The following is a 57,671-nucleotide window of genomic DNA, read 5'->3' on the forward strand; positions in this document are numbered from 1 at the left end:
ATCGACCACACGAATGGCGTCCTGCGCGGCAAACGCCTGCCGCGCGTACTGCGGAATCACCGTGAAGCCCAGCCCGCGCGCGACGTATTCCAGAATCAGGCTGATCTGGTTCGTGCATCCGTGGCTCGGCAAGCTGCGCACCCCCGGGTTGCCCGGAAAGCGGCGGCTGAGCAAACGCGTCGACATCGCTTCACCATCGGGGTGATCGATATAGCCGATGCGCTTGAGGTCTTCCCACTTGTGCACGTCGTCACCGGCGGGCACCACGAGTTCCAGCGGCTCCTGCGTGAAGGGCGTGGCGGCAAGCCGCGGATCGTCAGGGCGCAGCGTGACGAGGCCCAGCTCGAAGTGATTTTGCAGCACGCCTTCGAGCACTTCGCGGTCGGGCGCGAAGCGATGCCGTACCGCCATCGACGGGTTGGCCTGCTGCATGTCGAGCAGGATCGGGCACAGATACAACCCGATGCTGCCCGGTGTGATGAGCGTGATTTCGCCGCAGTCGGCATTGGCGTCGTCAATCCGCGAGCGCAGGTGCCGGCTGGCGCACTCGACTTCCGCGCAATACGCCAGCATCGCGTGTCCCGCAGGGGTGAGTTCGATCGCGCGCGGACGCCGCACCAACAGCGGCCCGAATTCGTCTTCGAGATGCTTCACATGCTGGCTGACGGCGGCCTGTGTGAGGCCCAGCCGGTCGGCGGCGCGGGTGAAGTTGCCCAGCTCCGCAAGTGTCGCGAAGGACTTGAGCCATTGAGGATTGACCATAATGAACTGTTATCAAATTGATAATCGGCAGATGGTTTTCATTATAGCGACGACGGGCTACCATTGCTTGCGTCGGCTAACCCCGCCGAGGTGCTGGCCCCGGGATGCGATCCCTGAGTTGTCGATCCCCCGCTGGCCGTGCCGCTTTCCCCTCACACCGTAGAGCACACCATGTCCGCCTTGTTTTCCCCGTTTGAATTGAAAAGCGTCAAGCTGCGCAACCGCGTAGCGATTCCCCCGATGTGTCAGTACAGCGCCGTCGACGGCGTGACCAACGACTGGCACCTTGCCCATTACGCCGGGCTCGCCCGTGGCGGCGCCGGGCTCGTGATCGTCGAGGCCACGGCCGTGTCGCCGGAAGGCCGCATCAGCCCGGGATGCACGGGCTTGTGGAACGACGAGCAAGCGCAAGGCATGGCGCGCATTGCGTCGGCCATCAAGGCGCACGGTGCCGTGCCCGGCATCCAGATTGCGCACGCAGGCCGCAAGGCCAGCGCCAACCGCCCGTGGGAAGGCGACGATCACATTCTGGAAGACGATCCGCGTGGCTGGCCGACCATTTCGCCGTCCGCCGTGGCGTTCGGTGGCCATCTCGGCAAAGTGCCCAAAGCGATGACGCTGGACGACATCGCCCGTGTGAAAGCCGATTTCGTGGCAGCCGCACGTCGCGCACTGGCCGCTGGTTTCGAATGGCTGGAACTGCATTTCGCCCACGGTTATCTGGCGCAGAGTTTCTTCTCGCTGCACGCCAATCATCGTGAAGACGCCTACGGTGGCGATCTCGCCGGCCGTAGCCGCTTCCTGCTGGAAACGCTCGCCGCCGTGCGTGAAGTGTGGCCCGAGCACCTGCCGCTGACCGCTCGTTTCGGCGTTCTCGAATACGACGGTCGCGACGAAGAAACGCTGGCCGAGTCGATTACCCTGACGCGTCAGATGCGTGAGGGCGGCCTCGATCTGCTCAACGTGAGCGTCGGTTTCTCGACCCCGGCGGCAAAGATTCCTTGGGGTTCAGCATTCCTCGCGCCGATTGCCGAGCGCGTAAAGCAGGAAGCCGGCATTGCCGTGGCGTCGTCGTGGGGCATTGACGATCCGCACGCTGCCGAGCGCGTGGTGGCCAGTGGTCAGATGGATCTGGTGATGATCGGCCGTGCGCTGCTCGCCAACCCGCACTGGCCGTATTACGCCGCCCGCGAACTCGACGTGTCGCGTCCGTCATGGGTGCTGCCCGCACCGTACGCGCACTGGCTCGAACGCTATCAGGTGCAACGCGCGGCCTAAGCGTCTCACGCAGCAAGCATGAAAAAACCCCGCCCGTCGAATGACGCGCGGGTTTTTTCGTTGAGCGTGTCGCGATCAGTCGCGTGCGAACGGCAATTTCACCTCCGCCGGAATCGGGCAGACGTACGGGCGGCCTTGGCGGCGCTCGTGCAATTCGGCCTTGGCCTTGGCGAGCGTCTCCGGCGAGCGGAACAGATCGAGGGCCGATGCGGCCAGCGTTTTCGCCGCGAGCAACATGCCCTTGTGCGCCAGCGTGCTCTTGCCTTGCGCCACCAACTGCCACGAGTGGAACGGCGTGCCGAACGCATAGCAGGTCGTGAAGCACTGCGCCGTCGGGGTGATCCAGCTCACGTCGCCCACATCGGTCGAACCATGCAGCGTCGGTTCGTTGCCCGCCTGAAACAACGCCACATGATCGAACAACGGTTTCGGATTGCGCCATGCCTGACCGAGCGTGCGCGTGGCGCCTTCGATATCTTCCGGCGAGAGCGAACTGTCTTGCACACTGCGCGCGTAAGCGAGTTCGTCTTCGTCGTATTGCGGCGCACCGAACGTCTCCAGATTGCGATAGACGATGTCGTTGAGCACGCTGTTCTGCACGAGGTTGGAACACGCCTTGTCGAAGACGACGTCGACCGTGCAGCCCGTCATCAGGGCGGCACCGTTGGCGATGTTCTTCACGCGCTCGAACAGCTCCGACGCCTGATCGTTGCGCGGTGCGCGCACGAGATACAGCACCTCGGCGTTGGCCTGCACCACGTTCGGCGACGTGCCGCCCGTGTTGGTCACCGCGTAATGCACGCGCGCGTCGGGCAGCATGTGCTCGCGCATGTAGTTCACGCCGACGTTCATCAGCTCCACGGCGTCGAGTGCGCTGCGGCCCAGATGCGGTGACGCGGCGGCGTGCGACGCCTTGCCGTGAAAGCGGAAGTACGCCTGCACGTTTGCCAGCGAGCGCCCGTTGAACACGCCGTTATGCACGGCGGGGTGCCACGACAACGCCGCGTCGAGATCGTCGAACAACCCGGCGCGCGCCATGAACGTCTTACCCGAACCACCTTCCTCCGCGGGGCATCCGTAGAAGCGCACGGTGCCCGGCTGTCCGGTCGCGTCCAGATGCGCTTTGACGGCGGCAGCGGCCAAGTGAGCGGCCGTGCCCAGCAGATGGTGGCCGCAGCCGTGCCCGTTGCCGTTGCCGATTTCTGCCGACGGCTGGCATTGCAGCGCACCGGCTTCCTGACTCAGCCCGGAAAGCGCATCGTATTCACCGAGAATGCCGATGATCGGGCCGCCGTCGCCAGCTTCGGCGATGAAGGCTGTGGGAATCCCGGCGACGCCTCGCGTCACGTGAAAGCCGGCGGCTTCGAGCACTTCGATGTGCAATTCGCTCGATGCGAATTCTTCGTAGCGCAGTTCCGCGAGGTTCCAGATCTTGTCGGCGAGTTCGGTGAATTGCGGGGTGTGCTGCTCGATGTAGTCGAGCGGGGAAGCGATGTCAGACATGGAGTCCTCCTGATGATCTTGATGGGTTAAGCCAACGTGCGCTCAGAACTTCTGGCGCATGCCGAGGGCGAAGACGACGGGATTGATACCGGGGGTGCTGAGCGGATCGGCACCGAACGAGAGTGACGATTGCCCGTAATTGCGAAAGCCGCCCACGCGGGCATAGAGGCCGGTGAGCTTCGAGAACTGATAGTCGTAGCCGAGCAAAGCGCCGACCGCGTGATCAACCTTGCCCGCGACGTTGCGATAGATGACGCCTGCGCGCACCACATGGGGTCCACGTTGCCAGACCATGCCCAGCGAGTAGACCTGTGCGGTGAAGGTGCCCGGTCCGTTGGGACGCGTGAGCACATAGCTCGCCGAGCCCATCGTTTCGCCGAACTGATACGTAGCGCTGAGCATGTAGGCGTCGGTGCGCGGGCCATTGAGCGGTGCGCCGGGTGTCGTGCTGGTGCTCGTGTTGGCCCATACGGCGTTGTATGAGCCGGAGAGCATCAGCGGGCCGCGTCCGTAGTTCACCACCGTGCCGATATTGCTGGCGTTCGGGCTGGAACCTGCAACGTTGCGCGTGGCGTAGAGCACCGTCGCGTTGAGGCCCGCGATATCGGGTGTTTCGTAGCTGATGGCGTTGTCCACGCGCGCCTGAATCGACGCCGCACCGGGGCCGAGATCGGAGACGACGAGCGCACTCGTGGCATACGGCGAGAGTTGCCCGACCGACACGAACGGATCGATGCCTTCCGGACCGATGGCCGGATATTGCTTGCCGAACTTGATCGTGCCCCACTCGACGGACGACAGCGAGACGTTGGCTTCGCGGTTGTAGAACGCGCTGCTGCTTTGTTGCTTGCCGCTCATCAGATCGAAGCCGCTTTCGAGCCGGAACGCGGCGCGCATGCCGCCGCCAAGGTCTTCCGAGCCGGTGATGCCCCAGCGCGACGTGGATGCGCCGCCCGAGAGCAGTTGCAGGTTCTCTTGCCCGCTGTTGCGCGAATACATGAGAAAGCTGTCGACGGCGCCGTAAATCTGCACGGCGGCACTGGCGGGTGTCGCAACAGCGATGCCGATGCCGGCGAGGGCGAGCGCGAGCGAATATCGTTGTTTCATGTCTCTCTGAATCTTGTAGTTGGTCTGTCTTGGCTGATGCGCGACGCCACCGCGGCGGCCGGTGCACGAAATCGCGAGCGTGCAAGGCCCCGGGCCGCGCGCCGGAGCGGCGGCCTGTCGGTACAACGTCGAGTGCGAGAAGTACGAGAAGTACGAGAAGCGAGAAGTCGGGCGAGCCCGTGAGGCGGCTAGGCCTTGTGTGCAGCGCTCGAAGTGGCCGGTGCCACGGCGTCGGCCGGGCGCTCGGGGAAACACCACAGCGCAATCTGGCTCACCACGCCGCAGGCGAGCAGATACCACGCGGGCGACATGGCGTCGCCGGTACGGTGCAGCAGCCACGTCACGTTGAACTGCGCGAAGCCACCGAAGATCGTCACACCGAAGCTGTAGATCATCGCGAGCGCCGTGGCGCGCACGCGGCGCGGAAACGCTTCCATGATCAGCAGGAAGTACGAGCCGGTACCGAGCGATGCAATGCCCATGACGACGGTCACGATGCCGATCATGAGCGGCACGGAGGGTGCGGTCGTCAGCCACTTGAAGGCCGGATACACGCACAACAGCGTGATGAGCGACGTGACGATCACCACCGGCTTGCGACGTGCCACGCGATCCGTGATCCAAAGGCCCGAGACGAGCGACGACACCATGATGATGGCGCCCGAGGCACAACCCGCGAGGAACGACGTGGCCACCGGCAGGTGCAGCGTGCGCACGCCGTAAGCGGGCATGAAGAACACGATGATGTAGAGCATGGTCGTGCCGCCGACGAGCAGCAACGTGCCAAGCAGCACGCGCCCGAGGTAGTGACGCACGATCTCGCCCACAGCGCTTTGCTCGCGCTCGGGCGCTTCGAAGGTCTCATCGAGATTGCGACGGATATACATGCCGACGGGGCCGACCATCAGGCCGAGGATGAACGGCACGCGCCAGCCCCAGCTCTCCAGCGATGCCGGGGTGAGCAGCGACGAGAGCAATGCCCCCGAGAGCGCGCCGAGCAGCGCAGCGGCGCCCTGACTGACCATCTGCCAGCACACCATGAAGCCGCGTCGCGACGCCGGTCCCGATTCCATCAGGAACGTCGTCGATGCGCCGATTTCGCCCCCGGCGGAAAGCCCTTGCAACAACCGCCCGAACACGATCAGCACGGGAGCGATCACACCAATGCTCGCGTAGCTCGGCGTGAGCGCGATCAGCGCCGTGCCGATCATCATCAATGCGATGGTGAGCGAGAGCGCAGCACGCCGGCCCGCACGGTCGGCGTAGTTACCGATGAGAATGCCGCCGAGCGGGCGCATGACGAACCCCACGCCGAACGTTGCCATGGCGAGCAATAGCGGACCGGTGCCCGAACCCACGGGGAAGAAGTTCTTGCCGATGATGCCGGCAAAGAAGCTGAACACCGTGAAGTCGAACATTTCCAGACCGTTGCCGACCGACGTGGCGACGATGGTGCGGCGGCGTGATGCGCGTGTTTTGGCATCGCTCGTCGCGGACGGCGACGAACTCACCGCGTGTCCCGATGGCGGGGGCGAACTGGCAAGCGCGCCATTGAGGGGCGGGGCGGCGTTAGGCGTCATACGGGTTGTCTCCATGCATTGGGGGTGTCGTTCTGTCCATGCGCACGCATGCGACGATTCGGGCCGATAGTAATCAAGCCGTAATAATCCCGATACGCATAAATTCTTATCCTGATAACATCCATTTATCAGTGATAACCCTTGGTATGTAGCGATGAAACTCCACCAATTGCGGGCCCTCGTGGCCGTTGCCAACACGGGCAGCATTCACGAAGCGGCGCGCACGCTGCACGTCACGCAACCGGCCGTCACGCGTGCGCTGCGCGATCTCGAAACCGAAGTGGGGTTGATGTTGATCGTGCGCAGTTCGACCGGGGTGTCGCTCACGCATGAGGGGCGCGCGCTGCTTCAGCGGGCCGAGTTGATCGTCAATGAGATGACGCGCACGGAGGCGGAGATGACCCGCCTGCGCGATACCCGGCAGGGACGGGTTTCCATCGGCGTGACGCCGCTCTCGGCGATCACCGTGCTACCCAAGGCGTACAACCGATTTCGTCAGACGATGCCCGACGTGACGCTCGAGTTTTCGGAGTTCAGTGCGTCGCAATTGGTGGAGCAGTTGAAGAGCGGTGCGCTGGATTTTGCGCTGGGCTCGGGCGTGGATGCGCGTGAATTTGCGACCGTTCGCGCGGTGCATCTGGCGACGTTTCCGATGTGGTTTTCGGTGGCACGGCGCGGGCAACTGGCGAATGCCACTTCGCTTGCCGACTTGCAGGATGCCGAATGGCTGCACACGGCACCGTCGAGCGAATTTCAGGCATTCCTCACGGAGTTGTTTGCCCGGCAGGGGCTGGCACCGCCACGTCGTATTACGCGCTGCGCGTCGCAGACGCTCTTCTACAGTCTGGCCGTCAACAGCAATGTCGTGACGTCATGGACGCACCTTGCGCTGCGCACCGAAGGCGCGGCCGAAGAGCTCAAGACACTCGATCTGCTGGAGCAACCGCCTGCCCGCAAACTCTTTCTGTTGTTCCGCGACAGCGCGATTCTCACCGCACCCGCCGAATATTTCGTGCGATGTATCGAAGATGCGGTGAAGGCGGAGCAGGGCACGCGAGGCGCGCGCGCAGGCAAAGCGTCGTAGCGCTGGACACATCAAGGCATCAGCGCCATCGCCCGAGTGCACTGTCGTGCCGGAGGATTACCAGTTGATGTCGACGCAGAGCACTTGCAGGCCCTGCTTCGCCGGGGTGGCGATGGAGGCGGTCACGCAAAGGTGCGCCTCGTTGATCGACAGATACGGCGGCGTGAAATGCACTTCGCCGGGTTCGCGCATCGCCTGAATGAAGTACGGACGCCGCGCCCAGTTCGCGCCTTGCGAGTGCAGCAGCGGGCGGAAGCGTTTCGCGCGCTGCGACGAATGGTTGATCGGCAGCACGTTGTCGCCGATCTGACGGCCTGCCGCGTCGAGCAGAAAGCAGCGTGCCGCGTCGGGCAGCGCCAGCAGATCGTGCGACGCCTCGATGATATCCATGCCCTGTGCAATACGCGCGGCGGCCGCTTCGATACCCGCCACATACGGCGCGAGACGCGCGTGCTCGGCACGCTCGCGTTCCACCAACTGCGTGCGTAGCGCGGCGGAAAGGGCGTCCATGCGCTCGGCGGCGACCTTCGACGGCACGGGGTCGACATCCGGGGCGGCGAAATACTGACCCTGAACGAAGTCGACGTTGCACTCCAGCGCGATCAACGCTTCGCGGTCGGTGGTAAGCCCGCCCATCATCACCAGTTGCCCCGATTCGTGCAGCAGCGACACCAGTCCGGGGAGCACGCGTGCGAGATGTGACTGCTCGGTGGCTTGCGCGAGAATGCCGCGATCGAGCACCACGATGTCGGGGCGCAGATCCCACACGCGGTCGATATTCGAATGCTTGGCGCCGAAGCCGCCCAGCGCGATCACGAAGCCCGCTTTGCGCAGGCTGCCGACGATGGCGCCGAAGCGCGGCGTGTCGCCGCCCGCCTGCTCGGGCACTTCGAGCACCACGCGTTGCGGCGAGAGCCCGATGGCTTTGAGCGTCGCGATGAGCGCGTCGCCGTAGACCGTGTCCATCAGCGCGGCCGGATGCAGGTTCAGGAAGAGCCACGCGTCGCGGCTGTCGAATTCATGGAAGTTGCCCAGATGCAGCGATTCGGCGAGGCGGCCGAGTTCGAGCATGTCGCCGTGGCGCGCCGCGAGCGTGAAGACTTCGTGCGACGGTACGTGGCGGCCCTGCGCGTCATGCGCACGCAGCGACGCGTGATAGCCGATGGCGCGGCGGTGCGACACCGAGAAGACCGGCTGGAAGACGCTGCAAATGGTGAAGTCGCCGTAAATGACGATACGGCGGCCGTCGTCCGCCGCGGTGAGGCGGGGCGGCAACAAACCGGGGGCGTCGAGGTCGATCATGCTCATGGTGTGGACAGGCACGGGGGCGGCAATGTTGTTTACAGAATAGGTGAGCAAGAACCGTGCTCAAAGGCGCAGGGGCGGCGCCGGCGCTATTGTCCGTGATTTTCGGCCGCCAATGGGCCGCATCACGCCTGTATCGCACCAGTGTGTGGCGGGTTCGCACCATGTTGGGGCGAAGATCGAACCCGTCGGCCCACCGCTTCAGCCCCATCAAAGTCCCGCCTTTCGCTCAGGGCTGAAGCACCTGCGCCCTCCGCGCCACGCGCGCGAGCAGCAGCGCGCAGACCACATTGAACAGATGGAGGCCGCCGGGGCCGACCAGCGTCATGACGAGCGACGCGATCATCGGTCCGAGAATGCCCCCGACGGAAAACAGGATCAGCAACGTAGCGCTGACCACCACGCGTTGCTCGGGGGCGGTGCGATCGTTCACATGCGAGACGATCAGGCCGTACTGCGTGAAGTTGGCGGCGGAGAACAGGAACATCAGCAGGAACACGAGCCAGTGCGCCTGAATGACGATAAGGGGCGCGCAGAACGCGGCAGAGGCGAGCGCCAGCCGGCGCGACAGCGTGCGCCGGTCCATGCGGTCGGAGAGCCGGCCGATGGGCCACTGCATGAGCAGAGCACCGAACAGTGCCACGCCCATTAGCGTGGACAGACTGCCGATCGACAGCCCGATGCGCGTCAGGTAGATCGGCACGATGGCGTAGAACGCGCTGTACAGAAAGCCCGCGAGAATACAGCCGGGAATGGCGATGGGCGTCGCGCGGGCCATCTCGGTGATGCCGTCGAACAGGCTCATGGCCGGTTGCTTGACGAGGCGCTCATCGGCCACGCGCGTGGGCCAGCCCTGCATCAGCGTGATGGGCAGAATAGAGGCCACGAACAGACCCGCGACCAGCAACAGTTGCCCTTCGCTACCGGCTTCGCCAACGTTGAGCAGGAATTGTCCGGCACCTACGGCCAGATAGTTGATCGTGAGGTACGAGCCGAACACGCGCCCGCGCATGGTGTTGGGCACCGAGCCGTTGAGCCAGCTCTCGACCGTGGTGTACACGCCCATGAGCGCGAGCCCGGTGCCCAGACGAAACAGGCAGAGCATGAGCGTAGTTTCGCTCACGGCGAAGCCCATGACGAACAGCGCGGCCAATGCGGTGAAGGCGACGAACGCGCGATGTTGGCCGATGCGCTCGATGAGCGAGCGGTTGTAGAACGCGCCGAGCAGAAAGCCGCCGTAATAGCACGACTGAATCACGCCGACGGTAAACGTCGACGCGCCGTAGTGCAGCGCGTGGAACGGAATCGAAGTGGCGAACAGCCCGTTGCCGACGACCAGCACGCCGTAGGCGAGCAGAATGCCCATGAGCGCCGGATAGACACTGATGGGCAGCGGCACGGCATCCGCGGGTGCCGGACCGGGCGCAGGCGACGGCGCACCGAGCAGGGCACCTTCGGAGAGGGGGCCCCGGCGATCGGGTTCGTCTTCAGGCAAAGAGGTATCGAGCGACGGATCTCGCTGCATCGTGTCTCGTGGGCAGGTGAGCGATACCCTGAATCATCGCACGAGATCACAGGCGTCGACCCTGCCCGGCATCAAACACAGTGCACAAAGCGTGCCCCGCGAAGGGCACGCTTTGTCGTTGCGGCGACGACTTGGTGCGTCTCAATGCTCCGCGATGCCCGCGCCGTGCCACACATGCTGGCGGCGCTTCTTGCTGGCAATCCACGCGGCCGACAGCGCACTGATCAGCCCCGCACACAGCACGTAGATACAGATCAGCCACGGCTCGCCGCCATTCTTCTGCAACAAATAGGTGGCGATGATCGGACTCAGGCCGCTCGCGAAGATGCCCGAGAACTGGTAGACGAACGAGATGCCGGTGTAGCGCACCCGCGCGTCGAACAGTTCCGAGAACAGCGCGGCTTCGGGGCCATACACCGAGGCGTAGATGACGCCCAGCGGAATCACGATAGCGAGCCACACGAGAAACACATTGCCGCCGCTCGACTTCATCAGCCAGAACCCGGCGAACGACGACAGGCCGGTGAGGAGCGAGCCCCAGAAGTAGATACGGGTGCGCCCGACGCGGTCGGAGAGTTTGCCGAAGAACGGGATCGTGAAGATCATCACGAACGCGGCGGCCATCACCCCCATGAGCGCTTCGGTCTGCGAGAGCTTGAGCGTCTGCGTCAGATAGGCAATCGAGAACACGCCGAAGATGTTGAAGAACACCCCGTCGATGAAGCGCGCGCCCATGCCGGCGAGCACGTTGCCCGGGCTCTTGGTCAGCACTTCGGCAATCGGAATCTTGATCTCGGCACCGGCCTTCTTGATCTTCGAGAACTCGGGCGTTTCCATCACGTTCAATCGGATGTACATGCCGATGGCGACCAGCCCGACCGACAGGAAGAACGCCACACGCCAGCCCCATGCGAGAAACTGCGCGTTGGTGAGCGTGTACGACAGCAACGCCACCACCCCCGACGCAAGACACAGCCCGAGCGCCAGCCCGACCTGCGGAATGCTCGCGTAATAGCCGCGCTTCTCTTTGGGGGCGTATTCAAATGCCATGAGCACTGCACCGCCCCATTCGCCACCGAGCCCGATGCCTTGCAGCACGCGCAGAAAAAGCAGCAGACACGGCGCCCATAGGCCGATTTGCGCGAATGTGGGCACCAGCCCGATGAGCATGGTTGCCACGCCCATGATCGAGAGCGTCATCACGAGCATGCTCTTGCGACCGAGCTTGTCGCCGAAATGGCCGAAGATCACGCCGCCGAGCGGCCGGCTCAGAAAGCCCACCGCAAACGTGCCGTAGGCGAGCATGGTCGAGACGAGCGGGTCGCCACTCGGGAAATACAGTTTGTTGAAGACGATACCGGCGACGACGCCGTACAGGAAAAAGTCATACCACTCGATGGTGGCGCCGATCAGGCTGGCGACGACGACACGGCGCATCTGCCGGGCGTCGGTCTGAGTCGATGCATTCATGGTTGTCTCCGAATCTTTTAATGATGTGTGCCGTCTTTACTGCCAACGCTGCCTAGACTGCGACCGCCGTCGATGCGTGTGCTGCTGTTCTTGTGTCTGTGTCGCGATAAATCTCCGTCATGCCCGACCCTCGCCGGCCGTCTTCGAGAATCATGTCCGCCGCCTTCTCGGCGATCATGATCGTCGGTGCATTCGTGTTGCCCGAGACCAGCTCGGGCATGATCGAGGCGTCCACCACGCGCAGCCCGGCGAGACCGTGCACGCGCAGCCGGTCGTCCACCACGGCCATGGGGTCGTGCCCCATCTTGCAGGTGCCTGCGGGGTGATAGATCGACTGGCTGTAGCGGCGCGCGGCTTGCAGCAATTCGTCATCGCTCTGGTACTGCGCGCCCGGCACGAATTCGCTGATGATGTGCGGTGCCAGCGACGGCGCCGCGGCAATGCGGCGCGCCACCTTGATGCCGTCGATGACAACCTGATGGTCGCGCGCGTCCGACAAGTAGTTGGCGTGAATCGCCGGGTATTGCAGCGGATCGTTCGAGGCGATCTCCACGCTGCCCCGGCTGTGCGGACGCAACTGACAGACCGACGACGTGAATGCCGAGAACCGATGCGCGCCTTGGCCGGGCTTGTCCGCCGAGAGCGGCTGCATGTGGAACTGGATATCGGGGCGCTCGACCTCGGGGCGTGAGCGCGTGAAGATCGTCACCTGACTGGCCGCCAGCGTCAGCGGACCGGTGCGAGCGAACGCGTATTGCAGGCCGATGAGAGCCTTGCGCAACGGGTTGTTCACTTCGTCGTTCAGCGTGCGCTCGCGCGTCTTGAAGACGAGGCGCACTTGCAAGTGATCTTGCAAATTCTGGCCGACCCCCGGCAACGCGTGCCGTAGTGCGACGCCCGCTTTCGCCAGTACCGTGGTCGGGCCCACGCCCGAGTTCTGCAACAACTGCGGCGAGCCGATGGCCCCGGCGGCGAGAATCACCTCAACACGTGCCCGGGCTTTCTTGCGCTGCCCATCCTGCAAATACTCGACACCGACCGCACGCTTGCCGTCGAAGAGCACACGACACGTCTGTGCGCGCGTCTCGACAATCAGATTGCGCCGCTCGCGTGCGGGCTTCAGAAACCCTTTTGCCGTACTCCAGCGAAAGCCGCGAAATGCCGTCTGCTGGAAGTAACCCACGCCTTCCTGTGTGGCGCCGTTGTAATCCGCGTTGAACGGAATGCCAATGTCTTGCGCAGCGGCGATGAAGTGATCGGCGATGGGGCGGCGCAGTCGCAGGTCAGACACCTTGAGCGGGCCGCCCGCACCGTGATACTCGCTCGCGCCATGCTCCTGATCTTCCGACTTCTTGAAGTAGGGCAGCACGTCGGCATAGCGCCATCCGCGATTACCGAGCGAGGCCCAGCGGTCGTAATCCTGTCGCTGGCCGCGCACATAAAGCAGCCCGTTGAGCGAACTGGAGCCGCCGAGTACTTTGCCGCGCGGCCAGTCGATCTGACGATTCGCAACGTTCTCGTCGGCCTCGGTGCGATAGCACCAGTCGAGCGCCGGGTTGTGCATCGTCTTGAAGTAGCCGACGGGAATGTGAATCCACGGATTGCTATCCGGTCCGCCCGCTTCGAGCAGCAACACCTTGTTCGCGGGGTCGGCGCTCAGCCGGTTTGCGAGCACGCAGCCTGCCGAGCCCGCGCCGACGATCAGATAGTCCACCTCATGTTCCATACCGCCTGTCTCCTGCCTGAGTTCGCATCCGTGCACTGCGCCCGGATGAAACGATTCGTTTCGGATTGTTTCGATTCAATGTCGGCGAGCGTCTGAGAAATGCCAAGTGAAAAGACGCGGAGAACGGGAAACTGAAACGGAATTCGACGATGACGTCTCAGAACAAAGCAATTGCTGCGGCGCATCTGCGGGGTTTCACTAGGGGAGGAGGGCGGCGCTGAAGCGAGGGATGTCGCGTCCCCGGTCGTCGTCGAATGTCACTCGGACAGGGGTAATCCCGGGGCTGATGATCGTCAAATAATTGGTATATTTTGTTTCTTTTATTTTGATGGTCGGGTGCGAGGAGGCGCGATGCGCGAGACAGGCACGCTGGACGAACTGGACATTCGCGCGAGCGAAGAGGCGCGTAACCTGCGGGCACTGGCCATCATCGAGCGCCTGGCGATCGCCGGGCAGCCCTATACGCTGTCGCAACTGGCGACGCGTCTGTCGATCCCCAAAGCCACGCTCATGCGGCTGATCGAAGCGCTGGAGTTGTGCGGCTACGTGGCACATGTGCCTGATTCGCGCGGCTCGGAGCGCGGGTTGTCGCTGGGGCCGCGGGCGGCGCGTCTGGCGCTGGTCACACTGGCGAACAACAACTTCACGCGTGCCGCACGCTCGCTGCTGCGCGGACTGGTCGATCGCGTTGGCGAGACCGTCAATCTCACGGCACTCGACGGCGACGAGGTGCTCTACATCGAACGAGTGGAGACCAACGAGCCGCTACGCATGCAGATGCATCCGGGCATGCGGGTGCCGTTGCATTGCACGGCGAGCGGTAAGTTGTTTCTGTCGCAGATGCCGGCGGCCGAGCGGCGTGCCGTGCTCGCGCGCCTGACGCTCAAGCGGATGACACCGCGCACGATCACGGACGTGAGTCTGCTCGATGCCGAACTCGACCGGCTGGCGGCACGTGGCATCGGTATCGACAACGAAGAATTCGTGCGCGGCATGGTGGCCGTGGGGGTGCCGGTGCGCGCGCCTGACGACGGCCACGTGCGTGCCGTGCTGGCGGTGCATGGCCCGACGGCGCGTGTGACGCTGGAGGAGTTGCTGGGGTTGGTGCCGACGCTGCGCGAGACGGCGACGGCGTTGGTGCCGCTACTCGACTGGCAGCGCACGAGCAAGCAGGATGCGCTGGCAAAGAAGGGCGAAGCGGAGAAGGTTTGAGACGCTGAACAGGGCGCAGGGAACGCAAGCCTCGCGCCCCCGACATCCCATCATCGCTATCAGAACGTACTGGCGAGTTCCTTGGCGGCTTCCTGCAAGCGCGGCACGAATTCCATCGCTTTCGAGAGCGACGTGCGCGACACCGGCGCATGCACGGCCACGGCGGCGATGCACTGCCCATCTTCCTTGAGCACTGGTGCTGCGACGCAGGCGATCCCCAGCACGAACTCTTCGTTATCGACGGCAATGCCCTTGTGGGCGATGCGGTCGAGCTCGCTCTCGAGCAGTTCGGGATCGGTCAGCGTGTTGGGCGTGAAGCGTTGCAGCTTCATCGCACGCAGCAGGGCGGCACGCTGTTCGCGCGGCATCATCGCGAGCAGCAACTTGCCGCTGGCGCTGCTATGCGCAGGCACGTGTGAGCCGGGCTTGAGATCGAGACGCAGCGGCCACGGCGCTTCCATGCGGTCGAGATAGAGCACTTCCGTCTCGTGGAGCATCGTGAGGTTGCAGGTCTCGCCAAGGTCGGCGACGAGCCGGCCGAGAATCGCGTGACGCATGCGTCGCGCACCCGCCTGCATCATCACGCCCAGACTCAGTTGCGCGAGACGCGGGCCGATCACATAGGCGTTTTTCTGGCCGGGCTCGCGAATCACGAGGCCGCCCGCTTCGAGCGAGCCGAGCATGCGGTGCAACGATGCCTTGGGCATCTGGATGTCGTGCGCCATGTCGGCGAGCGAGACCGGGGCGTCGGCGGCCACCAGATATTCCAGTAAGGCGAACGCCCGCAGGGTCGGGGTGTCGGCCTTGCTGTCCGCCGAGGAGTCGCTCTTGGTCGCTGCGTCGTTCATATGCGCCGTTCCGGAAAATGGATCAGCGGTATTGTACCCAAACGGGTTGTCGAACGGCATTGGCAGGGTCCGATGCGTTTCAGTTCGCTCGAATGTAGACGACGCTATCTCGAGCGTCAATCGTTAATTATATTTTTCGGAACAATTTGTTTCTAAAAATAGTTAACGCTATGATGCCGAAAATGACGGTCAGACGGCGCGGTACAGGAGACGGACGTGATGCAAAGCCAGAGTGAAACCCAAAGTCAGCGCGTGTTTGCGCAACCCGATCACTTGATCGACGCGCGCAGCGTGTTCGGTATCGATGTCGATCTGAAGGTGCCTGCGTATCGCGAGCGCGACGACCACGTGCCCGAGATCGATACGGCCTATCGCTTCAACGCGGACGTGACGCTGGCCATTCTGGCGGGCTTCATGAACAACCGGCGCGTGATGGTGCAGGGCATGCACGGCACGGGCAAGTCGACGCATATCGAGCAGGTGGCCGCGCGTCTGAACTGGCCTTGCGTGCGCGTGAATCTCGACGGTCACATCAGCCGCCTCGATCTCGTCGGCAAAGACGCCATCGTCGTGCGCGACGGCCATCAGGTCACCGAGTTTCAGGAAGGCATCGTGCCGTGGGCTTTGCAACGGCCAGTGGCGCTGATCTTCGATGAGTACGACGCCGGCCGCCCCGACGTGATGTTCGTGATCCAGCGCATTCTCGAGCGCGACGGCAAGTTCACGCTGCTCGATCAGAACCGCGTGATTCATCCGCACCCGGGGTTCCGCATGTTTGCGACGACGAACACCGTAGGCCTCGGCAATCTGAACGGTCTCTATCACGGCACGCAGGTGCTCAATCATGCGCAGATCGACCGCTGGAACGTGGTCGCCACGCTCAACTATCTGTCGCGCGAAGACGAGGCCGGTATCGTGCTGGCGCGGGTGCCGGAGCTCGGCACCGACGCCGGGCGCACGCTGATCGACTCGATGGTCAGCGTGGCCGAACTTACCCGCAAGGGCTTTGCCACCGGCGATCTCTCCACCCTCATGTCGCCGCGCACGGTCATCAACTGGGCCGAGAACGTGGGCATCTTCCGCGACGAAGGGCTGGCGTTCCGCCTGACCTTTCTCAACAAGTGTGACGAGGCGGAACGGCCCATTGTCGCCGAGTACTACCAACGCGCGTTCGGTCGCGAACTGACGCTCGACGACGGCACGCGCTCGCTGCTGGCCGATGCGTCATGACGATCTCGGATCGCGAAGCCGCCCGGCGCGCCGCACGCGGCGAAGCGCTGTGCGCGGCCACCGTGCGAGCGCTCACCGGCGACGCCGCGTTGCACTACAGCGGCGCGCGGCTGTGCCGGAACATGCGGCCGCTGCCGTTGCATGCCCCGCACCTGCAAACGTTGCCGACGCCGCACGATCCGTTCCGTTCGTTGCGCGGGGCCGCCGACGGCGCGGCATTGCGCTTGCGTCACAGCGATGCCGCGTTGCATCGCAGCCTGCTCCCCGACGCGCCGCTGGAGCGCCTGTTGTTCGAGCTGCTCGAACAACTGCGCTGCGAAACCTTTGTACCACCGGGCATGCCGGGCATCGCCAGCAACCTGCGCGAGCGCTTCGAAGCGTGGTCGCGCGCGATGCACGAAACCGGGGTGGCCGACAGTCATGTGGGGTTGTTGCTCTACACCGTCGCGCAGATGAGTTGGTCGCGGCTGACGGGCTATCCGGTGATCGACGAGACGGAAGGTCTCATCGAAGCCACCCGCATGGCGATTGCGCCTGTCATCGGCGGCGCGTTGGCGGGCATGCGGCGCACACGTGCCGATCAGGCCGCGTTTGCCGTGTACGCGCGCGAACTGGCCGCCGAGATCGCCGCCATGATCCGGTCGGCGAGCGGCGAGCGCGACGATGCCGAACCCAAGGAAGATGAAGATCAGAAGGGCGTGCGCAATGCGTTCTCGCTGTTTCTCGATTTCGACGAACGCGAAGACGACGGCATTACGCTGGCGCACTCCGGCGACAGCCGCGTATTGAAGGCGTCGGAGCAGGGCTATCGCGTCTTTACGAACCGCTACGATCGCGAGGTCTATGCGGGCGCGCTGGTGCGCCGTACCCTGCTTGCGGAATTCCGCGAGCGGTTGGACGAGCGCATCGTCGCACAGGCCATCAACGTGCCGCGCCTCGCGCGTGCGCTCAAAGCCGCGCTGGCCGTCGCGCAACGTGACGGCTGGTCGTTCGGCGAAGAGCAGGGGCGCATTGATGGGCGACGGCTGGCACAACTCGTCAGCTCACCGGCGGAGCGCCGAATTTTCCGGTTGGAGAAACACACGCTCGTTGCCGAGTCGATGGTGAGTTTTCTGATCGATTGCTCGGGTTCGATGAAGGCGCAGATCGAATCGGTCGGCATGATCGTGGACGTCCTCTCCCGCGCACTCGATGCCGCCGGCGTCACCAACGAAATCCTCGGCTTTACCACCGGCGCATGGAATGGCGGGCGCGCGCGCACCGACTGGCTCGCACGCGGCAAGCCGCCGTTTCCGGGGCGCTTGAACGAAGTGTCGCATCTGATTTTCAAAGATGCGGTGACGAGTTGGCGGCGTGCGCGCACCGACATTGCCTCGCTCTTCAAGGCCGATCTGTTTCGGGAAGGTGTCGATGGCGAAGCGGTCGAATGGGCCTGTGAGCGTCTGCGCTCGCGCGTGGCGAACCGGCGCTTGTTGATCGTGATTTCCGACGGCAGCCCGATGGACGCCGCCACCAATCAGGTCAACGACGAACACTATCTCGATCACCATCTGCGTGAAGTCGTGGCGCAACAGCAAGCGCGTGGCGATGTCGAGGTGCTGGGGCTGGGTGTCGGTCTCGATTTGAGCCCGTACTACCGCAATGCACTGGCGCTCGATCTCACGTCACTGCCCGACATGACGATGTTCTCGAAGTTGGTGGAGTGGATCGGCAGCGGTGGCCGCCGGGGGCACTGATCAGATCATTGCGAGCAGGGCGCTGATCATCAGATGAGCGCCCAGCAGCATCAGCGTCGTGAAGGCGATTCGCCGCGTCACGACGCCTGAGAGCGGCGGCGGATGCCGGCGGGCCAGCAGCGTGGCCAGTGCAACCACAGGGAGCGCCATCCCCGCCTGCCACCAGACCGGCGCGGGCAACTGCCCGGCAAACGCACTGTAGACCGTGCGGATCGACGCGGTCACGGCAAACAGCAGAATCAACGCACAGCGGATCTGCACCAGCGTGAGCGGTTGCCGATAGAAATAGAAGATCAGCGGCGGCCCGGAAATGCCGAACATCCCACTCAGCAAGCCACCGAAAATCCCACTCAGGAAGAAACCCTTGTCGCCCGAGCGCTCTGGCTTGGGGGCTGGACGCAAGGCCGCACCGATGCCGCCGTAAAGCACGACGGCGCCCAGCAGCAGATGCAGCACGTTCGACGCCATGCCGTTGAGATAGTCGAACAGCAGCACGCCCACGACGACCGACGGGATGATGCCGAGTGTGGCGGCACCCACAGCCCGCCAGTCGATGTGATGCCATGTGCCGGGCAGCGCCAGCGCGCTGTTGACGAGCGTGACCAGACTCACGAGGATGGCCACGCTGGCGACCGGGGCGAGCCCAAAGCCGCTCGCGCCGCCCAGCACGATCATGCCCAGACCGAAGCCGGTCACGGTTTGAAAGTACGTCGCAAAGCCGAGCAACAACAGTAACGGCAACAGCGGAAGAATCGCGGGAAGTGTCATGCCGTCATGCGACGACGGGCGCTGCGGTGTTGGCGAGCCGGGCCAGCGCGGCCTGCGCCTGCACGCAGGTGACGCCGATGACGTAATAGATGTCGTCGGCGCTACAGCCGCGCGAAAGATCGTTGGCGGGGCGGTTGAGCCCTTGCAGCAGCGGGCCGATAGCTTTGGCACCGCCAATCCGTTCTGCGAGCTTGTAGCCGATGTTGCCAGCGTCGAGACTCGGGAAGATCAGCGTATTCGCGTGGCCTTCCACTTGCGAGTGAGCGACCTTGCGTTGGGCAATCTCGGCGACGATGGCCGCGTCGAGTTGAACGTCGCCATCGATCGCGAGTTGCGGACGAGCCGCTTTCACGAGACGTGTCGCTTCCACCACCTTGTCGACCGCCGCATGCCGGGCGCTGCCGCTGGTGGAGAACGAGAGCATCGCCACGCGCGGTGACTCCATCAGCAACGCTTGTGCGCTGTCGGCTGCGGCCATGGCAATTTGCGCCAGTTGCGCGGCATCGGGATCGACCACGAGCGCGCAGTCGGAAAAGATCAGACCGCCCTTCATCGTGTGGAACGGCTCGCAGAGCATCATCAGGAAGAAGCTCGACACGAGTTGAAACGACGGCTGCACGCCAACCAGTTGAATGGCCATGCGAACCACGTCGGCCGTGGTGTTGACGGCGCCGGCCACGGAGCCATCGGCATGACCGAGACGCAGCATCATGTTGGCGAAGCCCAACGGCGTGCGCATTTCGGCGGCGGCTTGCTCGCGCGTGATGCCCTTTTTTTCGCGCATGGCGAACCACGTCTGCGCGAATTCATCCGCCAGCGGTGAGGTCGCCGGATCGATCACTTCCATCCCGGCGAGATCGACACCGGCCGCGTCTGCTGCACGCAACGTCTTGTTGATGTCGCCGACGAGCACGATGCGGGCGATGCCTTCGCGCGTGGCGCGTGCGGCGGCTTCCAGCACGCGGGGGTCTTCCGATTCACACAGCACGATGCGCTGGGGGGCGCTGCGTGCCGTGTCGAGAATGCGGTGCATGGCTTTCATGATGTCAAAGCCCAGAAGCTCGCCGTCTTGGCGACGTGGCGAGCGGAATAAAAAAAGCGCCCCCGGCACCCACAGAGCCGGGAGCGCTATCACCCTGCATACAGCGCAAAACTACCGTACGACGATCAGACGTAGTCCTTGTACTTGTCGAGCGTGCGCACCGGCTTCGAGAGGGCATCGCGACGGAACGGATCGCCCAGCTCACGGGTACACATGATTTCGATGATGGTCGTCTTGCCGTGATTCATCTGCATGTCGATGGCCTTCTTGAGCGCCGGGCCCACGTCTTCCAGACGATCGACCACGATGCCTTCGGCGCCCATCGCCTTGGCGATACCGGCAAAGCTCGGGCTGTCGAGTTCTCCCGCCACAAAGCGGCGGTTGTAGAAGTCGACCTGATTCTTCTTCTCCGCGCCCCACTGACGGTTGTGGAACACCACGGCCGTGACCGGAATGTTATGGCGCACGCACGTCAGCGTCTCCATCAAGCTCATGCCCCATGCGCCGTCACCGGCGTACGACACGGCCGGGCGATGCGGTGCGGCAACCTTCGCGCCGATAATCGTCGGGAACGCGTAACCGCAGTTGCCCCAGCTCATGGCGGCGAAGAAGCTGCGCGGCTTGTTAAAGCGCAGGTAGCTGTTCGCGACCGAGTTGATGTTGCCGATGTCGGTCGAGACCATCACGTCTTCCGGCATGGCCTTCTCGAGTTCGCGCAGCACCTGACGCGGATGCAGATAGTGGCCGCCGTTGAACGTGCGTTCCTTCGCCTGCTCTTCGATCATGTCGAGGCTGTACGGATCGCGCTCGTGGGTCCACTCGTCGAGTTCCTTCTCCCACGCGGCCTTTTCCGTCGCGATCTGATCGGCGCGCGAACCACGCGTCGCATCGCACGCGAGTGTGCGCTCGGCCAGACGCTGCGACAGGGCGATAGCGGCGGCCTTGGCATCGCCGCAGATCCCGACCGAGATCTTCTTCACGAGACCGAGCATCTTGTGATCGGCATCGATCTGGATGATCTTGGCGTTCTTCGGCCAGTAGTCGAGGCCGTGCTGCGGCAGCGTGCCGAACGGTCCGAGTCGCGAGCCGAGGGCGACGACGACGTCGGCCTGTGCGAGCAGCTTCATCGCGGCCTTCGAGCCTTGATAGCCGAGCGGGCCGCACCACAGCGGATGATTGGCCGGGAACGAATCGTTGTGCAGGTAGCTGTTGACGACCGGTGCGCCCAGACGCTCGGCGAGTGCCTTGCATTCTTCGATGGCGTCGGCCATGACCACACCGCCGCCCGAGATGATCACCGGGAACTTGGCTTGTGCCAGCAATTCGGCCGCTTCGTTCAGACGCTCGTCGCCGCCTGCGCCACGATCGAGACGTTGCGGACGCGGAATCTCGGCCTTGATCTGGCCATAGAAATAGTCACGCGGGATGTTGAGTTGCGTCGGGCCCATTTCAGCCATGGCGCGGTCGAAGCAGCGGCCCGTGAATTCGGCCATGCGGGCCGGATGCGTCACGTGGCCCTGATACTTCGTGAACTCCTGGAACATCGGCAGTTGCTTCGCTTCCTGAAAGCCGCCGAGACCGATACCCATCGTGCCGGCTTCCGGCGTGACGATCACGACCGGGCTGTGCGCCCAGTAAGCGGCGGCAATTGCCGTCACGCAGTTGCTGATGCCGGGGCCATTCTGGCCGATCACGACACCATGACGGCCCGACACGCGAGCGTAGCCGTCGGCCATGTGGCCAGCGCCTTGTTCGTGCACGACCGGAATCAGACGAATGCCTGCGGGCGCGAAGATATCCATCGCATCCATGAAGGCCGAGCCCATGATGCCGAACATCTCGCTCACGCCGTTGGCGACCATCGTTTCGACAAACGCCTCAGACGGCGTCATGGTCTGCGGGCCCGCGTCGGTGGCCGTGAGTTGCTGGGTGGCCGTAGCCGGGTCTTTGGCGTTCATGGTGTCTCCAGTGAAAAATAAACGGAACAAATAATTCCGATTTCATTGCGTAAGTGGAAATCTAGGCGATTCATTCGCCCTGGTCAATCTGTATTTTTATTTATTGGTATGTTTTGTATTGAAAAATGTAACGTTCGGTTTGGCACAAAGACGGCGAGTGGGACGAGACGCCGTCGGCAAAAAGAAAAAATGCCCCGGCAGGCGGGGCAAAGAACCCGGCGTCTAATCCTTCAGCCACCCGCATGCAACAGGTGGCCGGCAGAGTGAACTGCCGCGCGCGAAGGGGGGGCAACGCCGGGTGGCTGACAGGTGTCATGGTCTTGCCGACATCACTCAGAACGCCGGGCGATCCTTGCGGAAGGCGTTCTTCACTTCGATCTTGCCGTCGCGCAGGGTGAACACGTCGACCATGCGCGCTTCCACACGGGTGCCGTCGGCCTTGGTGCCGCGAAAGGTCGATTCGGATACGCCGCGATTGCCGTTCACGAAGTGGTCGCCTTCGGTCCACGAGGCGTCCGGGAAGTTTTCCCACGCCGATTGGAAGGCGGCGCGCACCGCCTCGCGGCCCTCGAAGGTGCGGCCCATCATGTCGGGGCCCGCCACGGCGTGAAACACACACGTGTCGGTCATGCAGGCCATGAGGGCGTCGATGTCGTGCCGGTTCCAGGCGTCGTTGAACGAGGCCAGCAACTGGAGGTCGGCGGAGGCGTTAGATGTCGTCATTGATCAGTCCAAAAACAAGTGATTCAGATGAATCGGGTGAATCAGGTGAGGCCAATAAGGCAGAACGCACAGCGAGTCAACGCGCTTCGTCCTGCGCGTGGTATCGCTGATAAAGAAAGCGCTGGCCGATACGGCGGAACGGCGCGAAGCCTTGCCATTGCACGGTGCCGAACACGTTCGGGTATTGCAGCGCCGAGTCGTAGATCGGCAGGCTCCACGACGGATCGCGCTCACCGGCGATGCGCTGGGCGAGACGGCGTCCGGCGTGCGCCGAGAACGACACCCCGTTGCCGCCATAGCCCACCGCATAGAACAGGCTCTGGCGCGGGTCGGGTTGGGTGACGCGCGGCATCATGTCGTGGCTGACATCGACCCAGCCCCACCACGAGTAGTCCACGCGAATACCGCGCAACGCCGGGAATTTGCGATGCAGCCCCTCGACGAGCACGGCCATGTGTTTCGGATTTTGCGCATCGGCGCCGGTGATCGAACTGCGGCTGCCGATCTGCAAACGGTTGTCGGGCAGCAGCCGGTAGTAATAGCGAAGCGTGCGCGTATCGGTAATGACTTCGTGCGTGCGGAAGTTGGTGGCCGCGAGTTCTTCCGGCGTAAGCACGCGCGTGACGAGCGAGTTCGACAGAATCGGCATGATCTTCGCGCGCAACGCCTTGGTCACGTCGTTGCGGGTGTAGCCGCCCGTGGCGAACGCCACTGCCTTGGCGCGTACGACCCCGCGCGGCGTGCGCACGTGATGCACGCCGTTGATGGTTTCGACGCTGAGCACCGGCGTTGACGGATGGACTCGGGCGCCGAGCGCCCGCGCCATGCGCAGATAGCCGAACGCGAGCTTGAGCGGATGCACGCCGATGCCGTCCGGCTCGTGCAGCGCGCCGCAGTTCTCCTGATCGTCGACATACTGTTCGCGCACGTCGTCGCGCGAGAGGATGCGCGTGTCGTAACCGAACACGTCGCGCATGACCTTCGCTTCGTTGCGCAGGAAGTCCATCTTGCGCTCGCGGTGCGCGATGTAGAGATGGCCGCCCGGTTGCGGATCGCACGCGGGCACTTCGGCGACCAGCGATTTGAAGGTGTCGAAGCCTTCGCGAATTTCGGCGTCGAGCTTCAGTGCGGTTTCTTTGCCCCAGCGCTCGATCCACTGCGAACGATAGAGACGTCCGCTGGCGTTCTGGCCTTGTCCGCCGTTGCGGCTAGTGCAGCCCCAGCAGGTACGGTTGGCTTCGAGCACGGTCGCGCGGATGCCGTGTTCGCGAGCGAGGAATAGCGCCGTGGCAAGGCCGGTAAAGCCAGCGCCAACGATGACCACATCGACGTCGGCATCGCCGGGCAGCGGGCCATCGTCTTCGGGCGGATCGCCAGCGGTGGCGACCCAGTAGGTCGGTGCGTAATCCATGCCGAGTCCCGGGTTCGCCGAGACTAGCGGATCGTAAAGCGGATCGTACGGCGCAGCTTCGGAGCGACGATCCAGCGCGAAGGAATCAATCGTACCCACGGTAGGCTCCTGAGGAAATGAGCCCATACTGCCAAGAACAATTTCCGCGCATTAGTACCACCGGCGCTTTGTGATGGTGCCAGCGAAAAGCACCGTCGGCACAACCGCGACGCGTCGTCAGTGGTCCACCAAAATCACGTGACTGGCACCACACGTTCCTGCGATGTGGCTCTAAACGTCGTGATTTTTGGCTGTAGATACTGGGCCAGACAAATAGGTGGCCAGCCGTGCTGGTACACCTGCCGAACAACGTGTCGCGTGCCGGAGACAGGACATGCTCAGATTGCTCATTGGACTTGGTTTGCCGTACCTCGGCGTCGTCGGGCTCTTACCGTGGGCGGCCTCCGTCGACCGCTATGTGCTCGGCGTGCCGTTCATCTACGGCTGGATCTTCTTGTGGTTCGTACTGACCTCGGGCTGTCTCTATCTGTGCTGGATGCTGTTCGACCGCCATCAGGTTGAAGAACCCGCTTAAGCCCCGAGTTCTGCAAACGTCCACTTACGCCCACTTTCGTCTGCGCCCTCGCGCGCTAGCCGTTCCCCCTTCGTTACGCGCCTTTCGGAGATTACCTCGATGGCCACCCTCATTTTTGCCGGCTTCATTCTGTTGTCGGTCTATCTCGCATTGCGAGCGCGCGGCGGCCGCGGGCCGCAGAGCATGCACGACTTCTTCGTCGCATCGCGCCAGTTCGGCGCATGGCTCGTGTTCTTTCTCGCGGCCGGCGAGATCTACAGCATCGGCACGATGGTCGGGTTTCCGGGCGGCATCTACGCCAAAGGGCCGACGTACGGCGTCTGGTTCCTTGGCTACATCCTGCTGGCCTACCCGATCGGCTATTTTCTCGGGCCGAAAATCTGGGACGCCGGCAAGCGCTACAACGCGATCACGCTGCCCGATCTGTTCAAGGGGCACTTCAACAGCCGCTTTCTCGAATTGGTGGTGGCGGTGACCGCCATCGTGTTCCTGCTGCCTTGGGGCCAGTTGCAGTTCACCGGACTGGTCGCCGCACTCAAGAGCTTGGGCTGGAACTTCCAGCCGCTCTGGCTGATTTCGTTCTCGGCGCTGCTCGCGTTCATCTACATTGCGATTGCCGGGGTGCGTGCGTCGGCTTACATCGCCGTGCTCAAAGACATCCTGATGGTCGCGGCCATCGTGATCACCGGCGTGGCCGTGGCGTGGGAAGCGGGCGTGACGCCTGTGTTTCAGGCCGCCAGTCAGCACGTGAGCAATGCGATGAGCACGCAGCAACTGACGTTCGCGATGACGACAATCGTGTTCCAGTCGCTCGGCATGTACGTGATGCCATTTGGCGTGCAGAACTTCTTTACGGCGAAGAGCGCCAGTACGATCCGCCGCACGCAGGTCGCCATGCCGCTCTACATGCTGATGTATCCGTTTCTGGTGCTGGCGTCGTATTACGCCATCAGTCAGAACATTACGCTGAGCTCGCCCAACGAGGCGTTCTTCGCCGCCGTGACGCAACTGCTGCCGTCGTGGCTCGTGGGGTTGGTGGCTGCGGGCGCGGCACTCTCCGGGTTGCTGGTGCTGGCTGGCATCTGTCTCGCCTTGGGGCCGATCGTCACGCGCAACATCCTGTCCGGCATGCCCGAGCATCGGCAGAAGGCCAGTTCCAAGGTCGTGATCGTGCTGTATCTGCTGGGCTCCATCGTGCTGACGCTGCTCACGCCAAACCTGATGCTCACGCTTATCAACATGGCGTACTACGGCGTGACGCAGTTTCTGCCCGGTGTGATCGCCGTAGTGTTTCGTCTGCGGGTGCGGGCATCGGCGGTCGCGGCCGGTGTGCTGGCAGGACAAGGGCTGGCGCTCGTGCTTTACTTCAAGAACCCGGACCTCGGCGGCGTGAACCTCGGACTGATCTGCCTGATCGTCAACGTGGTGGTGATGGCCGTGTTGCACCTGATGCTCGGCGGCAGCCGTGAGCGTTCGATGGGCCCCGCCGTGGGCACGCTTTCCACCTACAAGAAGTAGAAATGACAGACAGAGACAACAAGGCGGTATCACGGAGCGACGTGCGTGTTTTTGCCGCGCGCAAGATTCTGACGATGAACCCGGCGCAACCGGTCGCGACGCACGTGGCCGTGTGCGACGGCAAGATTCTCGCGGTCGGCGGTTTGGACGACATGCGCCGCTGGACCGACGCCGCCCCCGACGAGACGTTGCGCGACAAGGTGCTGATGCCCGGTCTGGTCGAGGGGCATTGCCACCTGATGGAAGGCGCGATGTGGGACGCCGTCTATGTGGGCTATTACGACCGGCGCGGTCCAGACGGCTACTTGTGGGAGGGGTTGAAGACGCCCGCCGCCGTCATCGACAGGTTGCGTGAAGCTGAGCGCAAGCTGACCGACAATCACAAGCCGTTGCTCGCTTGGGGCTACGATCCGATCTTCTTCGAAGACACGCCGCTCGTGGCGCGCGATCTCGATACGATTTCGATCACGCGTCCCATCGCGATTCTGCACGCCAGCGTGCATCTGATGAATGTGAACACGCCGATGCTTGAGCTTGCGGGCATCGACGGCGACACCGATGTCGAAGGTGTCGTGATGGGCGCCGATGGCGAGCCGACGGGCGAGTTGCAGGAATTCGCCGCGATGTTCCCTGTGTACCGCGTGATCGGCGAAGGCTTGTCGATTGCTGCCAGCGAGAGCCCGCGCGCTATCTGGAATTTCGGACGCGTGGCGCAGCTTGCCGGGGTGACGACGGCGACCGACCTCGTCAACGACCTGACCGAGACCGGTAACGCCAATCTGCACGAGATCACGGCCGACCCCGCTTATCCGATTCGCATCGTGCCCGCCTTCGCGCCGCAACGTTGCCCGGAAGGCGGACCGGAACGTGTCCTGAATGCGCGCGAAGGCAACACCGACAAACTGCATTACGGACCGGTGAAGTTCATCGTCGATGGCTCGATTCAGGGCTTTACGGCGCGCGTGCGCTGGCCGGGGTATTTCAACGGCAAGCCGAACGGCCTCTGGTTGATTCCGCCGTCGCAACTGGTCGACACGTTCATGCCGTTCCATGCGGCAGGTCTGCAACTGCATATCCATACGAACGGCGACGAAGCGACCGACGTGGTGCTCGACGCCATCGAAACGCTGCTGGCGCGCCACCCGCGTGTGGATCATCGTCACACACTGCAACATTGCCAGATGGCCGATGTTGCGCAGCTCACCCGCGCACAACGGCTGGGCATGTGCGTGAACTTCTTCGCCAATCACGTGTACTACTGGGGCGACGCGCACTACCAGCAGACGATGGGGCCAGATCGCGCAAACCGCATGGACGCCGCTGAGATCGCGCGACAACTCGGTCTGCCGTTTGCGCTGCATTCGGACGCACCGATCACGCAACTCAATCCGCTGTTCACCGCGTGGTGTGCGACCAAGCGCGAGACGTCCTCGGGCCGCATTCTCGGTGAATCGCTTCGCTTGCCCGTGGCCGACGCGTTGCGTGCCGTGACGTTGGGCGCCGCGTTCTCGCTCGGTATGGACCATCTGATCGGCAGCATCGAAGTCGGCAAGTACGCGGACTTCGCGGTGCTCGATGCCGATCCGTACGAGGTGCCGATCGACGACCTGCGGCAAATGCCGGTCTGGGGCACGGTGCTGGGCGGCGAGGTGTTCCGCTCCCCGGCGTGATGGATACCGTCATGACGCCGGGGAGCGGAACACTTCGCCCGCCGATTCCGATGATCGTACTCGGCGGTTATCTTGGCGCCGGCAAGACGACACTGATCAACGCCCTGCTGCGCAATGCGGACGGCTTGCGTGTGACCGTGCTCGTCAACGACTTCGGTTCGATCAACGTCGATGCCGCGCTCATTCGCGAGCGTGGCGACGACGTGATCGGGCTGGAAAACGGCTGCGTGTGCTGCACCATCGGCGGCCGTCTGGTGGAAACGCTGTTGGCGCTCAGTGAACGTGCCGAGCGCCCCGACTTGCTGGTGATCGAAGCGAGTGGCGTCTCCGACCCGGTGCGCATTGCTCAGGTCGGCATGCTCGGCCGGGCATTCCGACTGCACGGCATTGTGGTTGCCGTGGATGTCGACGGCATCGATGACGTACTCGACGATCGTTACGTCGGCGATATTGCACGGCGGCAGATCGAAGCGGCCAGCACGCTGGTACTCACCAAGATCGACCTCGTGGGGGAAGACAAGCTGCGCGCCGCGCGCAACCGGCTGTCCTCGCTGGGCGCGACTCAGGTAGTCGTGACGGCAGAGAACGGTGTCGTGCCGACGGCGATCCTGTTTCCCGATGACGAAATCGCGTTGTCGGGCGACTTTCCGGCGCGCCCCCTGCGTGCGCCGTCGCGCGCATTGCCAGCAGGGCTGCGCAGTTTCAACGTGGAAACGTCTGAAGTGTTCGACCGCACTCGTCTGAAGGCGGCGTTGGCGATGTATCCGGGCCAGCTTTGGCGCGCCAAGGGCTTTGTCTCTCTGCAACCGGGCCAGATGAGCGAACTGCATGTCGTGGGGCGTCGCTCGATGCTCACCCGGCGCCCGGATCTTCCCTCGCAAACGTCGGTGATCGTGCTCATCGGCATCTTCTCCGACGACGAGCAGCGTCTGCTCTCTCAAGCACTGCATTCGGCCTGCCACTGACGCCGCCAACCCGTCTCGGCGTTCACACCTCATTCGCCTGATCTTCCCTTCCAAAACGACACCGGCCGCAGAAGTCTGCGGCCGGCGTCGTTATTCGATCACGCTATCGCGATGAATCAGATTTCGTAACCGGGGTCCGGCGAGCGCAGTTTGCGCCAGATCGAACGCACCGTGAACGCCACGAGCAGCACCGTCAGGCTGACAATGCCCAGCGCGAGCGGCGTGCGCTGATCGGGGATGAACGCCATCGCGCCCACGATCGACAACATGCCGATGATCGCCACCCAAGTCAGGTACGGGAAGCACCACATGCGCACCTTGAGCTTGCCCGGGGCTTCACGTTCAAGACGCTTGCGCAGTCGCAACTGCGAGAACGCGATCAACACGTAGACGAAGATGGCCACCGTGCCGTACGAGTTCACGAGGAATGCGAACACGGTATCCGGCGACACGTAGGACATCACCACCGCAGCGTAGCCGAACAACGTGCCCACGAGAATCGCCCGAACCGGCACGCCTCGTGAATTGAGCTTGGCCAGCGAGCGGGGCGCATCGCCACGACGCGTCAGCGCGAACAACATGCGCGACGACGCGTACAGGCCGGAGTTCAGCGCCGAGAGCACGGCGGTCAGCACCACAGCGTTCATGATGTGGGCCGCTGCCGGGATGCGCATTGCTTCGAGCGCGCTCACATACGGCGTGGCCATGCCCGCCGAGTTCCAAGGTACGAGCATCACGACGAGCAGGATCGAGCCGATGTAGAAGAACAGCACGCGTCCGATCACGGAATTCGTCGCACGCGCAACGGCCTGTTGCGGCTCGGCCGCTTCTGCCGCCGCGATCGTGACGATTTCGGCACCGAAGTAGAAGCCTGTCGCCGCGACCGCCCCGGCCATCACCGGACCGATGCCATTCGGCATGAACCCGCCATGCGAGAGCAGATTGCCGGTGCTGGCAACCGCGCCCGGCCACATGCCGAACACGAACAACCCGCCGAGGAACAGGAACACGACGATGGCGGCCACCTTGATCGAGGCGAACCAGAATTCGAACTCGCCGTACGAGGCCACCGACACGAGGTTGGTCAGCGTGAGCACGACGAGCAGCACGAGGCTGATGGCCCACGCGGGAATATCCGGCAGCCAGAACTGAATCAGGTTGGCGCCCGCCACGGCTTCGACGGCCACCACGATCACCCAGAAGTACCAGTACATCCAGCCGGTCAGAAACCCGGCCAGTTCACCGCCCACGGGCTTGTCGTCCCACGCGAGGCGGGCGTACTCGTAGAACGAACCGACGGCGGGCAATGCGCACGCCATCTCACCCAGCATGCGCATCACCAGCACGACCAGCGCACCGGTGATCAGAAACGACAGCACCGCCGCAGGACCGGCCGCATGCACGACCACACCGCTGCCGACGAACAGACCCGCACCGATCACGCCGCCAAGCGCAATCATGCTCATGTGGCGCTGCTTCAGGCTTGAATGCAGCTTGGCACCATTGTCATGACCGGCCATGGCGACCTCCCATGCAAGGTACGGGTACGCTGGCGCAGCCGTGCGCGACGAAAGCACGGACGTTGTCGGGGTAGCACAGGGAATGCAGGGAAGACGGGGAGAACTCGGGGGAATGGAAATTACGGGGGGACGTGGCGAAATGCCGCTCGCGGGCAAGGTGCCCGCGTTGCAATGTCTCGACTGCCACACAACCTCCTGAATACACGTTGGGCGTCAGGTGCGGCCGGGGGAGCCGCCCTGCGCCTTATCTAATGACCACAGACTGCTGAGCCGCTTACACCTTGCCTTTCCAGGGCACGAGCACACGCTCGAGATAACGCATGATCAGATCGAAGCCGAAGGCGAAGAAACCGATCACGATGATCCCCATGATCACGATGTCCGACGCGAGAAACTCTGCGGCGTTGAGCACCATGAAACCGAGGCCGCTGGATGCCGCCACCATTTCGGCAGCCACCAGCGTGGTCCAGCCCACGCCGATGCCGATGCGCATGCCGGTAAAGATCTCCGGCAACGCAGACTTCACAATCACGTGCATGACGATCTGGCGCGGCGAGGCGCCCATCGAATACGCCGCGTGAATCTGTTCCATCGAGACCGATCGCACGCCCGCACGCGCAGCAATCGCGAGCGGGGCAAAGATCGCCAGATAGATGAGGAACACTTTGGAAAACTCGCCGATGCCGAACCAGATGATCACGAGCGGCAGGTACGCCAGCGGGGGCAACGGGCGATAGAACTCGATGGGCGGATCGAACACGCCGCGCCCGATGCGCGACACGCCCATCAGAATGCCGACCGGAATCGCCGTGACACACGCCAGCGCGAACGCGCCGAATACGCGATACAGGCTCGCGAGCGTGTGCTGCCAGAGCGTGGAGCCAGCGAAACCTTCGGTCGAGACCTGAATGAATTTCTCGACGATGGCACGCGGACCCGGCAGAAACAGCGGCTTGATCATGCCCGACGAGGTAATGGCAACCCACACCAGCAGTAACGCCACGACGGTGACGACGCTGATCAGCAGGCTGGGCCCTTGCCCCGGTGCGCCGAACGATTCACCGGCCTTGACGGGGCGCGGCGCAAACAGCCGGGCGATGGGGCCACGCTGGCGCCGTGCGCGCGGGCTCGGCGTGGCGGCTGCGGTGGGTGAGACCGGCGCGTGCGCCGGGCTGGTAGCAACGGGTTTGGTCATCATGATGGCAACGGCTCCGGCGCTGGGTCAGGCGGCGACCGCACTGGCACCGGACGCTGAGGTCTGGCCGGCACGTTCGTCGCCATAAATGATGCTGAGGACGGTCTCGCGCATCTCGATGAAATCCGGGCTCGACTTGATCGCGCGCGCATCTCGGCATTCGAGATAGCGCTGGTTGAAGTCGAGTTCGTAGGTATGCGTGATGCGCCCCGGGCGGGGCGACATGACGATCAGGCGGCTGGCGAGGAACAGCGCTTCTTCCACGCTGTGCGTGATGAAGAAAATCATCTTGCCGGTCTCGCGCCACACATCGAGCAGCAGCTCCTGAATGGTTTCGCGCGTGAGGGCGTCGAGCGCAGCCATCGGCTCGTCCATCAGCAGCATTGACGGATTACAGGTAAGTGCGCGTGCAATACCCACGCGCTGCTGCATGCCGCCCGAGAGCTGGTAAATCATGTGGTTGTGGAAGTCCTGCAAGCCCACGAGCGCCAGATTGCGCGCCGCCCGGGCGCGTCGCTCCTGCTTGGGCACGCCTTGCAGCTTCAGGCCGAACTCGGTGTTCTCCATGACGTTGAGCCACGGCAGCAGCGCATGTTTCTGGAACACCACGCCGCGGTCGGCACCCGGGCCTTCGATGGGGGCGTCGCCGAGCAGCAGTTCGCCGGACGTCGGCGCGATGAAACCGGCCATCAGGCTGAGCAGCGTGGTCTTGCCACATCCCGACGCGCCGAGCGCCACCACGAAGTCGCGCGGCGCGATGGTCAGATTGACGTGGGCGAGCGCCTGCACTTGCTCGCCAGCGCGCCGGCCGGGGTAGACGACGCTGACGTCGTTGACGATGAGTTGTTCCATGAAGCCCTTCTCCTGTCGATCCATCGATCGGGGAGGGGCTGCCGCGCGCTGGGCGTGGCGGCCCCGGCACGGCTTACTTCAGGTTGAGCGCGGCGTCGACGTAACGCGACGTGACGTACGTCGTGTAGTCGGGCTTGACCTCGTTGATCTTCTGCTGGCTCTTGAGGAACTCGGCGGTGTCCTTGAGTGCCTTGGCGGCACGGCTGCTCTTGCCGCCGCCCAGCCATTCGGCCGACGCTTGCTGCTGCGCCGACGGGTAGGCATAGAGCGAGAGCGCACCCGGCACGTCTTCCGGCTTGCCGCCAATCGTCTTCACGATGGCTTTGACCTGCGGCGACGTGGCCGTCCATGCCGCCTGATTCTGGCGGTAGGACGCGTCCGCGGCGGCAATCACCTTCACGAACTTCGCCATGAAGTCGGCGTTGGCCTCGCCCCACTTGCGGTCAACCGCAATACCGTCAAACGTCGGCTTGCCTTGCTTCGACAACTCGCCCGAGGTGATGAGCACGTGGCCGGTCTGCTTGATCTGTGCGAGCGCAGGGTCCCACACGTAGGCGGCATCGATGTCGCCACGCTCCCACGCCGCCACGATCTGGTTCGGCTGCATGTTGAGCACTTGGACTTCCGTCGGCTTGATGCCCCATTGCTGCAAGGCAAACATCGTGTGGTAGTGGGTGGTCGAGACGAACGGCACGCCGATCTTCTTGCCCTTGAGGTCGGCCGGCGTCTTGATGTTCGACGCATTGCGCACGACCATCGCCTCGGCCTGATTGATGTCGTCGAGGATCCAGAACAGTTGCAGATCCAGCCCCTGCGAGACGGCTGCCGCCATCGGGCTGGAGCCGAGCACGCCGATCTTGATGTCACCCGAGGCGAGCGCCGTAGCGACTTTCGCGCCCGATTCGAACTGGCGCCAGTGAATCTTGTAACCCGTGGTCTTCTCGAACTCGCCGCTGGCCATCGCTACCAGCCACGGATCGACGATCTGCTGGTAAGCGATCGTGACCTCCTTCTCCTGCGCTTGCGCAGTGGCCGGTGCCGCCAGCCCGAGTGCCAATACCCCAGGCAGCGCTGCTGCCGCCAACGCCGTGGCGGCGAAGACGCGTCGCAGCCGGTTCGGAAGTCCATTCATGGTTCACCTCTAATCGATAGGTTGTCGGTGGAACACTTTCGGGTTGACGCAGTAAGGGTTACGAATCCGCGTCAGGTGAGTGCATCATTGCCGCGCGTATTTTTGTTCGTTAGAGCCAGTTGGCCGCATTTGATGATGCCAACTGGCTCCGTTTGGTCGGAATCGGCCGCTAACCCGCATGAATGCTGGAATCGGACGCGATGGAGCCAAACTGCGGATAAACCCGAATTCGGAATTAACGTCACCGTCCCATGAGTAATAATTGACGCTCTGGAAGTATCAATAAGAAAGGGGACGCGATGTCGAGCCGGATTTCTGCGGCAATGTGGAACCAGTTGTTTCTGGTGTCGGCGCGTGCCGGCATGAGTTTGCAAAGTCAGATCCGCCAGATGCTGGTGTCGGCGATTCTCGACGAGCGGCTCATGCGCGGCGCTGCGGTGCCGTCGTCGCGCGAGTTGGCCGAAGGGCTGGGCGTGGCGCGCAACACTGTGGTGCTGGCGTATCAGCAATTGGTCGACGAGGGGTATCTGATCGCGCGGGAGCGGCGCGGTTACTTCGTCAATGGCGATATCCTTGCGCCGCGCGTCGGCACGCAAAGTGCCGAATCGCGAGAGGCGGCGAGTGCAAGCGCACGCAATGCGGCCGGTAGCGCAGGGGATACGCCTGCGGGCGCCGCCGCTGGCACCATCGCACCGCTTGACCCGCTGACGCCCGATTGGGAGGGGCGGTACGTGGTTCGCCCATCGGGGCAGCGCAACATCGTCAAGCCCATCGACTGGCAGCAGTATCAGTACCCGTTTATTTACGGGCAGTTCGACCCCACGATGTTCCCGACGGCCGACTGGCGCGAGTGCTGTCAGAAGGCGCTCACCATCATGGAGATTCGCGACTGGGCGCCCGACATGATTGCGCGCGACGACGAGACGCTGATTCAGCAGATCCGTACTCGCGTGTTGCCGCGTCGCGGCGTGTGGGCCGATGCGGACGAGATCGTACTGACCAATGGCGCGCAGCAGGCGCTGTACCTGCTGGCCGACCTGTTGGTCGGTGCGCGCACGACGGTCGGCATCGAAGACCCCGGTTATCCCGACGCGCGCAATATTTTCGCGATACGCACGCCGAAGCTGATCGGCTTGCCGGTCGACGAGTTCGGCGTGCCGGTCGATGACAATCTGTCGCAGTGCGACTACGTCTATGTCACCCCCTCGCATCAGTGTCCTACCACGACGACGATGCCGCTCGCCCATCGCGAGGCACTGCTGCGGCGTGCGGAAACCGAAGACTTCGTGCTGATCGAGGACGACTACGAGAGCGAGAACAGCTATTCGGACATTCCGATTCCGGCGTTGAAGAGTCTGGATCGCAGCGATCGCGTGATCTACATCGGCAGCCTGTCGAAGTCGTTCGCGCCGGGGCTGCGGCTCGGCTATATCGTGGCGCCGGCGGCGCTTGTGGCCGAGTTGCGCGCGCTGCGTCGTCTGATGATTCGCCACCCGTCGGCGTTCATTCAGCGCTCGTTTTCGATGTTCCTCGCGCTGGGGCATCACGACGCGCTGCTGCGGCGTCTGGCCGATACCTATGCCAAGCGTGCCGAGGTGCTGACCGCAGCCTTGAGTGCGCACATGCCTGAGGCAACGTTCGTGCGGGTGAAAGGCGGCGCTTCTTGCTGGGTGCGTGGTCCCGAGGGATTGAATGCAAACCTGCTCGCGCTGCGTGCCAAGGCGCGCGGCATTCTGATCGAGCCGGGCGACGTGTTCTTCATGGGCGATGCGCCGCCGCGCAATATGTTCCGGCTCGGCTTCTCATCGATCCGTTCGGAACACATCGAAGCGGGCGTTATTGCGCTCGCACAGGTGATGCGCGAAACGATGGCCGAGTCTGCGTGATGAGGAGGGCGCGCGCGCTTATGCGTCTGGGAACATCAGCGTAAACCGCGTCACGCCCGCCTCGCTGTGCACGGCCCACGTGCCGCCGTGCAACTGCATGATGCTGCGCACGATCGACAACCCGAGTCCATTCGATCCGGACGGCTGGTGGCGGGCAGCGTCGGTACGATAGAACCGGTCGAACAGCCGCTCGCGATGTGCGGCGTCGATGGTCGGGCCGTAGCTCTCGACGTGCAATGCGGTCGAACCCTTGTGTTGTTCGGCACCGATGCGCACGACGGTATCCGCGTCGGCGTATCGAATAGCGTTGACGATCAGGTTGGCGAGTGCACGGCGCAGCAGTTGGGCGTCGGCGAGCACATGCGCGTCGCCTTGCCATTCCATACGAATGCCACGTTCGTCTGCCAGACCTTCGAAGTATTCCGCCAGACGCGGCAGCTCTTCCGAGAGTGCGACGCACTGCCGATCGATGGCATGGTCGGCGTGCTCTGCGCGCGCCAGAAACAGCATGTTGTCGATCATCTTCGACAAGCGCTGCAACTCTTCAAAATTCGAGCCGAGCAGTTGCTGGTAATAGGCGGGCTCACGCGTCTGACGCAATCCCACTTCCGTCTGGCCGAGCAGGTTGGCAATCGGCGTGCGCAGGTCGTGCGCCATGTCGGCTGAGACCTGCTTCAACTGCGTGAAGCCGCGCTCCAGCCGGTCGAGCATGGCGTTGAAGGCATCGACCAGCGGATCGAGTTCGGGCGGCGCATTGTGCCGCTCGATGCGGGTGGAAAGCGTGCCGATACCAATGGCAGCAGTTTGCGCGGCAAGGCGTCGCAACGGCCGCAAGCCATAGCGGGCGAGCGCAAACGCGAGCATGGCAGCGAGCACAGCGCCAACGAGTGCGAAGAGCACGATCTGGCGGCGATAGTCGTGCAGCATTTGCGTTCGCTCTGTCATCAACCGGCCGGAGACGATCTGCAAATCGCGCTGCCCCGTGACGCCGTGCGCAGCCGCTGCGACGTAGATGAACGGCGTGCCATCGGGCATCGTCGTGTGGCGTACGGCGGCCAGTGTGAGCGGCGCGTCGGCCGCGACCGGTTGCATGGCGGGCACCGGCGAATGCCCCGGGTTGACGTTGATGAGCGGCGCTTCCCCCGGATAGCCGACCACCAGTAATGACTCGGTGTTGCCGAGCATATTGGCGAACAGGTGCGGCTTGTCACGAATGAGATCGTGCGCGTCCACATCCTGCATCAGCGTGCGCAGTTGATCCACGCGCGTGACGAGGGCGCCGTCGTCGCGCACGCTCAACTGCGCTTCGAGCTTCCAGTTCAGCATGAAGCCGACACCCGCCGTTGCGATGAAGGCGAGCAACGCGAATGACAACGCGAGCCGGGTGGAGAGGGTGAGGCGCTTGGCGTTTGGCATCGGGGGGTGCCTCACGACTCGCTTTCGCAGCGATAGCCCACACCGTGCACCGTATGAATGAGCCGGGTCGAAAACGGATCGTCGATCTTCTGGCGAAGGCGGCGCACCGCCACATCGACGACATTGGTGTCGCTGTCGAAATTCATGTCCCACACGCGCGACGCGATCAGGGTGCGAGACAGCACTTCGCCCTGATGCTCGGCAAAGAACCGCATCAACGCGAATTCCTTGGGGGTGAGTGTGATGCGTGTGCCGCCGCGCTCGACACGGCGGCGCGAGACGTCGATGCGCAGGTCGCCGACGACAAGTGCGTCGTCACTCGCCTGCGGTTGGCCGCGCCGCAGGATGATGCGGATGCGGGCGAGCAATTCGGCGAACGAAAAGGGCTTGACGAGGTAATCGTCGGCACCGAGATCCAGCCCTTTGAGGCGGTCTTCGAGCGTGCCGCGCGCACTCAGGAACAGCACCGGCGTGCGTGAGCGTTCGCCGAGTTTGCGCATGACGGTCCAGCCGTCCATCGCGGGCATCATCACGTCGAGCAGAATCAGGTCGTAGGCAGTCTCGGTGGCGAGATGCAAACCATCGATGCCGTCGGTCGCGATATCCACGACATAGCCCGCTTCGGTCAGCCCGTTACGCAGGTAGTCACCCGTCTTGGCTTCGTCTTCGATGACAAGAATTCGCATGATGTCGCGGCGTAAGTAGTGGCGTAGTGGCGTGGAGGCGAAGCGGTGGCGTGGCGGCACGCGGTGATGCCGGCGGGCCGCTGGCCACAGCATAGCCGTTTTGGCGAGGTGTGGCCTGCGGCGCTCAGGTGAACGGAAACTCACTCCCCGGCGTGTTCAGCAGCCTGTTCGATAAGTGCGGCGACTTCCTTCGGATGCGACTCGTAGACCGAATGGCTGGCGCCGTCGATTTCTACCGTGTGCGCATGCGCGCGGGCGGCATACATACGTTCCAGATCCGGATTGATGATGCGGTCGGCCTTGGCGACCATGTACCAGCTCGGCTTGGTCTTCCACGCCGGGTCGGGAATGTTCGCGGTGAAAACGGACGCCGACGTCGGCATCTGCGCATGGGCTTCGAATTCGGCCTGCGCGCGCGGCAGGTCGGCGGCGAAGTCCGCCGGATAGTCAGCCGGGTTCAGGTACAGGTAGTTGTCGGCCGTCTTGACGACCGCTTTGGTGGCATTCGGATACTTCTTGCCGTTGCTGGCTTCAGTCTCGCCGGTATCGAGGGCATGCGCGGCGATGTAGACCAGCGCCTTGACGTGGGCGTCGTTGCCCGCTTCGGTGATGATGGCACCGCCGTAGCTGTGGCCCACGAGCACGGCCGGGCCGTCGAGCGTGTCGAGTACGCGCTTGGTGGCGCTCACGTCTTCTGCAAACGAGGTGAGCGGCTCTTGCACCAGCGTGACGTGGTAACCGTCTTTGACGAGGATGTCGTAGACAGGGCGCCAGCCCGCACCGCCGACAAACGCACCGTGCACCAGCACGATGTTCTTGATGGGGGCAGCGGCGGGGGCGGCGAAGGCGGGGACGGCAGCACCCGCGAGCAAGGCGAGGGCAGCGGCAGACTGGGCAATGAGAGAACGGACGGCGTACGGCATGGGGTTGGCTCCTGAAGCGTGGCACGGGCTTGATCGGATTTCCGATCACGCGATGCCAGTCTAGGGAGCCGCCTCCCACACCGGGCTTGCACAGGGATTACAAAGAAATGACAGCCGTGTGGGCCGCCAACGGAGCGCTCTACCGGGGGCGGGGCGACGGAAGCGGGCGAAAAACGAAGCGTCAGGCGTGGGTATTCACGCCGAACGTCTCGCCCTGATGCTTGAGCAGGAGGTCGAGCGCGACCTGCAAGCGCTTGGCATTCTCGGGTTCGTTGCGCGACAGGGCGGCGGCAATCCCCTGACGGGCCCGGCTGGTGAAGTCGATCTGCTCGGCATCGCTGCCGGCCGGGACTTCGATACCCGTGTCGACGGAAATCTTCATCGTCATGGCCATCAACGGCGCGCTGTCGTCGAGCGACATCTGCCCGCTTTGAATCTGCGTGTTGACCCAGTCGCGCATCTGTTGCCGGGTCATGCTCGTAAAGTCAGTCTGCTTGGACTCTGCGGTTTTCTGCGACGGCGTGCTGCTGATGTGTGTCGGCGATTGCGTCGTGGCAGCGAGTGCCGCTGCGAAAGAGGCGTCGGTGCGCTTCGCGGCTGCGGGAGACTGCGTGCCGTTGGCGCCCAGATAACTCAGGCCACTGTCGATTCTCATGGTCGTTCCTTTCAGCAATCCTAATGATCCGGTGCAGAACTCCGATGGTTCTGTCTGTTGAAACGAAATCTACAACAAGTGGCGTGTCTGTGCCAGTTTCCCGGCCTCTCAAAGTTCATAGCCTTCCGGTCCCTTTCATTGCCTTTCATGGCGTGCCGTTTCGTCCGTACAGGCGAAAGCCTTCCCGTTGTGATAGCCGGTCGTAGTAAGCCGTCACGGCGTCCAGCGGCGGATGCTCGATGGGGGTGCTGAACCAGCGGTGCACCGATAAGCCGATGGGGACGTCTGCGAGCGTGAACGTCTCGCCACAGACGAAGGCTTGGGTGGCTCGCAGTTGCTGGTCGAGTACGGTCATGAGGTCACACCAGCGCTGCACACTGGTGTCTAGCGTGGCTGGATTGTCGTAGCCCGGTGCGCGGCGCACCAGCGACATGAATGGATAGCGCCATGCGGGATTCAGATCGGCCGCCTGCCAGTCGATCCACTGATCGACGCGGGCGCGCTGGCGCGGTGCCGCCGGGTACAGCGCGCTGCTGCCGCGTGTGGCCGCCAGATAGCGCAGGATGCTGTTCGACTCCCACATCACGAAGCCGCTGTCGTCAATCACCGGCACCATCCGGTTTGGGTTCAGGGCGATGAAACCCGGGTCGGCGAGCGACAGCGTGCCCGTGGCGTCGCCCCAAGGTTCGTTGACGAATGGCGCGTCGAGTTCATGGCAGAGCCAGTGCACCTTGCGCACGTTGATGGACCCCGGTCGGCCGAGTACGCGAATCATGAGAACCACCTTGGATGGGTGACAGGTGAACCGATTCTAGCGGCGTTCTGCTACAAGGCGACAGGTACAGTTGCCACGCCATATGACCGGAACAGTCGGCCCGCCCTATGCCTCGACTGCCTCGATCTGCTCGATGGTGACCGCCCCGGTACAGGTCACCGTGCCGCTGATGCGCATGGCAGGGTCCAGCCAGTCGGTCATCGACCAGATGCCGTGCGCGACGCGCCGCTGCCACGCGCGCAAGGGGGCTTCGCTCATCGGCAGGCCGGAAAGATCGACGCTGCCCAGACCAGAGAGCGTCGTGACGCCCACTTTCACCAGACTTTCTTTGCGGGTCCACAGTCGCAGCCACGCCAAGGCACGGGGTGACGGCGCATGGTGTGTGAGCGCCACGCTCGCGAAGGCGGCGAGGCGGTCGCGTTCGCTGCCCGTGATGCCCATGTCTTCCGACAGATCACCGAGGTCCAGATCGACGGACAGTGCCTGATCCCAGTGTTCGACATCGATGCCGACCGGCTCGATGGCACACGCGGCGGCGACGGCGCCACGCGTATGACTCAGGCTGATGTGCAGCCCGGGATGTGCGGGCAGATGCGGGCGCCCGTGTGCACCGCCGCATTGCTCGCAGCGCTGCACCAGCGCATATGTGCGCGCCAGATCGCCCGCCGCACTCGTGACGCCGGTTACACGGGCGGCAGCGACGCGCGCAAGAATGTGCGCCGCAACATAATCCTGCCGATCGGCCGGTCGGGAAAAGGCGCGTGCGCGACATTGCTCGTCGGCGGTCAGATGCGTCAGCCAGCCCGAGAAGCGGGCCATGATGCTGCGCGTTTCGCCATACAGGGCGAGCCCCGTGCTCGCCTGACTTGCCGTATTGATTTCGGTCATTGTAATGAGTCACCCGTGCGTGACGGGCAGGGACGAAATAACGGACTCCAAGCAATTCGGATGCCATGCGGCCATACCGAGGATGAAATGACTCTGGAATCGCCACCTGAAACGGGAATACGTTCGGCGCACTGTCTCACCGGCATGGACACCTGTCGCGTGTTGCGACAGATGTCGCACCCGTATGTGTTGTTCTCCCCAGACTTCCAACGCGCGTTCGAAAAACGACGCATCCACGGTAAAACCAGTCGCCATGCGGTATTCACCCGGTGCGCGGTGCGACGAGGTGCGCAATGGTTCGAAACTTGCATTGTGAGCGTGTGCACTGGTGCGCCCGTATCGGGGACATCAGGGCAAGGCTTCACATCAATCGACACCACATCGCACGACATCGCACAGGAGCGACACGATGCTGCCAAAACGACGGCTGGGGACGCAGGGATTGGAAGTGCCCGCCTTGGGCCTCGGGTGCATGGGCATGAGCTACGCCTATGGTCCGGCTGACGACACCGAATCGGTTCGCGTAATAGAACGGGCGCTGGAACTCGGCTGTAATTTTTTCGACACGGCCGAAGTCTATGGGCCGTTCGTCAACGAGCAGTTGCTCGGGCGTGTGCTCAAAGGGCGGCGCGAAAAAGCCGTCATCGCGACAAAGTTCGGATTCCGTTTCGATAACGGTGCCGTGACCGGGGCCGATAGCCGGCCCGAGCACATTCGCGCCGTTGTCGATGGCTGTCTCGCGCGTCTGGGCACTGACTATATCGACCTGCTCTATCAACACCGCGTCGATCCGAACGTGCCGATCGAAGACGTAGCGGGCGCCGTCGGTGAGCTCGTCAGCGCGGGGAAAGTGCGCTACTTCGGCTTATCTGAAGCGAGCGAACGCACGATTCGCCGCGCCCACGCCGTGCATCCGGTCAGCGCGCTGCAAAGCGAATACTCGTTATTCCATCGCGATCTCGAAGCCGAAATTCTGCCCTGCCTGCGTGAGTTGGGCATTGGCCTCGTGCCGTTTGGCCCGTTAGGGCGAGGCTTTCTGACCGGCACGGCACGCCGCGCGGAAGATTTCCCCGAAGGCGATTCGCGCCGCACCTCCGATCCGCGTCTCCAAGGCGAGAATTTCGCGGCCAACATGCGTTTGGCGCAAACGCTGGCGGCCTACGCCGCGCAGGCCGGCGTGACGCCCGCGCAGCTCGCGCTGGCATGGGTGCTCTCGCGCGGTAACGACATCGTGCCGATTCCCGGTACGCGCAGCATCGCCCGGCTGGAAGAAAACCTGGGGGCGGCGACCGCGCGTATCGATGCGGGAATCCTGCGCGCACTCGACGCGCAGATGCCGGCCGGCGCGACGACGGGGCCGCGCTACAAGGACTCCGCAATGATGGCGTTACTGGCAGACCGGGCCTGACGCGGCGAACTCGCGCTCACACGTTCACACGTTCACACGTTCGCGCGCAAAGGAAGGGAGCAGGCGGGCCGTCACCCGTCTGCTGCATTGCGGGAAATGTCTGGAGCTTTACGTCCAAACATCGGACGTGCCGCTTGCCATGTCAGAGACGGACCGTAGGGTGAATGGCGAAGCATCAGCGATGCGAGCCGAGCAGGGCGTCGCTGCCCATGTCGCGAACGTGGGGGATGTGCAGTTCGCGAAGCTTCCGGTAGAGCGACGTGCGGCAGATGCCGAGTTCGCGCGAGGCGGCAGAAATATTCCATCGACGCTCGGAGAGCACGCGAATGATGATCTCGCGTTCGCCGTTGGCGATGGGTGAAAGCGAGGCCAGTGGCGTGGGTTGAATGAGACCCGGCATCGCGGCGGCCACCGGAGCGGCGCTGGTGGCCTGACGGCTGACGCTTTGCAGCAGATTGGCCGGTAGATCGCGCACGCGGATGGTGTCGTCGCTCTTGACCGCACAGGCATATTGCACGGCCGTGCGCATCTGGCGCAGGTTGCCCGGCCATGAATACGACAGCAGCAGCTCGCGTGCTTCGCGATCGAGCGAATCGAGATTGGCGGTGCCGCGCGATTCGGTGGCAATCATGGCGCCGAGCAGCCAGTCGCGGTCATGCCGTACGCGTAGCGGTGGCAGATGCACGATGCCGACCGCAATGCGGTAGTAAAGATCTTCACGAAATAGCCCGGCCTGTACGCGCGACTCCAGATTCTGGTGCGTTGCGCAAACGAGTTGCAGGTCGACGGCGATGGGTCTGGCCGAGCCGATAGGCGTGACTTCGCGCTCGGAGAGCACCCGCAGCAATCGCGTTTGCTGCGCTGCGGGCATATCGCCGATTTCGTCGAGAAACAGCGTGCCGCCGTCGGCCTGCACGACTTTGCCTTTCATGCCGGAGTTCAAGGCGCCCGAGAATGCGCCGCGCTGGTAGCCGAAGAGTTCGCTTTCGATGAGGTTCTCGGGGATGGAGCCGCAGTTCACCGACACCATGGCGGCTTGGCGGCGCAGGCTGTAGTCGTGCAGTGCACGGGCGAGATATTCCTTGCCGGTGCCGGTTTCACCGAGCACCAGAATCGGCAGTTGACGATCGATGAGGAGGCGGGCACGGGCCAACGTGGCCAGCATGGTCGGGTCGGCACCACACAGCTGATCGAGCGACGGACGTGGTGAAGACTGAAAGTGTGCGTTTGAACTGTCCAGCGGATCGTGGGCGGTCATAGCGTCTCTCATTAACTTTATAGGAAGTGGCATGTGCCGCGTTTGGCGGCACCGGATCGCAAAATGGCGACTGCCGTGGGGGGTGCTCCATAAAGCAAGAGCAAGCATAGTTCGATTCGCCGGAGGCCTCCAATACCATATGATGTGATGACTGATACCGGTTCGCTATGAATAGAAACCGATGTTCTTTTTAGGGGCAGGCTCCATGGAACTGAGGCAACTCCGCTATTTCGTAGTACTGGCTGAAACGCTGCATTTCGGTCGTGCAGCGAGTCTTTTGCATATCTCGCAACCCCCGCTCTCCCGACAGATCGCCATGCTCGAAGAAGAGCTCGGCGTGGTGTTGTTCCAGCGAACGCAGCGCAGCGTGCAACTCACCGCCGCCGGTCAACGCTTCTATGGCGACGCGCGCTCGGTGCTCGCCACACTCGATCGCGCACGCTCGCATGCGCGCGCCGCTGAACTTGGTGACGCCGGCACGCTATCGGCTGGCTTCATGTTTGCGGTCGCTTGCAGTGTCTTGCCGATCCTGACGCGCGCCTATGCGGCGGCTTTCCCGCGTATTGAAGTCAAACTCAGAGAAACGATTCCGACCACGCTGGCGGAAGATCTGCGCAGCGGCAAGCTCGACGTGGGCATCATGTATTCGTCGGATGCGACCGACGAACTGTGCACCGAAACCATCTTTCGCGAGCCGCTGGTGGCCGCGCTGCCGGCGGGACATCGATTGGAGTCTCGATCAGCGATCTCCGTTGCCGAATTGAAGGACGATTCTTTCATCATTTCGCCGCGTGAGGCGTCGCCGTATATCTACAACACCATCACCGAACACTGCCGGCAGGCCGGTTTTATGCCTCAGGTGCGGCTGGAGACGAACTTTCAGCAGACCATCGTCAATTTGGTCGGGCAACGACTCGGGGTGGCGCTCGTGCACAACTCGATGCGCAGCACGCATGCGGACAACGTGAAGTTCATTCCGTTGCTGCGGGCACCGTTCATTGATGTTGCGCTGGTCTGGAGTGCAGCGACAACCAACCCCTGCGTCGCGCGGTTCCGGCAAATTGCGCGGCATCTGGGATTGACCGAACAAACGGATGCCACGCTTCAGGCGTGTGCATGAGGCGGTGCACTGGGCGCAATGGCCAATGCACCGTGATGACGGTTAGGGAGCGGGTCAGGGGCAGGGTGAGCGTCAGGGCACGGCGACGCAGACCGCCGTTTCTCTCAGGCGTGCCTTGATGGCATCGGCCAGGCGCGCAATACCGGTTTCGATCTCCGTGGGCGTCGCGGTCGCGAACGTCAGCCGCAACGTATTCGCTTGCGGTGAGATGGCGTGAAACGACGCGCCGGGGATGAACGCGACGCCAAGTTTGAGGGCGTCTTCGAACAGGTGCGCGCTGTCGATTTGTTCGGGCAACGTCACCCACAGGAACATGCCACCGGCGGGACGCGTCCACGCAACACCGTCGGGCATGTACTGCGCGAGACATTTGAGCATCAGCGCGCATTGCGCGCGGTAGCGCAGACGAATGGCCGTGAGGTGAGCGTCGTAGTCGCCGTCGGTGAGCAGCGCGTGGGCAAGCCGTTGCGTGAGGCCGGTGGTATGCAGGTCGCTCGCCTGTTTGGCCTGCAACAGCTTGATCATCAGTTCCTCTGGCGCGACCAGATAGCCGACGCGTAATCCCGGGGCAATCACTTTCGAGAACGAGCCAAGGTGCACGACGCGCTCCGGCGCCATCGAGAGCAGCGACGGCGGCGTGTGTCCGCTGTACACGAGCTCGCCATAGGGATCGTCTTCGACGAGCAGCAACCCGGCGTCGTGGGCACGTGAGACGAGCGCAATGCGCCGCTCAAGGGACAGCGTGCGCCCGGTGGGATTTTGAAAGTTGGGCTGCGTGTAGAGCAGGCGGGCGGTGCGCATCGAGGCGTCGCTGAGCCGGTCGGGCAGCAGGCCGGCGGCGTCGGTCGGCACCTCTTCGAAGGCCGGTTCGTACTGCGCGAGCGCTTGGACGGCACCGAGGTACGTCGGTGTTTCGACCAGCACGCGGCTACCCGGGTCGATGAGTACGCGGGCCACGAGATCGAGCGCTTGCTGGGAGCCGGTGGTGACGAGAATCTGAGACGCGTTGATGCGCGTGCCACCCATCGACAGACGCTCGGCGATGGCCTCGCGCAACGGCGTGTAGCCTTCCGAGGGCCCGTATTGCAGCGCGCCGGTCGCGTCGTTACGCAGAATGTCGTCGGCCGCAGCGCGCAGCCGTTCGACGGGCAAGGCATAGGGCGATGGCAAGCCACCGGCGAACGAGATGATGTCGGGACGTTCGGCGACCTTGAGTAGTTCTCGCAACGACGACGGCTTCATGCGTTGCGCGCGCATCGCAAGTTGCCAGCGCCCGGCGGGCGGGAGATGTCTGTCCATGAGGCGGTCCGTGACGAAGCAGGTGAGAAATCCTCCGCAGCGAACGCCGCGGAGGATCGAGGGGCAGCCAACGTCTCGCAGCGTCCCGGTCAGCCGTTGAACATCGTGCGCAGGTTGTCCATCGCCATTTTCAGGAACGCGACGGCAAAGGCATCGAACGCAGGCTGGTCTTTCGGGTTACCGGACTTGGCTTCGCCAACGATGCGATAGGTGGCGGTACAGCCGTTGTCACCGCGCGGCACGACTTCCATCGACGCCCACATGTTGCCGATGTCGAACGTGGTGTAGATGAGCGTCCAGCTCATCGTCATGCCAGCATCGTCGCGCGTGTTCAGTTGCTCCACCACGAGGTCGCCGCCGGTGAAATGCTTGTGGCGCAGCGAGCGCGGGCCGGTGGCGGTGCCGGTCATCTGGATGTACTCCAGACCGGTGACAAAGCGGTTGTAGCCGTCGAAGCGGCCAACCACGTCCCACACCTTGCGTGCCGGGGCGTCGAGATCCGCGACGCCGGCATGCACGGTGGTGCTCAGGTTGTGAATCAGCGTGTCGGGTTGCAGCTCGGTGCGGACTTTTTGCAACATGATGTGCTCCTTGAGGTAAGAAGGGACTGCACGAGAATCATTGAATCCACGAGGTCAGGCGGCCGGCTCGGTGTCCAGCTCTCGTTGTGTGTACGGCTCGTCGACGGTGGCCGGCAGCGGCAGAAAGCCGCTTTCGATCAGGTAGTTGAAGTGCGCCGCCAGCAACTGCGGGTCTTTGCGCGGGTAAGCGACGCCCAGACGTCCAAGCGTTTCGGCGGTGCGCTGGTGCGCAATGCGTGCCATATCGCCGATGTCTTCCTGACTGTCGTCGAGATAGAACGCCACGACATCGAACAGCGCATTGGTTTCATCGATCGACGTGAGGCGGTTGCGCCAGTCGGCGGGCTCTTCCAACGCCAGTGCATAGCCGCAGGGTGCCAACGCGCCGAGATAGTCTTCCCACGTCAGCGGCTGCGGATTTTGCAGGTGGAACACGCGCAGCTCGCGCTGCGGGTCGGTCGTGCAACGCACCGCAGCGTGCGCGAGGAAGTCGACCGGTGTGAAGTCGAAATCGGTGTCGCCGGCCGGTGCCGCACCCAGTTGCAGCGACCCCTTCACGAGCAGCAGGATGCGATTGCGGGTGGGCTGGCACAGCCCGGAACTCGCCACGCCGGTGATGTTGCCCGGGCGCAGGATGGTCGCGTCGACGCCTCGCTCGGCGGCTTCCCAAACCAGATGCTCCGCGACCCACTTCGTCACGTTGTAGCCGTTGTTCACGAACGCCGGGGCATTGCGCGCAGGACCGGCTTCGAGGACGTGGCCCTTGTCGTCCATGGCACTCGCTGCCGACAGCGTGGAGACGAAGTGCATCGACTTGTTGCGGTACTCGCAGGCGAGCCGCAGCAGTTCGAGCGTGGCACCCACATTCGCGTCGTACAGATACGGGTAGTCGTAGACGTGGTTGACGTGCGCACCGTTGTGATAAATCGCGTCGATGTCGCGCGCGAGCGCGTGCCATGCGTCGGGAGTGAGCCCGAGATGCGGCTTGGCCAGATCGCCGAGCACGACCTTCAGGCGTGGGTGCCCGATCAGCGCGCCGAGACCGTTGGCATGCAGCGCTTGTGCGAGCCGGCCTTCGCCGTCTTTTTGACTGGGCGCGCGCACCATGCAGTGCACGACGGCGGACGTCTGCGCGATCAGCTCCGCTGCGATGAACGTGCCGAGGAAACCGTTGGCACCCGTCAGCAGAATCGCCTTGGCACCGTCGGGTGTCGGACGCAGTCCATCCACCGGGCGAATCTCCTCCGGCAGTGCCATGTCGTCGAAGACGCGCTGCGGAATGCGTTCGCCCTTCTTCAGATCGTCGCTGGTCAGCAGCGAGGCCAATGCGCCCACGGTCGGGCGTTCCATGAAGCGTGCCAGCGGCGCATTGCCGCCGAACTCCTTCTTCACGGCCAGCATCAGGCGCGAGACCAACAGCGAGTGGCCGCCAAGATTGAAGAACGAATCGTCGCGGCCAATTTCGAACGGTTCGAGATCGAGCAACCGTGCCCAGAGGGCGCGCAACTGCGTTTCCGTTTCGGTGAGCGGTTCGTCGTCCGTCGCAGTCACGACGCGCTGCGCCGGCATGCGCGAAAGCGCACCCCGGTCGATCTTGCCGTTGTTGGTGGCGGGCAGGGCGTCGAGCACCACGATCTCATACGGCACCATGTAATCGGGCAGACGCGCGGCAAGTTGTTCGCGTACTGCGTCGCCGCTTGCCTGTGTCGACCCGGGGCGGGCGACGAAGCCACGAATGCGTTTGCGGTCGTCCACCACGCAAGCGCACTGGCCGTAGAGGCCGGTGGCCAGCACGGCCCCTTCGATTTCGCCCATTTCCACGCGGAAGCCGCGAATCTTCACCTGCGCATCGCGGCGGCCCACGAAGTGCAGCACGCCACTGTCATCCCACTGCACGATGTCGCCGGTGCGATACAGCGTCTCGTCGCTGGCGGCAGGCCATACGCCGTCGGCTTGCGCAAACGGGTTGGGCACGAAGCTGTTTTGCGTCAGGTCCGGTCGGTGCAGATAACCGTCGGCAACACCGGCACCCGCCACACACAACTCGCCCGGTTGCCCGGTCAGTGCAGGTTCGCCCGCTTCGTCGAGCACATAGCAGCGCACATTGGCAATCGGGCGGCCGATCATGCGGTTGCTGTCGCCCGCCTTCAGGCGTGCGATGGTGACGAGCACCGTGCACTCGGCCGGGCCGAAGATATTGTGGAATTCACGCCCTTGGCTCCAGCGCGCGATGGTCTCCGGGAAGCAGACGTCGCCGCCGGTCAGCAGGTGACGCAGCGCAGGCCATTCGGCGTCCGGCATCACGGCGAGCAGGGCGGGCGGCAAGAACGCATGCGTCAGCGCTTCGTCGGCGATGAGTGCGCTCAGGTCATCCAGCGCGTGGCGCTGTTCTTCCGTCGGGATCACGAGCGTTGCGCCCGCGAGGAACGTCGGGAAGATGTCGAGCAGAGAAACGTCGAAGGCCACCGTGCAGAACTGCAACACGCGCGAACTGGCATCCATGCCGATGTAGTCGCGATACCAGTGGCAGAAGTGCACGATGTTGCGATGCGTGAGCATGACGCCCTTGGGCGTGCCCGTCGATCCGGATGTGAAGATCGTGATGGCGCAACGCTGCGTGCGATCGGCTTGACGTTCTACCGGCCACGAGGTGTTGGCGATATCGATGTTCTTTGCGTCGAGGGCCGTGATGCGCAGTACCTTGACGTCGAGGCCCGCCAGCACGCTCTCGTCGAAGTCTTCATCGGTGAGCAGGCAGACGGCGCGGCTTTGTTCCAGAATCTGGCGCACACGGTCGGGCGGGAACGATGGGTCGAGCGGCGCGTACGCTGCGCCCGCGCCGATGGCACCCAGAATGGCCGTGTACAGCAGGCGCGACTTGCGCAGGCGTACGGCAATGACACGCGGGGCGTCGTCGTCGGCTGACGCTTCCGGAATCAACGCGGCAAGTTGCGACGCGAGCTTCATCGACGCGCCCACGAAGGTGCGGTAGTCGACGTCACCGTCGGCATCGCGCAGGGCAATCGCGGACGGCGTGGCAATGGCCCGGCGCGACACCATTTCCGGCAGCGACGGTTCGAGCACGACGTCGCGCGCGGTTTCGTTCGTCAGATGCCAGCCGGACAGCTGATGCAAGTCGAGGGCGACGCCGCCGGGCTTCTTCTTTGCCGGTTTAAGGTCGTCGAGCGAAAGCGAGTCGCGGCCGAGGCGGCTCACCGTATCTACGAGCAGGGCTTCGGCTTCGATATCGATCTGCGCGGCCAGATCGGCACCGCATACGGGTTCGCCAAACTGGCAGACGCTGGTCACGACGTCGGCGATTCCCTTCGGGCCTGACCACTGCCACGCGAGATCGGCCCGCGTGGGCGGAAACGCCGGGGCGCGGGCAGTGAAAGTGAGACCGTGTTGTGCCTCGCAGCCGACTTTCGGATCGGCCGCGCCGCACTCGATGCGCCACTCGATGCCGCTCAGTACCGTGCCGGCGGCGGGCACGGCGGCGCCCAACTGCTCGGCGATATCACGCAAGGGGCCGGCATCGGCGCAGGCGGGGCTCACGTCGTGGCCCATGTCGTGGAGTGCCTGAAACACACGTGCGCCCAGACGGTTGTTACCGACGACGGCGAAGGAAATCGCTCTCATGGCCCGGTCCTCAGAGGTATTGCGCAACAGCGGCGCGGGTGGGTTCGTGATCGAGCAGGCCGGCCATCTTCAGAAACTTGCGGATGTTGACGATCATCGGGTGCTGATTCGTGATGGGGTACGCACCGACCATGTCGTTAGCGATCTGTTCGCGCGTGGCGGCCGGCAGCGCGAGCGTGCTGATCAGACGGCGGTCGAATTCGAGTTGCAGCTCGTTCGTGAGGTATTCCGTGAGGAAGAACGGCAGGCCTCGGCCGAGTTCGATGCGCGCCGTCTCGTCGATCGACTGCCAGTAGAGCTTGACCAGATTGATCCAGAACACTGAATGACGGCCCTCGTCGGCGAGGTGATCGGCCATCACGCCCTTAACCGAGCGCTTGAGCGTGTTGTCGCGCGAGAAGGCGGCGACTTCGGCCGTCACGGTGTTCTCGGAGATGGCCACGCCCAGCAGTTCCATGCCGGCGGCGTATTGGGCGGGCACGTATTCCATCGCACGGGGAATGGCGCGCGAGAGTTCGATTTCGCGGTTCTGCTCGATGGGGGCGATGCCAGTGTTGCGCTCCACTTGATCGAGATAGTCCATCGCCACGTAGGCGTGGTAGTTCTCATCAATCACGACCGACATCGCGTCGCTGCGGCAGGCAAACGGAAATTCGAACGGAAAGCGCAACTTGGCGATGGCAAGTGCGGTCTTGTTGACGATTTCTGTCTCGAAGATGATGACGTCGTTGATGTACTTGTAGAAGCTTTGCAGCAGGATGTATTCCTGCACGTCGCGCCCGGCATCGATCACCGCCGGATGCGCGTAGAGCGGCTGGCGCTCGACCGGGTAGTAGCTCAGCTCGTCGTCTTCGACGATACGGCGCGGGCGCGAGCGGATCGTGGCGCGTTGCTCCCATTGGTCAGCGTGGCTGACGTAACTCTGCAATGACATGGCGTTGCCTCGGATCGTGGGGACTGGCGAAAAGCTGGGCGGACCGGGGGGCGTCCGCCCGGGGGCTGCGGGTGAGAGCGACGACCCGCCAGAACTCGGCACTCAGGCGGCGACGGCTTCCTTTTGCAGCGCCACGATGTGTTCGTGCAGGCCGTCCCACAGGCGCAGGCGCTCGTCGATGGCGCGCAGTCCCGCTTCGAGGGCTTCGATCATCAGACGCTCTTCGCCCTGCGCGGCTTCGACGATCATGGCGCGCGCGGCCGGGCCGTGTTCGCCCGAGTCGACTTCGATATGGCGATCGAGGTAGTAGGTGAGCAGCGGCACGCTCTTCGCGTCGATCTTCCAGCCGTCGAGCAGCGTGCGGAACATGTCGGGGATCACGTTTTCGCGGCCGTAGAAGAAGTTGCCGAGCACTTGGTGCGTGGCGCCTTCATAGCAGGTGGCGAAAGTCGAGTTGACGAAGCGTACGACCGGGGCCGGGGCACCGACGGTCACGAGCGATGCGCTCACGCTGTTGCCCTTTTTCACCAGATCGATCATCTGGGCGATCTGGCGCGTATCGGCGCCCACGTCGCGCATGGCAGCGAGGTAGAGATCGAAGTGGCTCATCGGGCCCTGCGGGGTGTCGTCACACTCTTCGCCCAGCACGATTTCGTTGATCAGGCGCGCCGCGTGAATGTTGCGCGGGGCAACCCACGGCAGCGTGATCGTGGTGAGGTCGGCCTGGAGACGCTTGACCAGTGACATGAAATCCCAGACCGCGAAGACGTGCCACTCCATGAAGACCTGCAAACCTTGTATCGATTCGATGGAGTGAAACACGGGGTGGTGTGCGAGCGTCGCGTGATGTTCCTTGATCTGCCGTTCGAGGTATTCGATCTTGTCCACGGTAAGCATCCTTGAGGTAATGAAGATGAGTTCAACCTGCGCGAGGGGAGCGCTGCGCGACGTTCTCGTCGTCGCGTGCAAGGATTAGCAAGTTCGATACCAATGCTTCGAAACGTAAGTATCTCGGGCTTCGAGATAAATTTCGCCGGGTTTGGAAGGGGTGTTCGCGCATGACACCTGTTCAGCTTATGAACAGGTGTGCACGCGAGTGTCGATGCTGACGGGGGCGGAAGTTAAGCGAGATGGACTTATTCCCACTCCAGCGCTTTTTTGCCCCAATTCGTACGCGAAGCCCAACGCCAGAATGAACAGGAAGAACATCATCGCGATGAAGCCGGGCCAGCCGACTTCGCGCATGGAGACCGCCCACGGGATGGTGAAGGCGAGTTCGATATCGAAGACGATGAAGAAGATCGCGACCCGGTAGAAGCGGACGTCGAACTGTTTGCGCGCGTCCCCGAACGCATTGAAGCCGCATTCGTACGCCGAGTTCTTTTCGGCATCCGGCCGGTGCGGGCGGATGGGCTTGGCAACGAAAAGCAACGCCGTGCCCATGAGCATGGCGACGAGCAGAAACAGCAAGGCAGGGAAGTACTCGGAGAGGTCCACCGGGCCTCCTAAAGGGAAAGGTTCAGGGAAGGGGCGTATTTAGCGACTGAATGACGACTGAGTGACGGTTGAATGCCGGTTGTCGCTGAAGGGCAATCGGCGGAGGGGGCATCGGATGTCACTCGTGATACGGACACGCGCGCCCCCGCAAGGGTTCCGTCAATGCAGGCTTTTGGGGTGCGGCGTTATGACGCGAGCTTCATCAGCACGAGTCCGCTCACGATGAGCACGGCGGCGAGAAGACGCATGGCACTGGCGGCCTCACCGAGCACGAGAACGCCCACGGTAAATGCGCCGATGGCACCGATGCCGGTCCAGATGGTGTAAGCCGTGCCGAGGGGAAGCGTCTTCATGGAGACCGACAGCAAACCGAAGCTGGCGGCCATGGTGACGAAGGTGATGACAGAGGGGACCCACTTCGTGAAGCCCGCAGACTGCTTCATCGTAAAGGCCCAAACGATCTCGAGAAGACCTGCGAACAGCAAATATATCCAAGCCATATGGCTCTCCTATTTCAGTAGAGCCGGGCCGTCCCGGATTGTCTTGCCAGCAGGCTGAGGTCGTCCTCAGCCCGAAACTATAACGCAAATGTCTACTAAAGTGCGTGGACTGATTGTTCGAAATGGGCGGGTAACGTGTGGTGAGACGCAGGCGTCAGGCGTTCATTAGCCGCTCGATGGCGTTGACCGCGTTGCGCAAACCGTCTTCCGAGCGCATCTGCTCGCCCAATTCCCGCGCACGTGACTTTGTGGTTGTGCGCTCAGCGAATTCGATGCGCTTGGCGAGCGATGCCGCCCGTAGTGACCGGCCGGTCAAGGCTTCATCCGCCACGCCTGCACGCCGCAACCGGTCGGCCCAGAACCACTGATCGCCAGCGAATGGCACGACGACCGAAGGCACCCCGGCACGTGTCGCCGAATGCGACGTGCCGGAGCCGCCGTGGTGGATGACGAGCGATGTTTTCGGGAACAGCCAGTCGTGTGGCGTGTCGCCAAGGACGTGGAAATTAGATGGCAGTCCAGAGGTATTCGCGCCGCTCCAGCCCGGGTAGAACAGCGCTCTGCGACCGGCCACGGCGGTGACCATTTCTGCGAGCAGCTTTTCGGTGTCGAACCCCGTCATGCTGCCGAAGCCGACATAGATCGGCGCTTCACCCGCTGCAAGGAAATCGGTGAGCGCCTGCGGTGCAGTCCATTCGGCGGACGGCGACACCCATTGCCCGCAGATTTGTGCGTTCTCCGGCCAGTCATCGGGGCGGGGAACCAACGTGGGGGAGATGCCGTACAGCATTGGGTGCTTCGTCCATAACGCCTGCCTCGGCGGCAGTCCGCACACGGCAGCGCGTGCGGCATTGGTCTGCTTACGGAACGCCCGCCATAGCATCTGATTCACGAAGCTCTGACTGGCCCGGTTGAGGAACGACGGGACCCATTTCGGCGGAAAGAAGGGCGAGGCGAATGCCGTCGTGGGCGAGATCGGAATGAGGCCGGTGCCGATGGCCTTGATACCGAGATGCTCCGCCGCAGAGAGTCCGACAAACGCGGCCAGTCCCGACACGATGACGGCGTCGCAGCCTTCACCTTCGCGGACGATGGTTTCCAGCCATGCCTGCGCGTGTGTATTGGCGATGTGCGCGAGTGCGCTCGCCATGTTGGAGAAACCGCGTTGGGTCGCCACCACGTTGGCAATGGCAAGCTCAGGCCGCAGCGTGCCTTTGATGTCACCGGCCAGCGCAACGGTAGGCACCCCCAACTTGTCCGGGAAGTCCAGCGTGGCGTGGTCGGCGAGCAGGCGGGCTTCGTGACCGGCGTCCATCAACGCCCGGCACAGCATGGCCAGCGGGCGGGTGTCACCTTCCGTTCCGTACGTTGCGACGACGAATCTCATGATTTTTTGACTCTCTGGATGGCGTCTTTTTCCAACTCGGTGATCAGTGCGTCTTGTATCAGCGCGACGGGGCGAACGAGGCGGGTCGGCAACGTGCCATGCACCAGCCACACGTTCAGACCGCTTTTGAATTCCGGCACGTCCACGATTTCCAGCGTGTCGGCATACGGGCTGCGCGCCAGCACTTCCGGTGCGGCGAGGCCGACGCCGAGTCCGCGTGCTACCAGCGACAACTGCAATTCGGAACCGAAGGCCTCGACCGCCACGTTGAATGGCAACCCGGCGGTCGACATCGCACGGCTGAGCGCCGAGCGCATGCCGCAGCCGTCCTGATTGAGTACCCACGGATGCCCGGCCAGTTCGGCGAGCGTCGCGGACTTATCGGCGAGGCCGAACGCGCGGGGCGCGACCACGACCGTAGGTTTGTGCGCGAGCAGCGTCGTCGTCAGGCCTTCCGGCATCACCGCACGCTCGGGCAGCAGCACGATAGCCGCGTCCAGCTTGCCGCGCTCAACGCTCTGCAACAGACCCGGCGACCAGCCGGCTGTCACGCGAAGTGTCAGCTTCGGAAAGGCGCCGCGCAGCCGATCGATCGGTTGCTCCAACGCCAGTTCGGAGAGGAACGGCGGCACGCCGATGTTGAACTCGCCGGTGGGCTCGCGATCGGTGGATGCCACGGCCATCAGGTCATCGACGGCGCGCAATACCGTGCGCGCCAGCCGATAGACCTCTTCGCCGGCGGCGGTTGGCTTGAGCGGTTTGCTCTGGCGGTCGAGCAGTTCGATGCCGAGCATCTTTTCGAGGTTTTGGACGCGACGCGTCAAACCCGGCTGCGTCAGGAACAGCTTCTCCGACGCCCGCACCATCGATTCGCTTTCGACCACCGCGACGAAGGCCTGCAAGTCATGTGTGTTCAAAACAAACTCGCATAATCAATATAAACATAATTCAATTGTGGCATAACGTTGGTGTTCCTACAATCGGCGGACCGACTCACAGGAATCGCCAAATGACTCAGCCACCCTCCGTCTGTACCCGGGACTTCGCCACGGCTTCGCCGCTACCGTCAACCGTGTCGCCACCGCCCTCGGCCGCCCAACTGGGTGTTGGTCTTAGCCGCCAAATGACGCTTTTCTTCGCGGCAGCGGTCGGCATCATCATCCTGAATTTGTCGGCCGCGCAGCCGCTGACAGGTCCGGTGAGCCATGCGCTGAATTTACCGGCCGGGCTGTCGGGCTTGATCGCGATGCTGCCGCAGCTTGGCTACGCGGCAGGGCTGCTGCTCCTCGTGCCGCTCTGCGATTTGCTTGAGAATCGCCGCCTCATCGTGGTGACGCTGACGTGCTGTGCGGCGTTGCTGGCGCTGTCTGCGCTGGCCCATTCGGGCTGGGTGTTTCTGGCATCGGTGTTTCTCGCGGGTGCGACGTCTAGCGTGATACAGATGCTGGTGCCGATGGCGGCATCGATGGCGCCCGAGCAACGGCGCGGTCAGGCCATTGGCAACGTAATGAGCGGATTGATGCTCGGGATTTTGTTGTCGCGTCCACTGGCGAGTCTGATTACGGGGACGTTTGGCTGGCGGGTGTTCTTCGGCATTGAGGCGGCCGCTGACGCGCTGTTGGCATTGGTGCTGTACCTCCGGTTGCCGAATCATGCGCCGCACACCGGCGCGACCTATCCGGCGTTGCTTCGCTCGCTTTGGACGCTATTGCGGACTGAACCCGTATTGCAACGTCGCTCGTTGCAGGCGGCGCTCGCGCTGGGGGCGTTTAGCGCGTTCTGGACGGCCATTGCTCTGCGACTCGCGCAGCCACCGTTCTCCCTCGGCATGCAAGGTATCGCCGTGTTCGCACTGGCGGGGGCCTCGGGGGCCATTGTGACGCCGCTTGCCGGGTATCTCGGCGACCGTGGCGCAGGGCATGCGACGCAGATTGTTTCGCACATCGTGATGATTGCCGCCGTGCTCATGCTCGGCGTCGCGGGCGCGGGGTGGGGTGGCTTCTCGCCGATGGCACATCCTGCGCTGGCGTTGGCGATGCTGGTCGCTGGGGCGGCAGCGCTCGACGCGGGCGTGATCACCGACCAGACGCTGGGACGCCGCGCGGTCAACTTGCTTAACCCTGCGGCGCGAGGACGGTTGAACGCGCTCTTCGTCGGCATCTTCTTTGTCGGCGGCGCGATGGGGGCGGCACTCTCGGGAGCCGCATGGGCGTGGGCCGGATGGGGCGGCGTGTGCACCGTTGCGCTCGCGTTTGCCGTCGCGCTGTCGTTAGTCGGCTGGCTGGATCGCGCTTCGCAGGGACGGCGTGCGTGAGGTGGCGGCGCTCGCTGCGATATCGCGCGGCGTTGCGCCAAGCTCCCGTTTCATCCACGTCGCCATGTGGCTCTGATGAGAGAAGCCGGCTTCGAGCGCGATCTGACTCACGCTCAGCCGGCCTTCGATCAGCAGCGCCTTAGCCCGTTCTAGGCGGCGCTGCACGACATAGCGGTGGACGGGCACGCCCATCGTTTCGCGAAACAGCACCTTGAAATGCGGCACGCTCAGATCGACGAGTGCGGCCAGTTCTGTCAGTGACAGGCGCTCGTCGAGATGCGCTTCGACATAGTCGATGACGCGCGAGGCGGCGCGAGCGGAGAGTGTGCGTGTCTTGCGATCTTGCTGGCGGTCGGCCATCCCGGCCCCCGCCAGACGCACGAGCATCGCTGTGCACAGGCTTTCGGCGTAGAGCGGATCGGAGGCGTCTTTGGCTTCGAGTTCGGCGCGCATCGCCCATGCCATCTGCTGAAAGCGTGCGTCACGCCACTGGAACTGCGGCCGGATCTGCGCCTCGGAAGCCGTGAGGCCGAGCTGGTCGTAAGTGTTGCGCACAAAATCGTCGGCAAACCAGATGGTGAGGATCGTGCAGTCGTTGTCGTCGGACCATTCGCCCGGCATGCCGGCGGGAATCACGTCGGTGTCGCCATGAGACTGAATGCGCGACGTGGGCGGGCCTTCACATCGACACACGGCTTTGACGGGGCGTCCAACGTGCACGCCGACACGGTGATGCGCGATGCCGGGGATGCGGTGCGCCCCCGCGGCGACGCCGAACAGATCGGCACCAAACCCCGACCACCCGAGCGAC

48 protein-coding genes (2 of these 48 only partly in view) are annotated in these 57,671 nt (G+C 63.6%); 13 read left to right on the forward strand and 35 right to left on the reverse strand.

What is annotated here, in order from left to right; all coding sequences use genetic code 11:
* A protein-coding gene (locus AT302_RS04145) for a LysR family transcriptional regulator (RefSeq protein ID WP_058377341.1) crosses the window boundary here: on the reverse strand, positions 1 to 762 show its 5' portion. Its footprint begins 162 nt before the window's first position; only the first 762 of its 924 coding nucleotides appear in the window; it begins with the start codon at positions 760 to 762; its stop codon lies off the left edge, out of view.
* 171 nt (positions 763 to 933) lie between these two features.
* Between AT302_RS04145 and AT302_RS04150 the strand changes: the two genes are divergently transcribed.
* Positions 934 to 2,040 carry an NADH:flavin oxidoreductase/NADH oxidase gene (locus AT302_RS04150; RefSeq protein WP_058377342.1) on the forward strand — a complete coding sequence of 369 codons (1,107 nt, stop codon included), beginning with the start codon at positions 934 to 936 and terminating at the stop codon, positions 2,038 to 2,040.
* 75 nt (positions 2,041 to 2,115) lie between these two features.
* Here the strand turns inward: AT302_RS04150 and AT302_RS04155 are convergent, their stop codons facing one another.
* From AT302_RS04155 to AT302_RS04165, 3 genes are all read right to left on the reverse strand, one after another.
* A complete protein-coding gene (locus AT302_RS04155) occupies positions 2,116 to 3,543 on the reverse strand; it encodes a M20 family metallopeptidase (RefSeq protein WP_058377343.1) in 1,428 nt (475 codons plus the stop codon).
* A 42-nt stretch (positions 3,544 to 3,585) separates the two neighbouring features.
* Positions 3,586 to 4,650, reverse strand: a complete 1,065-nt coding sequence (locus tag AT302_RS04160) for a porin (RefSeq protein ID WP_058377344.1) — start codon at positions 4,648 to 4,650, stop codon at positions 3,586 to 3,588.
* A 188-nt stretch (positions 4,651 to 4,838) separates the two neighbouring features.
* A complete protein-coding gene (locus tag AT302_RS04165) occupies positions 4,839 to 6,230 on the reverse strand; it encodes an MFS transporter (protein WP_058377345.1) in 1,392 nt (463 codons plus the stop codon).
* Between the two features lie 154 nt (positions 6,231 to 6,384).
* Between AT302_RS04165 and AT302_RS04170 the strand changes: the two genes are divergently transcribed.
* Entirely contained in the window at positions 6,385 to 7,314 is a 930-nt protein-coding gene (locus AT302_RS04170) for a LysR family transcriptional regulator (RefSeq protein WP_064675031.1), read from the forward strand.
* Positions 7,315 to 7,371: 57 nt separating this feature from the next.
* Here the strand turns inward: AT302_RS04170 and AT302_RS04175 are convergent, their stop codons facing one another.
* From AT302_RS04175 to AT302_RS04190, 4 genes are all read right to left on the reverse strand, one after another.
* Positions 7,372 to 8,622: a sensor domain-containing phosphodiesterase gene (locus AT302_RS04175; RefSeq protein ID WP_058380091.1), complete on the reverse strand. Its 1,251-nt coding sequence runs from the start codon at positions 8,620 to 8,622 to the stop codon at positions 7,372 to 7,374.
* 226 nt (positions 8,623 to 8,848) lie between these two features.
* Positions 8,849 to 10,144, reverse strand: coding sequence for an MFS transporter (locus tag AT302_RS04180; protein WP_058377347.1), 1,296 nt, complete (start codon positions 10,142 to 10,144; stop codon positions 8,849 to 8,851).
* 141 nt (positions 10,145 to 10,285) lie between these two features.
* Positions 10,286 to 11,614, reverse strand: a complete 1,329-nt coding sequence (locus AT302_RS04185; RefSeq protein WP_058377348.1) for an MFS transporter — start codon at positions 11,612 to 11,614, stop codon at positions 10,286 to 10,288.
* A gap of 52 nt (positions 11,615 to 11,666) precedes the next feature.
* The gene (locus tag AT302_RS04190) at positions 11,667 to 13,340 is read right to left on the reverse strand and encodes a GMC family oxidoreductase (RefSeq protein WP_058377349.1); all 1,674 of its coding nucleotides are present in this window, start codon (positions 13,338 to 13,340) and stop codon (positions 11,667 to 11,669) included.
* 351 nt (positions 13,341 to 13,691) lie between these two features.
* Here AT302_RS04190 and AT302_RS04195 point away from each other — a divergent pair, with 351 nt between their 5' ends.
* On the forward strand, positions 13,692 to 14,552 hold the full coding sequence (locus tag AT302_RS04195; RefSeq protein ID WP_058377350.1) for an IclR family transcriptional regulator: 861 nt from the start codon (positions 13,692 to 13,694) through the stop codon (positions 14,550 to 14,552).
* Between the two features lie 59 nt (positions 14,553 to 14,611).
* Here AT302_RS04195 and AT302_RS04200 read toward each other — a convergent pair whose 3' ends face one another.
* Positions 14,612 to 15,400 (reverse strand): IclR family transcriptional regulator, encoded by a 789-nt coding sequence (locus tag AT302_RS04200; protein WP_058377351.1) that lies wholly within the window; start codon positions 15,398 to 15,400, stop codon positions 14,612 to 14,614.
* 219 nt (positions 15,401 to 15,619) lie between these two features.
* Between AT302_RS04200 and AT302_RS04205 the strand changes: the two genes are divergently transcribed.
* Together AT302_RS04205 and AT302_RS04210 are read left to right on the forward strand one after the other, a co-directional pair.
* Positions 15,620 to 16,630 (forward strand): AAA family ATPase, encoded by a 1,011-nt coding sequence (locus AT302_RS04205; protein ID WP_058377352.1) that lies wholly within the window; start codon positions 15,620 to 15,622, stop codon positions 16,628 to 16,630.
* On the forward strand, positions 16,627 to 18,366 hold the full coding sequence (locus AT302_RS04210) for a cobaltochelatase CobT-related protein (protein ID WP_058377353.1): 1,740 nt from the start codon (positions 16,627 to 16,629) through the stop codon (positions 18,364 to 18,366). The genes AT302_RS04205 and AT302_RS04210 overlap by 4 nt, the downstream gene beginning before the upstream one ends.
* On the opposite strand, the gene AT302_RS04215 is transcribed toward AT302_RS04210, so the two are convergent.
* From AT302_RS04215 to AT302_RS04235, 5 genes are all read right to left on the reverse strand, one after another.
* Positions 18,367 to 19,134 carry a sulfite exporter TauE/SafE family protein gene (locus AT302_RS04215; protein WP_058377354.1) on the reverse strand — a complete coding sequence of 256 codons (768 nt, stop codon included), beginning with the start codon at positions 19,132 to 19,134 and terminating at the stop codon, positions 18,367 to 18,369.
* A gap of 4 nt (positions 19,135 to 19,138) precedes the next feature.
* Complete coding sequence (gene pta / locus AT302_RS04220; RefSeq protein ID WP_058377355.1) at positions 19,139 to 20,176, reverse strand: phosphate acetyltransferase; 1,038 nt, start codon at positions 20,174 to 20,176, stop codon at positions 19,139 to 19,141.
* A gap of 125 nt (positions 20,177 to 20,301) precedes the next feature.
* Positions 20,302 to 22,134: a sulfoacetaldehyde acetyltransferase gene (gene xsc, locus AT302_RS04225; protein WP_174554600.1), complete on the reverse strand. Its 1,833-nt coding sequence runs from the start codon at positions 22,132 to 22,134 to the stop codon at positions 20,302 to 20,304.
* A 333-nt stretch (positions 22,135 to 22,467) separates the two neighbouring features.
* The gene (locus AT302_RS04230) at positions 22,468 to 22,857 is read right to left on the reverse strand and encodes a nuclear transport factor 2 family protein (protein WP_058377356.1); all 390 of its coding nucleotides are present in this window, start codon (positions 22,855 to 22,857) and stop codon (positions 22,468 to 22,470) included.
* A gap of 76 nt (positions 22,858 to 22,933) precedes the next feature.
* Entirely contained in the window at positions 22,934 to 24,394 is a 1,461-nt protein-coding gene (locus AT302_RS04235) for an NAD(P)/FAD-dependent oxidoreductase (RefSeq protein ID WP_058377357.1), read from the reverse strand.
* Positions 24,395 to 24,641: 247 nt separating this feature from the next.
* On the opposite strand from AT302_RS04235, the gene AT302_RS04240 reads away from it, so the two are divergent.
* From AT302_RS04240 to AT302_RS04255, 4 genes are all read left to right on the forward strand, one after another.
* The gene (locus tag AT302_RS04240) at positions 24,642 to 24,842 is read left to right on the forward strand and encodes a DUF3311 domain-containing protein (protein ID WP_058377358.1); all 201 of its coding nucleotides are present in this window, start codon (positions 24,642 to 24,644) and stop codon (positions 24,840 to 24,842) included.
* Between the two features lie 99 nt (positions 24,843 to 24,941).
* Positions 24,942 to 26,360, forward strand: a complete 1,419-nt coding sequence (locus tag AT302_RS04245) for a sodium:solute symporter family protein (RefSeq protein ID WP_058377359.1) — start codon at positions 24,942 to 24,944, stop codon at positions 26,358 to 26,360.
* 2 nt (positions 26,361 to 26,362) lie between these two features.
* On the forward strand, positions 26,363 to 28,030 hold the full coding sequence (locus AT302_RS04250) for an amidohydrolase (protein WP_058377360.1): 1,668 nt from the start codon (positions 26,363 to 26,365) through the stop codon (positions 28,028 to 28,030).
* Positions 28,031 to 28,041: 11 nt separating this feature from the next.
* Positions 28,042 to 28,995: a CobW family GTP-binding protein gene (locus AT302_RS04255; RefSeq protein ID WP_237172057.1), complete on the forward strand. Its 954-nt coding sequence runs from the start codon at positions 28,042 to 28,044 to the stop codon at positions 28,993 to 28,995.
* Between the two features lie 116 nt (positions 28,996 to 29,111).
* On the opposite strand, the gene AT302_RS04260 is transcribed toward AT302_RS04255, so the two are convergent.
* The 4 genes from AT302_RS04260 to tauA all read right to left on the reverse strand — a co-directional run bounded on the left by AT302_RS04260 (position 29,112) and on the right by tauA (position 33,694).
* Positions 29,112 to 30,515 (reverse strand): amino acid permease, encoded by a 1,404-nt coding sequence (locus AT302_RS04260; RefSeq protein WP_058377361.1) that lies wholly within the window; start codon positions 30,513 to 30,515, stop codon positions 29,112 to 29,114.
* A gap of 274 nt (positions 30,516 to 30,789) precedes the next feature.
* On the reverse strand, positions 30,790 to 31,713 hold the full coding sequence (locus AT302_RS04265; protein WP_237172058.1) for an ABC transporter permease subunit: 924 nt from the start codon (positions 31,711 to 31,713) through the stop codon (positions 30,790 to 30,792).
* 24 nt (positions 31,714 to 31,737) lie between these two features.
* Complete coding sequence (locus AT302_RS04270) at positions 31,738 to 32,562, reverse strand: taurine ABC transporter ATP-binding protein (RefSeq protein WP_058377362.1); 825 nt, start codon at positions 32,560 to 32,562, stop codon at positions 31,738 to 31,740.
* 73 nt (positions 32,563 to 32,635) lie between these two features.
* Positions 32,636 to 33,694, reverse strand: a complete 1,059-nt coding sequence (gene tauA, locus AT302_RS04275; RefSeq protein ID WP_058377363.1) for a taurine ABC transporter substrate-binding protein — start codon at positions 33,692 to 33,694, stop codon at positions 32,636 to 32,638.
* A gap of 299 nt (positions 33,695 to 33,993) precedes the next feature.
* On the opposite strand from tauA, the gene pdxR reads away from it, so the two are divergent.
* Positions 33,994 to 35,580, forward strand: a complete 1,587-nt coding sequence (gene pdxR / locus AT302_RS04280; RefSeq protein WP_058377364.1) for a MocR-like pyridoxine biosynthesis transcription factor PdxR — start codon at positions 33,994 to 33,996, stop codon at positions 35,578 to 35,580.
* Between the two features lie 18 nt (positions 35,581 to 35,598).
* On the opposite strand, the gene AT302_RS04285 is transcribed toward pdxR, so the two are convergent.
* From AT302_RS04285 to AT302_RS04310, 6 genes are all read right to left on the reverse strand, one after another.
* Positions 35,599 to 36,996 carry a heavy metal sensor histidine kinase gene (locus AT302_RS04285; protein WP_058377365.1) on the reverse strand — a complete coding sequence of 466 codons (1,398 nt, stop codon included), beginning with the start codon at positions 36,994 to 36,996 and terminating at the stop codon, positions 35,599 to 35,601.
* A gap of 11 nt (positions 36,997 to 37,007) precedes the next feature.
* Entirely contained in the window at positions 37,008 to 37,682 is a 675-nt protein-coding gene (locus AT302_RS04290) for a heavy metal response regulator transcription factor (RefSeq protein ID WP_058377366.1), read from the reverse strand.
* A 140-nt stretch (positions 37,683 to 37,822) separates the two neighbouring features.
* Positions 37,823 to 38,605: an alpha/beta hydrolase gene (locus tag AT302_RS04295; RefSeq protein WP_058377367.1), complete on the reverse strand. Its 783-nt coding sequence runs from the start codon at positions 38,603 to 38,605 to the stop codon at positions 37,823 to 37,825.
* 181 nt (positions 38,606 to 38,786) lie between these two features.
* On the reverse strand, positions 38,787 to 39,260 hold the full coding sequence (locus tag AT302_RS04300; protein ID WP_064675032.1) for a hypothetical protein: 474 nt from the start codon (positions 39,258 to 39,260) through the stop codon (positions 38,787 to 38,789).
* 145 nt (positions 39,261 to 39,405) lie between these two features.
* Complete coding sequence (locus AT302_RS04305; RefSeq protein WP_058377368.1) at positions 39,406 to 40,035, reverse strand: glutathione S-transferase family protein; 630 nt, start codon at positions 40,033 to 40,035, stop codon at positions 39,406 to 39,408.
* Positions 40,036 to 40,140: 105 nt separating this feature from the next.
* Positions 40,141 to 40,923, reverse strand: a complete 783-nt coding sequence (locus AT302_RS04310; protein ID WP_058377369.1) for a 4'-phosphopantetheinyl transferase family protein — start codon at positions 40,921 to 40,923, stop codon at positions 40,141 to 40,143.
* Positions 40,924 to 41,332: 409 nt separating this feature from the next.
* Here AT302_RS04310 and AT302_RS04315 point away from each other — a divergent pair, with 409 nt between their 5' ends.
* Positions 41,333 to 42,331 (forward strand): aldo/keto reductase, encoded by a 999-nt coding sequence (locus tag AT302_RS04315; RefSeq protein ID WP_058377370.1) that lies wholly within the window; start codon positions 41,333 to 41,335, stop codon positions 42,329 to 42,331.
* A gap of 175 nt (positions 42,332 to 42,506) precedes the next feature.
* Here AT302_RS04315 and AT302_RS04320 read toward each other — a convergent pair whose 3' ends face one another.
* Positions 42,507 to 43,589, reverse strand: coding sequence for a sigma-54-dependent Fis family transcriptional regulator (locus AT302_RS04320; protein ID WP_058377371.1), 1,083 nt, complete (start codon positions 43,587 to 43,589; stop codon positions 42,507 to 42,509).
* Positions 43,590 to 43,794: 205 nt separating this feature from the next.
* On the opposite strand from AT302_RS04320, the gene AT302_RS04325 reads away from it, so the two are divergent.
* Positions 43,795 to 44,709, forward strand: coding sequence for a LysR family transcriptional regulator (locus AT302_RS04325; RefSeq protein WP_058377372.1), 915 nt, complete (start codon positions 43,795 to 43,797; stop codon positions 44,707 to 44,709).
* Positions 44,710 to 44,781: 72 nt separating this feature from the next.
* On the opposite strand, the gene AT302_RS04330 is transcribed toward AT302_RS04325, so the two are convergent.
* The 9 genes from AT302_RS04330 to AT302_RS04370 all read right to left on the reverse strand — a co-directional run bounded on the left by AT302_RS04330 (position 44,782) and on the right by AT302_RS04370 (position 55,463).
* Positions 44,782 to 46,008, reverse strand: a complete 1,227-nt coding sequence (locus AT302_RS04330; protein WP_058377373.1) for an aminotransferase-like domain-containing protein — start codon at positions 46,006 to 46,008, stop codon at positions 44,782 to 44,784.
* Between the two features lie 89 nt (positions 46,009 to 46,097).
* Positions 46,098 to 46,589, reverse strand: a complete 492-nt coding sequence (locus AT302_RS04335; RefSeq protein ID WP_058377374.1) for an SRPBCC family protein — start codon at positions 46,587 to 46,589, stop codon at positions 46,098 to 46,100.
* Positions 46,590 to 46,643: 54 nt separating this feature from the next.
* Positions 46,644 to 50,228, reverse strand: coding sequence for an amino acid adenylation domain-containing protein (locus tag AT302_RS04340; RefSeq protein WP_058377375.1), 3,585 nt, complete (start codon positions 50,226 to 50,228; stop codon positions 46,644 to 46,646).
* A 10-nt stretch (positions 50,229 to 50,238) separates the two neighbouring features.
* A complete protein-coding gene (locus AT302_RS04345) occupies positions 50,239 to 51,162 on the reverse strand; it encodes a diiron oxygenase (RefSeq protein WP_058377376.1) in 924 nt (307 codons plus the stop codon).
* 102 nt (positions 51,163 to 51,264) lie between these two features.
* Positions 51,265 to 52,050, reverse strand: a complete 786-nt coding sequence (locus AT302_RS04350) for a DUF3050 domain-containing protein (RefSeq protein WP_058380096.1) — start codon at positions 52,048 to 52,050, stop codon at positions 51,265 to 51,267.
* 186 nt (positions 52,051 to 52,236) lie between these two features.
* Complete coding sequence (ndhC, locus tag AT302_RS04355; RefSeq protein WP_157125678.1) at positions 52,237 to 52,659, reverse strand: NADH-quinone oxidoreductase subunit A; 423 nt, start codon at positions 52,657 to 52,659, stop codon at positions 52,237 to 52,239.
* Positions 52,660 to 52,844: 185 nt separating this feature from the next.
* Positions 52,845 to 53,159, reverse strand: coding sequence for a DMT family transporter (locus AT302_RS04360; protein WP_058377377.1), 315 nt, complete (start codon positions 53,157 to 53,159; stop codon positions 52,845 to 52,847).
* Between the two features lie 154 nt (positions 53,160 to 53,313).
* Positions 53,314 to 54,546, reverse strand: coding sequence for a glycosyltransferase (locus AT302_RS04365; protein ID WP_058377378.1), 1,233 nt, complete (start codon positions 54,544 to 54,546; stop codon positions 53,314 to 53,316).
* Positions 54,543 to 55,463, reverse strand: coding sequence for a LysR family transcriptional regulator (locus tag AT302_RS04370; RefSeq protein WP_058377379.1), 921 nt, complete (start codon positions 55,461 to 55,463; stop codon positions 54,543 to 54,545). Before AT302_RS04370 ends, AT302_RS04365 begins: the two co-directional genes overlap by 4 nt.
* Positions 55,464 to 55,555: 92 nt before the next feature.
* Between AT302_RS04370 and AT302_RS04375 the strand changes: the two genes are divergently transcribed.
* A complete protein-coding gene (locus AT302_RS04375) occupies positions 55,556 to 56,860 on the forward strand; it encodes an MFS transporter (protein ID WP_058377380.1) in 1,305 nt (434 codons plus the stop codon).
* Here the strand turns inward: AT302_RS04375 and AT302_RS04380 are convergent.
* Positions 56,816 to 57,671: the 3' portion of a helix-turn-helix domain-containing protein gene (locus AT302_RS04380; RefSeq protein ID WP_058377381.1), read on the reverse strand. It continues 74 nt past the right edge of the window; 856 of the gene's 930 nt are visible here — the last part of the coding sequence; the start codon falls outside the window, past its right edge — the gene reads right to left on this strand; the stop codon is at positions 56,816 to 56,818. The two genes, AT302_RS04375 and AT302_RS04380, sit on opposite strands and share 45 nt — an antisense overlap.

Source organism: Pandoraea norimbergensis (genome assembly GCF_001465545.3).
Lineage (GTDB): Bacteria > Pseudomonadota > Gammaproteobacteria > Burkholderiales > Burkholderiaceae > Pandoraea > Pandoraea norimbergensis.

Coding starts and splice junctions, on each gene's coding strand:
- AT302_RS04270 (WP_058377362.1), bottom strand. CDS start 32,562: ATGGAACAACTCATCGTCAACGACGTCAGCGTCGTCTACCCCGGCCGG.
- AT302_RS04340 (WP_058377375.1), bottom strand. CDS start 50,228: ATGAGAGCGATTTCCTTCGCCGTCGTCGGTAACAACCGTCTGGGCGCA.
- AT302_RS04260 (WP_058377361.1), bottom strand. CDS start 30,515: ATGGCCGGTCATGACAATGGTGCCAAGCTGCATTCAAGCCTGAAGCAG.
- AT302_RS04170 (WP_064675031.1), top strand. CDS start 6,385: ATGAAACTCCACCAATTGCGGGCCCTCGTGGCCGTTGCCAACACGGGC.
- pdxR (WP_058377364.1), top strand. CDS start 33,994: ATGTCGAGCCGGATTTCTGCGGCAATGTGGAACCAGTTGTTTCTGGTG.
- AT302_RS04325 (WP_058377372.1), top strand. CDS start 43,795: ATGGAACTGAGGCAACTCCGCTATTTCGTAGTACTGGCTGAAACGCTG.
- AT302_RS04190 (WP_058377349.1), bottom strand. CDS start 13,340: ATGGAACATGAGGTGGACTATCTGATCGTCGGCGCGGGCTCGGCAGGC.
- AT302_RS04210 (WP_058377353.1), top strand. CDS start 16,627: ATGACGATCTCGGATCGCGAAGCCGCCCGGCGCGCCGCACGCGGCGAA.
- xsc (WP_174554600.1), bottom strand. CDS start 22,134: ATGAACGCCAAAGACCCGGCTACGGCCACCCAGCAACTCACGGCCACC.
- AT302_RS04150 (WP_058377342.1), top strand. CDS start 934: ATGTCCGCCTTGTTTTCCCCGTTTGAATTGAAAAGCGTCAAGCTGCGC.
- AT302_RS04155 (WP_058377343.1), bottom strand. CDS start 3,543: ATGTCTGACATCGCTTCCCCGCTCGACTACATCGAGCAGCACACCCCG.
- AT302_RS04255 (WP_237172057.1), top strand. CDS start 28,042: ATGACGCCGGGGAGCGGAACACTTCGCCCGCCGATTCCGATGATCGTA.
- AT302_RS04295 (WP_058377367.1), bottom strand. CDS start 38,605: ATGCCGTACGCCGTCCGTTCTCTCATTGCCCAGTCTGCCGCTGCCCTC.
- AT302_RS04375 (WP_058377380.1), top strand. CDS start 55,556: ATGACTCAGCCACCCTCCGTCTGTACCCGGGACTTCGCCACGGCTTCG.
- AT302_RS04235 (WP_058377357.1), bottom strand. CDS start 24,394: ATGGGCTCATTTCCTCAGGAGCCTACCGTGGGTACGATTGATTCCTTC.
- AT302_RS04200 (WP_058377351.1), bottom strand. CDS start 15,400: ATGAACGACGCAGCGACCAAGAGCGACTCCTCGGCGGACAGCAAGGCC.
- AT302_RS04290 (WP_058377366.1), bottom strand. CDS start 37,682: ATGCGAATTCTTGTCATCGAAGACGAAGCCAAGACGGGTGACTACCTG.
- AT302_RS04345 (WP_058377376.1), bottom strand. CDS start 51,162: ATGTCATTGCAGAGTTACGTCAGCCACGCTGACCAATGGGAGCAACGC.
- AT302_RS04245 (WP_058377359.1), top strand. CDS start 24,942: ATGGCCACCCTCATTTTTGCCGGCTTCATTCTGTTGTCGGTCTATCTC.
- AT302_RS04230 (WP_058377356.1), bottom strand. CDS start 22,857: ATGACGACATCTAACGCCTCCGCCGACCTCCAGTTGCTGGCCTCGTTC.
- AT302_RS04215 (WP_058377354.1), bottom strand. CDS start 19,134: ATGACACTTCCCGCGATTCTTCCGCTGTTGCCGTTACTGTTGTTGCTC.
- tauA (WP_058377363.1), bottom strand. CDS start 33,694: ATGAATGGACTTCCGAACCGGCTGCGACGCGTCTTCGCCGCCACGGCG.
- AT302_RS04330 (WP_058377373.1), bottom strand. CDS start 46,008: ATGGACAGACATCTCCCGCCCGCCGGGCGCTGGCAACTTGCGATGCGC.
- AT302_RS04305 (WP_058377368.1), bottom strand. CDS start 40,035: ATGATTCGCGTACTCGGCCGACCGGGGTCCATCAACGTGCGCAAGGTG.
- AT302_RS04300 (WP_064675032.1), bottom strand. CDS start 39,260: ATGAGAATCGACAGTGGCCTGAGTTATCTGGGCGCCAACGGCACGCAG.
- AT302_RS04175 (WP_058380091.1), bottom strand. CDS start 8,622: ATGAGCATGATCGACCTCGACGCCCCCGGTTTGTTGCCGCCCCGCCTC.
- AT302_RS04360 (WP_058377377.1), bottom strand. CDS start 53,159: ATGGCTTGGATATATTTGCTGTTCGCAGGTCTTCTCGAGATCGTTTGG.
- AT302_RS04205 (WP_058377352.1), top strand. CDS start 15,620: ATGCAAAGCCAGAGTGAAACCCAAAGTCAGCGCGTGTTTGCGCAACCC.
- AT302_RS04365 (WP_058377378.1), bottom strand. CDS start 54,546: ATGAGATTCGTCGTCGCAACGTACGGAACGGAAGGTGACACCCGCCCG.
- AT302_RS04180 (WP_058377347.1), bottom strand. CDS start 10,144: ATGCAGCGAGATCCGTCGCTCGATACCTCTTTGCCTGAAGACGAACCC.
- AT302_RS04240 (WP_058377358.1), top strand. CDS start 24,642: ATGCTCAGATTGCTCATTGGACTTGGTTTGCCGTACCTCGGCGTCGTC.
- pta (WP_058377355.1), bottom strand. CDS start 20,176: ATGAAAGCCATGCACCGCATTCTCGACACGGCACGCAGCGCCCCCCAG.
- AT302_RS04310 (WP_058377369.1), bottom strand. CDS start 40,923: ATGACCGAAATCAATACGGCAAGTCAGGCGAGCACGGGGCTCGCCCTG.
- AT302_RS04335 (WP_058377374.1), bottom strand. CDS start 46,589: ATGTTGCAAAAAGTCCGCACCGAGCTGCAACCCGACACGCTGATTCAC.
- AT302_RS04315 (WP_058377370.1), top strand. CDS start 41,333: ATGCTGCCAAAACGACGGCTGGGGACGCAGGGATTGGAAGTGCCCGCC.
- AT302_RS04285 (WP_058377365.1), bottom strand. CDS start 36,996: ATGCCAAACGCCAAGCGCCTCACCCTCTCCACCCGGCTCGCGTTGTCA.
- AT302_RS04265 (WP_237172058.1), bottom strand. CDS start 31,713: ATGATGACCAAACCCGTTGCTACCAGCCCGGCGCACGCGCCGGTCTCA.
- AT302_RS04320 (WP_058377371.1), bottom strand. CDS start 43,589: ATGACCGCCCACGATCCGCTGGACAGTTCAAACGCACACTTTCAGTCT.
- AT302_RS04160 (WP_058377344.1), bottom strand. CDS start 4,650: ATGAAACAACGATATTCGCTCGCGCTCGCCCTCGCCGGCATCGGCATC.
- AT302_RS04185 (WP_058377348.1), bottom strand. CDS start 11,614: ATGAATGCATCGACTCAGACCGACGCCCGGCAGATGCGCCGTGTCGTC.
- AT302_RS04250 (WP_058377360.1), top strand. CDS start 26,363: ATGACAGACAGAGACAACAAGGCGGTATCACGGAGCGACGTGCGTGTT.
- AT302_RS04195 (WP_058377350.1), top strand. CDS start 13,692: ATGCGCGAGACAGGCACGCTGGACGAACTGGACATTCGCGCGAGCGAA.
- AT302_RS04165 (WP_058377345.1), bottom strand. CDS start 6,230: ATGACGCCTAACGCCGCCCCGCCCCTCAATGGCGCGCTTGCCAGTTCG.